54 protein-coding genes and 1 pseudogene (1 of these 55 cut by a window edge) are annotated in these 57,306 nt (G+C 59.6%); 8 read left to right on the top strand and 47 right to left on the bottom strand.

Annotation, left to right across the window (positions count from 1 at the left end; all coding sequences use genetic code 11):
* Positions 1-19: 19 nt before the first annotated feature.
* The 12 genes from NKI38_RS10060 to NKI38_RS10005 all read right to left on the bottom strand — a co-directional run bounded on the left by NKI38_RS10060 (position 20) and on the right by NKI38_RS10005 (position 13,033).
* Positions 20-2,170 (bottom strand): type IV secretory system conjugative DNA transfer family protein, encoded by a 2,151-nt coding sequence (locus NKI38_RS10060; protein ID WP_352656926.1) that lies wholly within the window; start codon positions 2,168-2,170, stop codon positions 20-22.
* Between the two features lie 11 nt (positions 2,171-2,181).
* Positions 2,182-3,207: a P-type DNA transfer ATPase VirB11 gene (gene virB11, locus NKI38_RS10055; RefSeq protein ID WP_502899282.1), complete on the bottom strand. Its 1,026-nt coding sequence runs from the start codon at positions 3,205-3,207 to the stop codon at positions 2,182-2,184.
* On the bottom strand, positions 3,204-4,667 hold the full coding sequence (gene virB10, locus NKI38_RS10050; RefSeq protein WP_352656923.1) for a type IV secretion system protein VirB10: 1,464 nt from the start codon (positions 4,665-4,667) through the stop codon (positions 3,204-3,206). The genes virB11 and virB10 overlap by 4 nt, the downstream gene beginning before the upstream one ends.
* Positions 4,667-5,464 (bottom strand): TrbG/VirB9 family P-type conjugative transfer protein, encoded by a 798-nt coding sequence (locus NKI38_RS10045; protein ID WP_352656921.1) that lies wholly within the window; start codon positions 5,462-5,464, stop codon positions 4,667-4,669. The genes virB10 and NKI38_RS10045 overlap by 1 nt, the downstream gene beginning before the upstream one ends.
* Entirely contained in the window at positions 5,461-6,168 is a 708-nt protein-coding gene (locus NKI38_RS10040; RefSeq protein ID WP_352656919.1) for a VirB8 family type IV secretion system protein, read from the bottom strand. The genes NKI38_RS10045 and NKI38_RS10040 overlap by 4 nt, the downstream gene beginning before the upstream one ends.
* A 76-nt stretch (positions 6,169-6,244) precedes the next feature.
* Positions 6,245-7,288 carry a TrbL/VirB6 family protein gene (locus NKI38_RS10035; RefSeq protein ID WP_352656917.1) on the bottom strand — a complete coding sequence of 348 codons (1,044 nt, stop codon included), beginning with the start codon at positions 7,286-7,288 and terminating at the stop codon, positions 6,245-6,247.
* Positions 7,289-7,471: 183 nt separating this feature from the next.
* A complete protein-coding gene (locus tag NKI38_RS10030) occupies positions 7,472-8,206 on the bottom strand; it encodes a type IV secretion system protein (protein WP_023785080.1) in 735 nt (244 codons plus the stop codon).
* 9 nt (positions 8,207-8,215) lie between these two features.
* Positions 8,216-9,373 (bottom strand): transglycosylase SLT domain-containing protein, encoded by a 1,158-nt coding sequence (locus tag NKI38_RS10025; RefSeq protein ID WP_352656914.1) that lies wholly within the window; start codon positions 9,371-9,373, stop codon positions 8,216-8,218.
* Positions 9,357-11,759: a VirB4 family type IV secretion/conjugal transfer ATPase gene (locus NKI38_RS10020; protein ID WP_352656911.1), complete on the bottom strand. Its 2,403-nt coding sequence runs from the start codon at positions 11,757-11,759 to the stop codon at positions 9,357-9,359. Before NKI38_RS10020 ends, NKI38_RS10025 begins: the two co-directional genes overlap by 17 nt.
* The gene (locus tag NKI38_RS10015) at positions 11,756-12,049 is read right to left on the bottom strand and encodes a VirB3 family type IV secretion system protein (protein WP_023720449.1); all 294 of its coding nucleotides are present in this window, start codon (positions 12,047-12,049) and stop codon (positions 11,756-11,758) included. Before NKI38_RS10015 ends, NKI38_RS10020 begins: the two co-directional genes overlap by 4 nt.
* A 3-nt stretch (positions 12,050-12,052) precedes the next feature.
* The gene (locus NKI38_RS10010; protein WP_023720448.1) at positions 12,053-12,367 is read right to left on the bottom strand and encodes a TrbC/VirB2 family type IV secretion system protein; all 315 of its coding nucleotides are present in this window, start codon (positions 12,365-12,367) and stop codon (positions 12,053-12,055) included.
* Between the two features lie 12 nt (positions 12,368-12,379).
* Entirely contained in the window at positions 12,380-13,033 is a 654-nt protein-coding gene (locus NKI38_RS10005; protein WP_352656909.1) for a lytic transglycosylase domain-containing protein, read from the bottom strand.
* Between the two features lie 87 nt (positions 13,034-13,120).
* On the opposite strand from NKI38_RS10005, the gene NKI38_RS10000 reads away from it, so the two are divergent.
* The 3 genes from NKI38_RS10000 to NKI38_RS09990 are packed head-to-tail and all read left to right on the top strand — an operon-like array spanning position 13,121 to position 14,423.
* Entirely contained in the window at positions 13,121-13,723 is a 603-nt protein-coding gene (locus tag NKI38_RS10000) for a hypothetical protein (protein WP_352656906.1), read from the top strand.
* Positions 13,720-14,262: a thermonuclease family protein gene (locus tag NKI38_RS09995; RefSeq protein ID WP_352656903.1), complete on the top strand. Its 543-nt coding sequence runs from the start codon at positions 13,720-13,722 to the stop codon at positions 14,260-14,262. Before NKI38_RS10000 ends, NKI38_RS09995 begins: the two co-directional genes overlap by 4 nt.
* Positions 14,259-14,423, top strand: coding sequence for a hypothetical protein (locus NKI38_RS09990; protein ID WP_023774993.1), 165 nt, complete (start codon positions 14,259-14,261; stop codon positions 14,421-14,423). Before NKI38_RS09995 ends, NKI38_RS09990 begins: the two co-directional genes overlap by 4 nt.
* Here NKI38_RS09990 and NKI38_RS09985 read toward each other — a convergent pair.
* Together NKI38_RS09985 and NKI38_RS09980 are read right to left on the bottom strand one after the other, a co-directional pair.
* Complete coding sequence (locus tag NKI38_RS09985) at positions 14,420-14,764, bottom strand: hypothetical protein (RefSeq protein ID WP_352442700.1); 345 nt, start codon at positions 14,762-14,764, stop codon at positions 14,420-14,422. The genes NKI38_RS09990 and NKI38_RS09985 overlap by 4 nt on opposite strands.
* A gap of 126 nt (positions 14,765-14,890) precedes the next feature.
* Positions 14,891-15,013, bottom strand: coding sequence for a hypothetical protein (locus tag NKI38_RS09980; RefSeq protein ID WP_023774995.1), 123 nt, complete (start codon positions 15,011-15,013; stop codon positions 14,891-14,893).
* A gap of 114 nt (positions 15,014-15,127) precedes the next feature.
* Between NKI38_RS09980 and NKI38_RS09975 the strand changes: the two genes are divergently transcribed.
* On the top strand, positions 15,128-16,741 hold the full coding sequence (locus NKI38_RS09975) for an RcgA family putative transporter (protein ID WP_352656998.1): 1,614 nt from the start codon (positions 15,128-15,130) through the stop codon (positions 16,739-16,741).
* Complete coding sequence (locus NKI38_RS09970; RefSeq protein ID WP_352656900.1) at positions 16,731-17,756, top strand: RcgR family putative quorum lactone hydrolase; 1,026 nt, start codon at positions 16,731-16,733, stop codon at positions 17,754-17,756. Before NKI38_RS09975 ends, NKI38_RS09970 begins: the two co-directional genes overlap by 11 nt.
* 159 nt (positions 17,757-17,915) lie before the next feature.
* Here the strand turns inward: NKI38_RS09970 and NKI38_RS09965 are convergent, their stop codons facing one another.
* Positions 17,916-18,452 (bottom strand): helix-turn-helix domain-containing protein, encoded by a 537-nt coding sequence (locus NKI38_RS09965; RefSeq protein WP_352656898.1) that lies wholly within the window; start codon positions 18,450-18,452, stop codon positions 17,916-17,918.
* Positions 18,453-18,569: 117 nt separating this feature from the next.
* On the opposite strand from NKI38_RS09965, the gene NKI38_RS09960 reads away from it, so the two are divergent.
* Both NKI38_RS09960 and NKI38_RS09955 read left to right on the top strand, forming a co-directional pair.
* Positions 18,570-19,172, top strand: coding sequence for a hypothetical protein (locus NKI38_RS09960; RefSeq protein WP_352656895.1), 603 nt, complete (start codon positions 18,570-18,572; stop codon positions 19,170-19,172).
* A gap of 56 nt (positions 19,173-19,228) precedes the next feature.
* Positions 19,229-19,687: a hypothetical protein gene (locus NKI38_RS09955; protein WP_352442704.1), complete on the top strand. Its 459-nt coding sequence runs from the start codon at positions 19,229-19,231 to the stop codon at positions 19,685-19,687.
* An 817-nt stretch (positions 19,688-20,504) separates the two neighbouring features.
* Here the strand turns inward: NKI38_RS09955 and NKI38_RS09950 are convergent.
* The 17 genes and pseudogenes from NKI38_RS09950 to NKI38_RS09870 all read right to left on the bottom strand — a co-directional run.
* Positions 20,505-21,089, bottom strand: a pseudogene (locus tag NKI38_RS09950) (oxidoreductase); the annotation flags it as partial.
* A gap of 45 nt (positions 21,090-21,134) precedes the next feature.
* Positions 21,135-21,425, bottom strand: coding sequence for an ArsR/SmtB family transcription factor (locus NKI38_RS09945; RefSeq protein ID WP_352656893.1), 291 nt, complete (start codon positions 21,423-21,425; stop codon positions 21,135-21,137).
* Between the two features lie 283 nt (positions 21,426-21,708).
* A complete protein-coding gene (locus tag NKI38_RS09940; RefSeq protein WP_352656890.1) occupies positions 21,709-22,695 on the bottom strand; it encodes a sugar ABC transporter substrate-binding protein in 987 nt (328 codons plus the stop codon).
* Positions 22,696-22,746: 51 nt separating this feature from the next.
* Positions 22,747-23,715 carry an ABC transporter permease gene (locus NKI38_RS09935; RefSeq protein WP_352656887.1) on the bottom strand — a complete coding sequence of 323 codons (969 nt, stop codon included), beginning with the start codon at positions 23,713-23,715 and terminating at the stop codon, positions 22,747-22,749.
* Positions 23,716-23,747: 32 nt separating this feature from the next.
* Positions 23,748-25,241 (bottom strand): sugar ABC transporter ATP-binding protein, encoded by a 1,494-nt coding sequence (locus NKI38_RS09930; RefSeq protein ID WP_352656885.1) that lies wholly within the window; start codon positions 25,239-25,241, stop codon positions 23,748-23,750.
* A complete protein-coding gene (locus NKI38_RS09925) occupies positions 25,238-26,203 on the bottom strand; it encodes an ABC transporter permease (protein ID WP_352656883.1) in 966 nt (321 codons plus the stop codon). The genes NKI38_RS09930 and NKI38_RS09925 overlap by 4 nt, the downstream gene beginning before the upstream one ends.
* Positions 26,204-26,289: 86 nt before the next feature.
* The gene (locus tag NKI38_RS09920; RefSeq protein ID WP_352656880.1) at positions 26,290-27,087 is read right to left on the bottom strand and encodes an SDR family NAD(P)-dependent oxidoreductase; all 798 of its coding nucleotides are present in this window, start codon (positions 27,085-27,087) and stop codon (positions 26,290-26,292) included.
* A 1-nt stretch (position 27,088) separates the two neighbouring features.
* Positions 27,089-28,111, bottom strand: a complete 1,023-nt coding sequence (locus tag NKI38_RS09915) for a LacI family DNA-binding transcriptional regulator (RefSeq protein WP_352656878.1) — start codon at positions 28,109-28,111, stop codon at positions 27,089-27,091.
* A 539-nt stretch (positions 28,112-28,650) separates the two neighbouring features.
* The gene (locus NKI38_RS09910; RefSeq protein ID WP_352656875.1) at positions 28,651-29,043 is read right to left on the bottom strand and encodes a cytochrome o ubiquinol oxidase subunit IV; all 393 of its coding nucleotides are present in this window, start codon (positions 29,041-29,043) and stop codon (positions 28,651-28,653) included.
* On the bottom strand, positions 29,040-29,666 hold the full coding sequence (gene cyoC / locus NKI38_RS09905) for a cytochrome o ubiquinol oxidase subunit III (RefSeq protein ID WP_352656873.1): 627 nt from the start codon (positions 29,664-29,666) through the stop codon (positions 29,040-29,042). Before cyoC ends, NKI38_RS09910 begins: the two co-directional genes overlap by 4 nt.
* Entirely contained in the window at positions 29,663-31,636 is a 1,974-nt protein-coding gene (cyoB, locus tag NKI38_RS09900) for a cytochrome o ubiquinol oxidase subunit I (protein WP_352656996.1), read from the bottom strand. The genes cyoC and cyoB overlap by 4 nt, the downstream gene beginning before the upstream one ends.
* Before the next feature lie 2 nt (positions 31,637-31,638).
* A complete protein-coding gene (gene cyoA, locus NKI38_RS09895) occupies positions 31,639-32,517 on the bottom strand; it encodes a ubiquinol oxidase subunit II (RefSeq protein ID WP_352656871.1) in 879 nt (292 codons plus the stop codon).
* 302 nt (positions 32,518-32,819) lie between these two features.
* A complete protein-coding gene (locus NKI38_RS09890) occupies positions 32,820-34,532 on the bottom strand; it encodes a thiamine pyrophosphate-dependent enzyme (protein WP_352656868.1) in 1,713 nt (570 codons plus the stop codon).
* Between the two features lie 133 nt (positions 34,533-34,665).
* Positions 34,666-35,112 (bottom strand): nuclear transport factor 2 family protein, encoded by a 447-nt coding sequence (locus NKI38_RS09885; RefSeq protein WP_352656866.1) that lies wholly within the window; start codon positions 35,110-35,112, stop codon positions 34,666-34,668.
* A 381-nt stretch (positions 35,113-35,493) separates the two neighbouring features.
* Entirely contained in the window at positions 35,494-35,997 is a 504-nt protein-coding gene (locus NKI38_RS09880; protein ID WP_352656863.1) for a sigma-70 family RNA polymerase sigma factor, read from the bottom strand.
* Positions 35,994-36,506, bottom strand: a complete 513-nt coding sequence (locus tag NKI38_RS09875) for a helix-turn-helix domain-containing protein (RefSeq protein WP_352656861.1) — start codon at positions 36,504-36,506, stop codon at positions 35,994-35,996. The genes NKI38_RS09880 and NKI38_RS09875 overlap by 4 nt, the downstream gene beginning before the upstream one ends.
* A gap of 281 nt (positions 36,507-36,787) precedes the next feature.
* Positions 36,788-37,426: a response regulator transcription factor gene (locus NKI38_RS09870; RefSeq protein WP_352656858.1), complete on the bottom strand. Its 639-nt coding sequence runs from the start codon at positions 37,424-37,426 to the stop codon at positions 36,788-36,790.
* A 294-nt stretch (positions 37,427-37,720) separates the two neighbouring features.
* On the opposite strand from NKI38_RS09870, the gene NKI38_RS09865 reads away from it, so the two are divergent.
* The gene (locus NKI38_RS09865) at positions 37,721-38,164 is read left to right on the top strand and encodes a response regulator transcription factor (protein WP_352656857.1); all 444 of its coding nucleotides are present in this window, start codon (positions 37,721-37,723) and stop codon (positions 38,162-38,164) included.
* Here NKI38_RS09865 and NKI38_RS09860 read toward each other — a convergent pair.
* From NKI38_RS09860 to NKI38_RS09790, 15 genes are all read right to left on the bottom strand, one after another.
* Positions 38,067-41,600: a PAS domain-containing protein gene (locus NKI38_RS09860; RefSeq protein ID WP_352656854.1), complete on the bottom strand. Its 3,534-nt coding sequence runs from the start codon at positions 41,598-41,600 to the stop codon at positions 38,067-38,069. The genes NKI38_RS09865 and NKI38_RS09860 overlap by 98 nt on opposite strands.
* A 624-nt stretch (positions 41,601-42,224) precedes the next feature.
* The gene (locus NKI38_RS09855) at positions 42,225-42,500 is read right to left on the bottom strand and encodes a hypothetical protein (protein ID WP_352656851.1); all 276 of its coding nucleotides are present in this window, start codon (positions 42,498-42,500) and stop codon (positions 42,225-42,227) included.
* A gap of 477 nt (positions 42,501-42,977) precedes the next feature.
* Complete coding sequence (locus NKI38_RS09850; protein WP_352656848.1) at positions 42,978-44,630, bottom strand: fatty acid--CoA ligase; 1,653 nt, start codon at positions 44,628-44,630, stop codon at positions 42,978-42,980.
* Positions 44,631-44,729: 99 nt separating this feature from the next.
* A complete protein-coding gene (locus NKI38_RS09845; protein ID WP_352656845.1) occupies positions 44,730-45,710 on the bottom strand; it encodes a 3-hydroxyacyl-CoA dehydrogenase NAD-binding domain-containing protein in 981 nt (326 codons plus the stop codon).
* Positions 45,711-45,712: 2 nt separating this feature from the next.
* Positions 45,713-46,657 carry a 3-hydroxyacyl-CoA dehydrogenase gene (locus tag NKI38_RS09840; protein WP_352656842.1) on the bottom strand — a complete coding sequence of 315 codons (945 nt, stop codon included), beginning with the start codon at positions 46,655-46,657 and terminating at the stop codon, positions 45,713-45,715.
* A gap of 76 nt (positions 46,658-46,733) precedes the next feature.
* The gene (locus tag NKI38_RS09835) at positions 46,734-47,519 is read right to left on the bottom strand and encodes an enoyl-CoA hydratase (RefSeq protein WP_352656839.1); all 786 of its coding nucleotides are present in this window, start codon (positions 47,517-47,519) and stop codon (positions 46,734-46,736) included.
* 70 nt (positions 47,520-47,589) lie between these two features.
* A complete protein-coding gene (locus tag NKI38_RS09830) occupies positions 47,590-48,816 on the bottom strand; it encodes a CaiB/BaiF CoA transferase family protein (RefSeq protein WP_352656836.1) in 1,227 nt (408 codons plus the stop codon).
* Positions 48,817-48,857: 41 nt separating this feature from the next.
* Complete coding sequence (locus NKI38_RS09825) at positions 48,858-49,661, bottom strand: enoyl-CoA hydratase-related protein (protein ID WP_352656833.1); 804 nt, start codon at positions 49,659-49,661, stop codon at positions 48,858-48,860.
* 70 nt (positions 49,662-49,731) lie between these two features.
* Positions 49,732-50,952 (bottom strand): acyl-CoA dehydrogenase family protein, encoded by a 1,221-nt coding sequence (locus tag NKI38_RS09820; RefSeq protein WP_352656830.1) that lies wholly within the window; start codon positions 50,950-50,952, stop codon positions 49,732-49,734.
* Between the two features lie 53 nt (positions 50,953-51,005).
* Positions 51,006-51,374, bottom strand: coding sequence for a hypothetical protein (locus tag NKI38_RS09815; RefSeq protein WP_352656828.1), 369 nt, complete (start codon positions 51,372-51,374; stop codon positions 51,006-51,008).
* A 60-nt stretch (positions 51,375-51,434) separates the two neighbouring features.
* On the bottom strand, positions 51,435-52,307 hold the full coding sequence (locus NKI38_RS09810; RefSeq protein WP_502899285.1) for an alpha/beta fold hydrolase: 873 nt from the start codon (positions 52,305-52,307) through the stop codon (positions 51,435-51,437).
* A gap of 119 nt (positions 52,308-52,426) precedes the next feature.
* Positions 52,427-53,764, bottom strand: coding sequence for an NAD(P)/FAD-dependent oxidoreductase (locus NKI38_RS09805; RefSeq protein WP_352656824.1), 1,338 nt, complete (start codon positions 53,762-53,764; stop codon positions 52,427-52,429).
* 133 nt (positions 53,765-53,897) lie between these two features.
* The gene (locus NKI38_RS09800; protein WP_352656822.1) at positions 53,898-54,641 is read right to left on the bottom strand and encodes a sensor histidine kinase; all 744 of its coding nucleotides are present in this window, start codon (positions 54,639-54,641) and stop codon (positions 53,898-53,900) included.
* Between the two features lie 143 nt (positions 54,642-54,784).
* On the bottom strand, positions 54,785-56,746 hold the full coding sequence (locus NKI38_RS09795; protein WP_352656820.1) for a cyclic nucleotide-binding domain-containing protein: 1,962 nt from the start codon (positions 56,744-56,746) through the stop codon (positions 54,785-54,787).
* Positions 56,747-56,769: 23 nt separating this feature from the next.
* Positions 56,770-57,306 carry the 3' portion of an HlyD family secretion protein gene (locus tag NKI38_RS09790; protein WP_352656818.1) on the bottom strand. 336 nt of this gene lie beyond the right edge of the window, so only the last 537 of its 873 coding nucleotides appear in the window; the start codon falls outside the window, past its right edge — the gene reads right to left on this strand; the stop codon is at positions 56,770-56,772.

The raw sequence follows: 57,306 nt of genomic DNA, 5'->3' as shown, positions 1-57,306 counted from the left end.
GCCGCATTGGAATGCTAGCCTACCCATCGACTACATCAGGCAACGTATCTTCGACGACGCTCAAATTCCTATCGAAAGCCTCGATATCGGATGCGTTGGCGCGCAGAGACCGCACCTTGTTCAGGATCGCCGCTACCGCCGCTTCTTTGTCGGGCGCTATGCGTGCTGTCACTGCTTTGGCCGCCAAAGCGGAAAAATCTATTGCGGCATAGGCTGGTACGTCTGCAGCGTCTGTTGCTTTCAGCCTTTCTTTTACGATTGCGCGCCGGCCCGGCGACGGAGCTATACGGCCTGCTTTTGCGGCAAATGTCGCGCCGCGCCGCAGGCGGGCCTGCAAGAGGCCTGAGCGATACGCGGGTGCTGTCGGCACAATCGTCAGGAGCACAGGAGATGGAACCGCCGCAGAGGAGTCCGCGGCAGGGCTTTTCGTCCGCGAAACGTCGGTAGAGGCGGGTAGGGGCATGAACGCGCGTTTGGCGAGCTGGCCGTCGGCGAAATAGAAATTGCGCGTGCCGAGGATCGGCAGTTCCCCACGCGGCAATATGATGACCTTGTTCTTGTCGAGGGTGCGGATTTCATCTGGCCGCATCAGGGGCCGCCGCACTTCCTTGCGGTGCTCCGAGCGCGTGTAATAAGTGTCGAACAACGTTGCCTTGGTGCGCGTCACGTCCTTTTGCACGTCCGACGTTTCGCCGAGCTGCTCGGAAACGTAGCGCAGATCGTCCGCATCCTGCGCACCAAAAAAGATCTGCACGCGAGCAGCGTTGATGAGCGTCTTGCGCCCTTCCTGGCGATAAATCTCGTCCACAGCCTTCAGCGACTGCACGAAAAACCACATGGAAACGCCGTTGCCGCCGAGTACGCTCGCCATTTCGGTCACGTTCTCGAGCTTGCCGAGGTTCTGGAACTCGTCGAGCAGCACAAGCACTGGATGCTCGCCCGGCTGCGGCAGGCTTTCCGACATGAAGTTCATCATCTGCGTAATCAGGACATTGAACAGCGGTCCAAGCGACGTGATCTGCTCACGCCGCACGTCGAGATAAAGAGAAATCCGGTCACGCTTGAGGTTGCGAATATCGAACGTGCTGCGCGAGGTAGCTCGCATCAGGCGCTCGTTGAGAAAGGGGGCCATGCCGGTCCGGACGCCGGCGTAGATCCCGGAAAACTGCCGCTCAGACATCTCGAAATATGGCAGCAGGGTTTGCAGCGTAAAATGCGAGCATTCGCGGCGGCGTTCCTCGCGCAGCGAGCCGATGAATTCGAGGAGCGGCTGCTCGGCACCGTTCATGATCTCAAGGATCGTGGCGAAGGTCTTCTTCTCGTTCGGGATCGCAGGCGATTCCATGACGAAGGACGCGATGCCGGTAAAAAGGAGGCGGGCGTCGTTAACCCAATAGGGATCCGCGTTGGACGGGGGGCGCGGAAACAGCGCCGCAGCGATATTGCGAAGGTCGATGTCGCGCTGTGCAGAATCCAGCGAGATGAAGTCCATCGGATTGTAGCAGGCGTTATTGCCGCCCGGGTCAGCCGGCGCGAAGCGCACCACACGGCTGATGGTTGAACGATAACCGGCAGTCGCCGCATAGGTCTCGCCTCGCAGGTCGAGAACCACGAGCGAATGCGGCCAGGTCAACGCGTTCGGGATGATGAGTGACGTGCCTTTACCGGAGCGCGGCGGCCCTATGACGAAGCCGCCGACATCATCGCCATCAATCCACAATTTCTTGCCGCCGATCAGCTTGCGCTGCATCAGGCGGATCTTGCCGGAGCGCTGATCGCGGCCGGGCGACAGGATTTCGGTAAGCCTGCCGCCGGCTCGACCGACGAAGACGCCGCCAACTTTCGTCAGGCCGGTTTTTGATACGTCGCTCATAGTCATGAAGCGAGAGTCATTGCGCTTTCTCGGGCGCATGAGAAACAGGCCGACCAGGGGCGCAAGAAACCCTAATGCTCCCGCTGGAACGGCGTATTGTACCCGGCCAAGATCCCTTGCCATCGCGTCCGCCCAGGCCTGACGAAAGACCGGCAAGGGATCGGCGTTCAGCTGGTCGAACAGGACGTGGGAGCCAGTCCGGTACCAATCAGTGGCGGTATAGGCGACCGTGAAGAGCAGGGCGCCCATGGCCATCGCCATGAGTACCGTGAAAATTGCTGTTGCGATTTTCTGCATGGGTGGGCTCGCTAAATCGTCTCCGCCTTGGTGAACTTGATCTCGCTGACGCCACGCCGTCCGCCTTCGGTGCGGACCATCTGCACGACCACCGGAATGACCTCGCGCAGGTAGTCGAGGATTTCGCTTCGTGCGAGGCCCGAGCTGCCCTGCATGACCATCAACGCCAGGCGCTCGTAGGCGGACCGGGCGGAATTGGCGTGAACGGTGGTGAGCGAACCCGGGTGGCCGGTGTTGATCGCCTGGAGGAACGCGAAGGTTTCAGCGCCGCGCAACTCGCCCAACAGCAGACGGTCGGGCCGCATGCGAAGCGAGGCTTCGAGCAGCTGTTGCGCGGAGACCTTGGCAAGGCCCTGGTCGCCCTTCGAGGCTATCAGGGTGACGTTGTTGGGAGCCGGCAGCCTCAGTTCGCGGGTATCTTCGATCGTGATGATCCGTTCATGAGCCGGGATCTCCTTCAAGAGTGCATTCAAGAACGTGGTCTTGCCCGTCGACGTACCGCCAGAAACGACGATCGAGACGCGGTTGCGCACTGCATCCTGAAGGAACTCCATCGGCGACGTGTCGTGCAGCATTTCGACAAGTCGCTTTTCTTCGGCCGACAGCGCAAGTCCGCTGCCCATCGCCGTGTTCTCGAATGCGCCGAGATTCTTGTAGGCATCAAGGCTCATATCCATGATGACCTGCTTGCGGATCGAAATCGCGCCGCCTTCGGGAGCCGCGGGGGGCAAGATGCATTGGATGCGCTCGCCCGAGGGTAGAGCGGCCGACAGGACCGGCTTTTCCTCGTTGATGACCTGATTGGTCGCCGAGGCGACGCCCGTCGAGATGTTGCGTATCCAGCCCGGCGTGACCTCGCGCTTGAGGACGTGCTCCATTTCCTTTGCACCGAGGCGTTCGATGAACAATTCACCCGGCCTGTTGATCGCAATCTCGGAAACCGAGTCTTCGTTCAAATAGGACCATATCGGTTCCAGATGAGCGCGCAGGACCGGGGCTCTCGCCCAAGGGTCGGGGAGGGGATGCACCGCATTCATCTCACCGGGCTCCCATAGTCGGGATAGAAATGATCCTTTGGCGTCGCGTAAAGAGGCGTCGGATCAATCGTCGTCTTCGGTCGCCCACCTGCCTTCAGGCGGGCCACTTCTTCCTGGATGGGATCAGCATACAAATCCGCGAAATCGAGATCCCGCCGCACCAGCACGACAATCGATGTGCCCTGGTCGACATAGACTGTCGGGCCAATGTTCTGCGTGTCACGAAACGCCTCTTGCGCGAGTTGCTGCAGGGCGGTCGATGATTTGTCGAAGGCGATGCCGCGGGCGTCGCGCTGCGAGCCATTGCCGCCATAAGTTACGGTCGTGGTCTCACCGGTCACGGGATCGACCGTCGACACCTGGCGCTGTTGTCCGTTCTGGCCGCTATCGCCAAGCGAGGACAGATATTCAGAGACACCGCCAACAATGGAAAGCATGATGGCGTTGCCGTAACGTTCAACCCAATGCGTATCGACACGGCCGCCCATGCCGCCGCGGCCGAGCGCATCTGCACCAGGCGACTTGATATCGACGGAAATGCCGTCCGAGCGGATTACCCTGCTCCAGACGATGAAAACACGCTTTTGACCGCGCGCAAGCCCCGAGCGGTATTCTCCGGTCAGGCGCGAGCCCTTCGGAATGAGGATCCGCCTGCCGTCGAGCGAGAAGACATCCTCACGCACGACTGCGCGCACGGCGCCGGGAAGGTCGGTGTTAACAGCGGTTTCCAAATAGCCGCGAATGATCGTTCCCTCTGGGATCAACGCATCGGTGCGTCGAAAAACCCTGGCTTTGACGATGCCGGAGGAACTTGCCTCAGACTGCGCCAGGAATGCCTTGTTGGGGTCACTGTCGGCGCCGGGGACCGGGATGATCTGACCGTCGGGCGCGATTTCGACCTGTGCCGCCTGGGCGCCGGCATCCGTCGAGCCGGTTTGATCATTCGTCACCATCTGGTTCGACCGCAGGCGTTCCCACACCGCTTTTTCGTGCTCGGCGGCTTCAGCCTTGCGGCGAGCCTCGTCCTCAGCCGCGGCCTTGCGACGGGCTTCTTCCGCCTCGGCCTTGCGGCGAGCCTCCTCGGCAGCCATTTGGGCCTCCAGCGCTCGCCGCTGCGCGTCAAGGTCCGAGCCCTCCTGCACCGTCTGATCGACATTGTCAGCCTGTTGCGTGCCACCCTGGTCGGCGGCCGGTGGCGGCACCACGATCTGGTCGATCGTGCCGTCGGCAGGTTGCGGCGGTTCGTTCAACGCCGGCGGGCGGAACTCGGGCGGGTTGAAGTTTTCCTCGCCATCGCTGCGAACGTCGCGCGATACAGGCTCCCTGGGCCAGTTCAGCCATATCAGCGCGCCTACCAGCAGCACGCCGAGGCTGACCAAGGCGATCCTGGTACCCACGCCCGCACCACGGCGCGCGACCTTCGGGCTGCCGTCCAGTTGGTTATAATCGATCTGGGTCATCACCGCCCTCCGCTGGATCCGAACAGGGTGGAACCGCCTGTCAGTTTCGTTGGACCGTACACTTGCTCGACGGGATCGATCGCGTTGGGTCGCGCCCGGTTGTAGAGGCAGAGCGTCTTGCCATCGGCCCGCAAGGTGAATTGCCGTGCGACCTTGTCGATGACGGTGTATTTGCCCTGCGTGCGAACGTTGACCAGCGACTCCTGACGCTTGTCGTCGACAACGAAGATCGCCGGAATGTCGCCCTTGAACTCCAGAAACACCTTGGTGCCGTCGTCGAATACGGTGCGCGGCTTCAGGCTATCGTCGCCCTTGTAGGCGTAGTCGTAATTGAGATCGGCATAATTCAGATCCTTCAAATCCGGATCGGCGGCGCTCTCCTTGGCCTGTGAGAGCAGGCGCGCGTTGATATCCTCGTCCGGGTATTTGAACCGGACCTGGAAGGATGCCCGGTCACGGCTATTGTCAGTCGCCTGCAGCAGCAGGGAATAGACGCGCCGGTTGGTGACCACGTTGACGTTGGTCCACGCATCGCGCTCCAGCGGCTTGACGAACAGAAATCGCGATCCGCGTTTGGGGATGATCGACCAGCCTTTCGTGTCGCCAGCCGACACGGTTTCGATGACTTCGGTCGGGCTGAGCTCGACCATCGTGGAAATGCCAAGAGCGGCGCGCACCGACGTCACGTCGTCGTTGTTGAAGGTGACATATCGGATGCGGCCGTCGCGTGCGGCCGCGCCGTGCATTGTGCCGAGCAGAAGGGCGGCCGGCAGGGCGAGGCTTACGCGCCATCTCATTGCAGGCTCCCAGCGGCCGGCGCCGATTCCTGGTCGCGGCGATAATCCGTAACCTGAAATCCAAGCGGGTTGTCGAAACGCCATTCGTTCTTGAGCGGCGTCGAGGTGTAGCGGAATTTTATCACCGCCACCCAATTGTCGGCGGTCGACGAATTGTCCCGCCGCGTCGTCGTGGCAAAGCGCACCGAGGCTGTGTTGCGATTGAGCAGGGAAACCGATTTGATCTCGACCGAGACAGTGACATTGCGGCCAAAAATCTTGTCCAGCGATTGCGGGTTTGCAGGCGTATAATGCCACGTCAAATCCTTGGACGCGGCATCGGTGGAATAGAGCTGTGCCAGGTCGTAATTCTGTTTCAGTTCACGGGAGTCGTAGGTTTCGCGGGCCCTGATGTAGCGCACCAGATTGGCGGCCGTGACGGCCTCGTTCTGCGACAAATCTCCAGGCTTCAGCGCGCGCATGATCTCGAGGTAGCCCGTCGATTTGTCGACCTCGACAACATATGGTTCGAACTGCCGGAGCGGCAGTATCAGCACGAGCGCCAGCAGCGACAGCACCGCAACCAGTCCCGAAATGCCGCTGACGATCCAGGCCAATGTGCGCGATCGGCGCATTGACCTGTGCGTGTCGTCTTCCCAGGTCGCGCCGGCCCTGTAGTAGCGCTTGTCCACGAGTTCGCGGCTGCTGCTGGCAGGTGTTTCCATTGAGATTGACACTTACTATTGCCTCGTTTGCGCGACGATCCCGATCCAAGGGCCGCTATCGGTGATCATTCTTGTTCTAGGCCAGAGGCCTGGAGTTATCGCGCGCACCTTGCTGGATAGCGGTCCGGGTTGTGGCATCCGCCCTGGCTGCTCGCGAAGATCGAAAACTGTTTGTCGCGAGCTGCCGGGCGCCCCGAGCGGCGCGGCCTGCGGCCCATCGCGCGCCGGAGTAGCGCACGGCATTCCTGCCGAACGTCCCATATGAGTAGCGAGCGCCCATGGTGCTGAGATACCCGCCGCCATTCAGGATCGAAGCAATCGAGGGTATCTGCATGAGAACGTAGATGCCGATGATCGTCACCAGCACCAAGGGCAACACCAGCGACATTTTGCTGTCCATGGTCGCTCCGCCGGACGTCGCGGTGTTCAGCGCCGCATTGACGAGCGAGAAGTAGAAACCGAGAAAGCCGTAGATCAGGACTTGCTGGATCATCAGGAAGGTGGTCAGCGAAAGGAAGCCTTCGCTCATGCGCGAGGACCATCGGTAAAGCCAAAGAATGATCCATATCGGCGCCAAGGCCAGCGTGATGAACAACATCACCTTGGCGGCGATGATCGCGGCAATGGCAAGCGCTGCGAAGATGATGGCAGACAGCAGAACGAGCAGCGACAAGAGCGCACCAAAAATGTCGTAGAAGGATCCGCTGTAGACCTGATTGGCGACGTCCTGGGCCCCTTGGTAGAGGTTGTCGATCAGCGCTGGAATTGCAGCCTGGTCGCTGAGCTGATTGCCTGTGGCTCGCGACACGGCGCCGACGATCACCTTTCCGACCTCGTCGGGAATGCTTTGCACGAGCTGATAGATCGTCGCAGAAAATGTGCCCCATCCGGTCAGCAGCAGATAGATGATGACGGCGCGGCCGAGGCGATAGGCCGCTTCGATTGGCGAAATCGACTCACGCCCGCTCAGGATCGAATAGCCCCACCACAAGATATAGAGGGTCAGCATGAGGGTGAAGACGTTGCCCATCGCATTACCCAACTGCATATAGACGGTGCGAACGAAGTCCTCGCCGATGTTGTCAATGCCACCGAGGATGCTTGCGGCGAGACCGTTCATGGATCCTCATCAATGATGCTGGCGAACGGCGTTGAATTGACCGGCTTTAGCGCGCCGCATTCGTCGGCGTGGGCATACGCCAAAGGCCCGCACGGAGCTTTCAGTTCGCGATTTGCGCATCCAAAAAGCCCTGCGCCGAGCCCAATCACAACGCATATGCGCAGGACTCGCCCCGACAAGCGTTCAGCCCCCGCTCTTGCCGAATTCCGCGAACGGATTGACGGTGCGCGGTGTCATCATCTTCTGCACCTGGCTCTGGCGAAGAAGATCTCCCTTCAGCTTCTCATTCAGGGCCGCGACCGCGCCGTTCTGGACGCCGATCAGTTCGTTGACCGCACGCGCGTTTTCCAGCTGCATTCGCGTGTTCTGGTCCACCGAACCCTTGACGTCCTGCGACTGCCCGATCTGGCCGCTCGCTGACTGCAGAGACTGTTGGCGCTGGGTAACGCCCTGCGAAGCCTGCGAGGTCAATGCGCTTAGCAGCGAGGCCACATTGACGCTGCCGCCATAGGCGGTGTTGACGGCGCTCGTCTCCTTGCCGGCAATCTGCTGGAGCTGCTTCACCAGCTGGAGCCCATTGATGACCGCGCCGGCGATTTTCTGGATTTCGGGCGACAGGCCGCCAAACGAAAGAGCCCCGCCGTTCAGGATCGATCCGAACGACGGCGCCTGGGCAATCGACATATTGCCGCCAAGGCCCATCTGCCCGATCCCGAGCGAACCGTCACGACTGCCGCTGAGAGCCTGCAGGATCTCCTCGCTCTTTTTCAGGATATCCTTGTTCGAATCCATGATGGAGTTGGTGTTGTCCGCATTCTTGCGGGCGACATCGAGATTGGCGCCATCAATGACGGCAATCTGTGCGTGGGCCGTGCTTGCCCAAAGCGCCAGACTGGCAGCAATCGCGAATTTTTTCATGTCAGCCTCCTATTGCTGTAGAGAATTGATCACGCTGGCAGCGCCGGCAGGATCACTGGTGATGATCATCGAGCGGCTGTCGGCCGAGCTTGCCCCCGCGTTCTCAAGTGCGCATGGTAGCCACCGGCCGCGATCGATCCTCAACCGCTCCAATTCCGCGGGATCACAAGAGAACGGGTTTGGAGAGCCGCTCTTCGGCTGTTGCACCAGCTTGGACGACTGCGATGCCTGAACATTCTGCAACGATAGAAGTTGGGCCAGCAACGTCGTAAAATCCCCCGCCTGGGCGAGGTACTGGTTGGTGACATCGGCGTTGATCCCACGAGCCGACGAGTTCAGCTCCCAGGCGTCCTTGTATTCGGTCACCTGGCCAACGTTGCCCGCCAGCGCGTCGATTGCTGCGCCGTTGGCGCCGATCTGCGATGAGCTTGCATCAAGGCCGCCAGCCGCCTTCCTCACCGTGCCCATGGCCGCGTCCTGAGCCGTGCCGCCTGCGCCGTCGGCCGTTACGATCGAGAATGGCGGCGGCGCGGCGGCCGGAGCCTTGCCGCTCGACACATAGTCGTTGAAGTAGCTGTTCCAGCGGCCGACGCCGCCGGCCCATTGGTTCTGCTCGCCTGCGTTCGATCCGTTGTAGAAGGAGGCGAGACAGCTGTAGTTCGTCGCCCCGCATTGCTTCACGCCCATTCCGAGGTATTTGACGCCGCCTTCGACATTTTGCTCGTTCACGTCGCGGTCCAGTCCCATGGACTTGCCGGTGCCCTTGGTCAGCTGCATGACGCCTTTGACGCCGGTGTGGCTCCCGGCGCATGTGTCGAAGCGCGATTCCTGATAGGCGACGGACAGTGCTAGGCCTTCGGGCACGCCGTATTTTTGCGAATAATAGCGGATCATCTTCACGTTGCCCGCGTCGCGCTGCAACGCTTCGGCAGGCGACCGGCGAAACATCTGTGAGCGGTATTTGTTCGAATAGGTGCAGACGACGCTTTTCTTCTTGTCGGTTTCGTCCTTCTTGGCCTCATCCGACTTCGTGCTGTGCTGCTCGTCCTCTTGCCGCTTGTCGAGGTTCGGCCCGTCGATCACCGCGATCTGAGCGACCGCCACGTTCATGCTTTCCGCCGTAGCGAGAGCCATGACCAGACAAGCGCTGCTAAGCCGCTTCGTCATGCTCGTTCTCCCATCCGCAGAAGTATGGCAGCCACATCTCTGGCTCGTCGCCGAAGGTCTCCCGGAGCCGTGCGCATTCCTTGCTGTTGGCTTCGTTCGAGGACAGGACCTTGATGAGATCGGGCATCGCCGACAAATCGAGCTTGGCCACGATCGAGTCGCTGTCGTGCTTGACGAGGAAGGTGCGCGTCTCCTTCGCGGTTCGGCGCACGAACTCGAATTCCTTCGCTGTCAGCGAGAAGCGCTCCATGTAGGATTCTTTGCTCGCCTTCGGGTTGGGGAAGAAAATGTTGGTCTTCGTTTGCTCGATCAGTGACGACGAGATGGAGGAATTGACGACGTCTTCCGCTGTCTGCGTGCCGAAGCCCACCACGCCGTTGCGGCGACGAATGGTCTTCAGTGTCTCGTTGATGAAAGCGGCGAAAACCTCGTCGTCCAGCAGCTTCCAGCCTTCATCGAGGAAGAGCATGATCGGCGAGCCATCAATGACTTCTTCAAGACGGTGGAAGATGTAGAGCAACGCCGCCGAACGCAGCTTTCGGTCACTCAGGATCTTGGTCATATCGAACCCGACAACCGGCTTCGAAAAATCGATGAGATCGACGGGATTGTTGAAAAGCCAGCCTTTGTCCTTCGGGTCGAGCCAGGGCTGTATCCGTGCGGCCAGATCGTTCATGCCGGGCATGAGCGAGCCGCGCAGCACTTCGGGTAGCAGGTCGAAGGTGCGCTGTTCGCGCGGGATCTTGTAGATCATGTCGACGGCGGCGTTGATGACGCGCATCTCCGCCACATCAAGCGTGCCGCCTTCCGGGGTCAGAATGTAGAGGAGCAAATCTTCCAGGAAAGAACGGTTTTCTGCCGTGTCATCAAGCTGCACTGGCGCGAACCCGGTCGGCTGGGAAGGTTCCATCACCTCGTAGCGACCGCCGAGCGCCCGAACGAAAATTTCAGCACCGCGCATATAGTCAAAATAAACACATCGCGGCCGCGGCATGATGCGCATGGCCTGCGCCATCAGGAACGACAGCACCACGGTCTTGCCCGATCCGGTCGGGCCGAACACCGTGAAGTGCCCGACATCGTGAACGTGGAAATTGAAATAGTATGCCGTCTGGCTGGTCGTTTCGAGCAAAGCGATGGGCCGTTTCCAGTGCAGCCGCTCACGTTGGCCGGTGGGGAAATTGTGTCCGGAGAAAAGGCCGGCGAAGTTAAGCGACGAGATCAACGCACGTCGCGCGATGTAGCTGAAATTTCCCGGCAATTGCGCCCAGAAGGCCAGTTCCGTGTTCAGTGTCTCGCGAACCGGCACGATCGACATCCGCGAAAGCTCGGCCGTGATGTCGGATAGCGCACGGTTGAGCCCGGTCATGTCCGGCGCCAAGGCCATGACGCTCATGTGATGTTGCCCGAAGACCACTTCGCCGCCGGCCAGCTTGTCGGCGCCGTCGTGGACGGAGTCCTCGACCGTCGTGCCCGCCTCGTCTGAACCCTCGACCTGGTTGGCGATGGTGTTGATCCTGCGCATCGCCGTTACACGGTCCTCGATCGCGAAACTCTGCGTCAGGACAAACTCATGTGGCAGGCGCAAGAGACCGTCCAATGAGCCCGGAGCTGTGAACGGTGGGTATTCCTTGATCGACACCATGGCGCCGAGCTTGCCTGCGTCCGGCCCGCGAAGTTCCAGCGCGGATTTGCCGAAAAACAGCTGTCGTGTCGCCAGCACATCGCCAAGGCTCATGCGCGGCAAAGGCATTTCCACGTCGACGCCGCCGGCGAGGATCTTCGCCAAGAATTCCGCCGGCTCGGAAAAGAAGCTTTCGCGGCGTTTTACGACGCCGAGAAGACGCGCACCATAAGCCGTGAAATCCTTGACGACGCCGTCGAGAACGTCACGCAATTCGGCCATCGCCTCTTCGCGGGTTTCCTCGCCCGCGGTACTTATGCGAAACGCATTGAGCGCCTTGTCCACCCAGCCGACGCGGCCGACCATCGGTCGGCGTATGACAGTCAGATACGCCTCGTTGACGAAAAGGTTTTTCGCCCCAAGCTCATCCATGTAGCGGGCGTCGAGCTCGGCCACGAAAGGATTGTCAAAGTCGCCTTCGATCTCAGGCGTCACGTGGCGGCGGATGATCGTCGTGTAGACCGCAAAGCGAGACGTCGAGAGATTGCGGAACGTCGTGTTGCGGTTGAACATTCGGCTGTTCAGCTCGGCCTGGTCCATCGTCTGGAACGGCAGGCCACTAAGCTGGATGACGCCGACAAGAAAGCCGCTCTTCGTCACGATCAGATTGTCATCGGCATGGCGAAGGTAAGGGATGTGCATCGCCGCGGGCTTTTCGCGGCGGCGCTCACGGCCAAATTTCAGGTCGGCATCGAGGCTCATGGCGAATAGCTCCTCGCCCCCCAGAAAGTAAGGTTCGCCACCGCTCCGCGTTTGGAGACGCGCCGCTCGAAAATATGAAACATGTAGGGGTCGCGCTGGCACAGATATGCGCTGACCAGATGCACTACGCCGAACACGCCAAGGCCGAGCATGAAGCTGCTCGTGGCGATAAAACCGATCACCGCCAGGATGCCGTTCAGGGCAAAAACCTCATATCGCACCCCCCATTTCATCGGGGGGCGTGTCAGTGGCAGGCTGACCGGCTCGACATAGACTTCCTCGTCGTCCATGTCTCAGCTGCCTCCAGCGGTCGCGCGAACCGCATCCACCAGTTGGGCAGCGCCGAAGATGAGAGCGATGCCAATGATGATGGAAAAAGCCATCATCCACGCCAGCCGGCCCGTCATGGCGAGGAAGCCGAGAAAACAGACCGCGATGATGGCGAATGAGCGCGCGATGTTGCCCTGCAGAACTCCGACGAACCACTCCAGCACGTTTTCGACTGGCGCCGCCGACTGGGCATACGCAGTGGCTGGCGCGAGAGCTATTCCGACCGCCGAGGCCAAGGCCAGTTTCAGGGCAAATTTGCCCGCTTTCCTGTATTCCACCCTTGGCTCCTTTCAGTTGCCGAGATCCATGACATGACCATCCTGCCAAGCGTCCTCGCTTGCTGGCGGAGCGGCCGCGAGCGTCTCGGATTTGGTCAGGGCGGACTTCTTCACCACACCGCCGAACTTCCAGCGGTTCAGTATTTTCACGATGTATTCCGCCGTCTCCGGATTCACCGGAATGCCCTGCGCCTCGTAGACGCTGTTGGGCCCGGAGTTGTATGCCGCCAGCATTAACAGCGGATCCCCGAATTCGTCATAGAGTGACTTCAGGTAGCGAAGGCCAGCCCGGACATTTGCCTGTGTATCGCAACGGTCGCTGACCCCTAGATCGGCCGCCGTGCCTGGCATCAGCTGCATGATTCCCAGGGCTCCGGCTTTTGAGGGACCCTGACTGGAGCCGAGATCGCTTTCGGCCCATGCAATTGTCTCGGCCAGATCGGCGTCGAAGCCTTCCTCTTGCGCGATTGAACGCACAAGTCGGGAGACCTCGGTCCGATTTACGGTCTTACACTCCCCCGGCCTTTGCGCCCCGGCCGCGGCAAGACCTTGCGCCGGCGTTGCAAAGGCGATTGCCACGCGGTCTGATGCCAGGTCCCGGCCGTGCGCTTGCAACGGCAACGTGGCGCCAAAGAGCGTGAGCAGAAGAGCGGATCGAGTGTTCATACTGTCGCCAAAATTTAACACTTTACTATGGCTACACGCAGCCCTAGTAAAGTGTCAACACGATATCGATCACAAGGACGGATTTCGATGAAACAGACGGCCCTTTGCACGGTCTTGCTGCTCCAGGGCACCCTGGCTTATGCTGCTGGCGCCGACGCCCCGAGCGCCTTCGCACAGCCGTCGGAGCACTATCTGCTCCAGTTTGCGAAGCCGGGCGAAAAGGTGTTCGTCTATGAACGCTACGATGGGAAAGGCGCGCTCTTTCAGCGCGACGCGGCCGCTCTCATCGGGCCAGTTAAAGTGCCGTCGGCGACCGAGCGCGTCGTCAACGGCGTGACGTACCGGCTGCGCGGCCTTGCCGCCTGCCCAAAACCGAAGATTGCGTACAAGACGCAGCAGTGGGACTGCACGAAAGCCGCGCAGGACTACGAAGAGGCGATCTACAACGATCGTGCATCCGTCGTGCTTTGCAAAACACTCGTGCTGCAAAGCAGGAAGGGTGAACCCGACGCTGTCTCGTGCTTCTCGCTCGTGGGTGCGGGTAACGCAAACGACCCGTACAACGTCGCCTACGACGACGACGAAATGGTTTTTTTCGACATGGCGGCGATCGGACGCAACAAGGACGGCAAGTCGCTGCGCCCGGATCTCGAGCATTCCGCCGAACTCGGTGGACAGTTCCAGGAATGAAGCGGGCGAGCTTCGCAGTGCTGGCCGCATTTCGGTTGTGTGCATCGGCACAGGCCCAGGATGCATCGGAGTCTGCCGTGCCCCTCGCGGTATCGAAATCAGCTCAACTGCTGACTGGAGATACATGGCGTGACGGAGATCACCTTTTCCGCCTCTATGGCGTCCAGTCATGTCTTCGAGGCACATCAGCCGAAGAGCCAAATGGGAACAAAATCGATTGCGGGAACACCTCGCTGGCGCATCTGGCAGCGCTGTTCGACAGCGCGGCGGTTACGTGCCAGCCAATCGGCCACGCCCTGGACAAGGCGGTTTTTGTCGTGTGCGGTGCGCAGCTCAATGGCGAAACAATTGACGTTGGCACCGCGCTCATAGCGACCGGATATGCGTTTGCCGCAACGACAGCAAAGGGCAAAGCCGTCAATGAGAACTACCTCGTCGCGGAAATCAACGCTAAGATGAAACGTGCGGGTTTGTGGGGCACGACGTTTCAGCATCCTGTGCAGCTGCTGCTAAACAAGCGTTCGGAGAGACAACAATGAAGCACGACGATGATGCGCACAGATATTACTATCCCGTGGAAGGACGCACTGACGGCGCCATCGGCGATGCTGTCGCTCTCATCGCGATCATCTTGGTGCCGGCAGGAATCTATGCGGCCTGGAATACCGTGGCCTCATGGATTTCAGCGCTCTTCTCCTAGGACTGCAGTTTCGCAAAAGAACCGAGCAACGCGCGAAAATCGTCGACATCAACCTCGCACCAGTCGTTCCCCAACAACCGCCGGAAATAAGCTGCCTTCATTTTCATCTCAACGACATCGGCCACCGGCGCAGCGGCGGCGCGCCGACGCGCGATAGCCTCCTCCGCCATGACCGAATCCAATCGCCGGCCGATCAGAGTCGCGTCCGGCCCTTCGGCCCTCAGCCATCGCTTGCCGAGACGTTCAACCATGGCGACTGCATGACGATGCGCCGCGAGCAGATTCGCGACCCCATCGGGCTCTTCCATCACTCCGTTGTTACAGACCACTTGAATGGGCATCGACCGGCTCCACGCGCATGACAATTCGTAAATGATACCTGGGGAGGCGAGAAAAATAGGGATGGGTTCATCCTCTGCTTCTCGGGCTCCCGAAGCCCTGGCTACCGCTACTTTTCGCTCATGCGGTCACACTACCCTGCCACCAGACAAACGTTTCAGATTGTAGTCGAAATTGCCCTTGGCCGGCGGTTTGCGAAACATCTCCCACGCAGCAACCGTGTTCAGCCTCTCCAGCGGGTCACCCGTCATCCGATCTTCTCCCGTGCCGGCCAAAATCGAGTTGATAAAAACGTTGATTGAGGACGAAGGCACGATAGGATACGAAGCCTAGCGAAACGGAACGAAACTAGAGCCTATAAGTTGTTGTTTAGGAACGGAAAGTTATTTCTCCCTCCGCCGAGAGACGGGAGTGATTTCAAAGAATTATTCAAACGACTGGCGGCGGCGGGTGCGGGTCGACTGTTGGCCCAAGACGGGTTTCCTGCTGGCCCATGGACGCCCGAGCTCCTTGCAGAGGCGATTTCACTGATTGATTCCAACCGGGTTGGGGTCGATCTGCGAACGGTGCAGCTTTGGTTTCAAGAGAACGAGAAGGGAATTAGCATTGCCAACATTCGTTGGCTGGCCAGGATTTTTGGATGCGATGATCCGGTCGCAACTAGCGAATGGCAGATTGAGCTTAGTGAGGCGCAATCGCGGTTATCGGCCAAGAGACGAGAATGGAGGAGGGCCGGAAGCAGCGTTGCACAGGAGATTCCAGATACGGCACCGACTGCGCCCTTCGATGACGAGACAGACTCCCCGGTAGAGCTGACACTGGATACTGACCCCAAGGGGCCGAGCCGGCGTTTTAGTTTGGCGAGGAAATCGGAGGCGTTTTTTAGTCGCGGATCTCCCCTGAATTTACCGACGTCGGTGTTTGCGGGCGTCACCGCTCTTGGGTTTTTGTCGTATCTTACGGGGATTCACAGCGTGACGTATGACCGGGCGGATGGCGTCGTCAAGCAGGTTGGGTTTCTTTGGACGGCGAATTGGACATTCGTCTTCATGGTATTTTTGCCACTGTTTTTTGCCTTCGTGACCGAGCTGGTGACCTTTTGGAAAGACGAAGGCCGCCCAAAGCTTGTAGCGCAGGGCGACAAGATGAAAAGCGATGATGCCTGGGCTCGCACCGTACAAGCTTCTTCGTATTCATATTGGGCGGTTTTTTTGATTTGTGTGGTGTTCGCCGGTCTTTTTCAGTGGATCGGCGTGTCTTTAATCCCGTTGCTCAAAGGTGGTGGCAACTATGCGACGGATTGGGGCTCGTTAGCGATTGTGCGCCCTGAGGTTATATCGGTGCCGGAAGCAATCGTTTTCACGGGGCTCGCTTACCTGTATATGTGCCTCTGTTTTTATCTGTTCTTCGTAGGCCTCATTTTGCTTTATACGGTGATCCATGATCTTTGGAGAATTGGAGAAGCAGCGAGTAATCGGCCGGAGGTGTATTATCAACACGAGCTCCATGAAGCCAGCCTCAGGGTTATGCGTGCGATTTTTCGGTGTACTGTTTTGGGGCTTCTGATCGCCATAGTCATGAAGCTCCAGAGTGCTTACCTGACATCGCGTGGAGAGAATATTGTGTCTTGGTTGGTCGGCGATATGTCTTCCGCCTTTTATGAGCGCAATGATGTGAGCGCCGGGATCATCTACCGTAGGCCGACCCATTACAGTAGCCTTCTTATCGCTATTTCGACCTGTTTTGTATTTCTGTACGGCTCCATCCGTTTAGGTGTCGAGCGTCGGTTTTGTATGTATTTGTGGAGGATGTCAGTGATCGTAGCGTTACTCGTGGCTAGCTATTTGCTGATCGATGCATTTTCTGGCTTTTCGATCCTTCTGGGCCTTGGAGTGCTGTTCGCAATATACGGCCTGTTTGATCCAGGGTTGGGGCGAGGGCAAGCGAGTAAGTTAGGAAACAATCAGAGTGTATCATAGTTGGCTTGATCGTTGGGATGAGCGGCGGGCGCGACGCGGTGAGGAAGGGAAGAAACCAACCGATTTCGCCCTTGACGCGGAACGCGCCTTTCCAGGTGCGAAGAAGATAAAAAGTATCGAGGAATTCTGTGCCCTTGCGGACCAGGCCGTAGCTGATCCAGCCTTTTTCGATGACCCGAATGTGAGTGATCAGGGGTTTGAAAGGCTAGATGGGTGGCTCAAATTTCCATCGGACATTTCTACTGATATCGAACAGAACAATGTCGTCTCGGCGAAAATCACAGAAAGCCGGTCGTTCGATCAGGCGTTGGTGATTTTTCACCATTGGAATGCAAGCTCCCGGAATCGTCAGATTGCCAATTTTTTCTCGCAGCGTGGCATCACGGTTGTCGAGATTGCTATGCCTTATCACTTCGAACGCAGCCGTCCCGGCTCCGTGCACGCCGACTATATGCTTAGCCCTAATCTCGGTCGAACGATCCAATCTGTAAGGCAGGCAGTGTTGGATGGGCGAAAACTCATACGTTTGTTGAAGATCGAAGGCTATCGAGAGATTTCGGTTCTCGGTATGAGCTTAGGCTCCTGGGTTGCGGGGATGGTCGCGGCGCACGACTCGGCTGTGTCAAAAGCCTCGTTGTTTCTGACGGCCGGGAGTCTAGCGGATATGGTTTGGACGGGTCGCGCGACACGATTGATACGTGATAGCCTTGAGCCTGAGATTGAGCTGACCGATCTCAGAAGGGCCTGGGGTCCACTTAACTTGGAGAATTACGCACATAGTTTGGCGCGGCCTGATCTCGATCTTCATGTCGTGTTGGCTAAGAGAGACAAAGTGGTGTTGCCAGAGCTATCGGAGAGGTTCATGCAGAGGCTGAAGGACGCCGGAGCTAGGCCAAATATTTTGAAATTAAACTGTGGTCACTATTCGCTCGCCATGCCGCCATACATTTTATTGGCCGGTTTGAGCTTGAAACGGTTTCTGTCGCGTGCTGACAAGTCGGCCCGGCGAGCATGAGTTTGGCTTTGGCCGGTCGTCATCTTGTCAAAGTCCTGTTATCATTCCCGCCGCTAACAGCCGACGCTGACAGCAGCGGCCCGACAGCCGCGGCGGGGGCGCTAGTCGGCCGCCGGACCTGACCGGCAGGGCAAAGGAGCGACGCCGGCGCTGGGCGAATTATGGCCCTTTAGGAACACTCGTGGGGGGCGAGGTGTCGGCTCTGCCAGGCGGGTTCTTTTCGGAAAAGAGGAAGGTCGCTGGATCAAGTTTCAACGCCTTGGCGATCGCGGCAATCGTGTCCACGCTGATGTTGCCGCTCGCGCGTTCCAGTTTCGTGAAGGTCGCCTCCGCCACGCCGATGAGTTCGGCCATCTCATAGCGGTGCAAAGTACGTCTTTGCCGCTCAAAATCGATGATGTGCGCCAGCCGCTTGCGGATCGCATTGTCGTCCAACCGATGCGCCCATTCCGGAACTTTCTTACCGCCGGCGAGCAGTCCTGCAAAAGACAATTGCAAGCCGTTTGCCATGACCTGCAGCGTCGTCAATGTGACATTATTTTTCTGACGCACAGTCTGAATGTAGGTTCGATAGGCCAGTTTTTCGCCCTCGGCGGTCCGAAACAGTTCGGCCATGTGCATATGGGATAGGCCGCGTCTGGCTCTCTCCCGCTCAAGCGTCATGGCAATGTTGGCGCGCAACGGGTTGTTGACCACGCCTCCGTCGTCTCGTTTCATAAATCGATGTAGTCGCACAAACCTGCCTTTTCGACCTGTCCTTTTTCGCGCGGATCATCCATAGTAAACTGTCAAATCTGCAGCGAGGAAAAGGCTATGACCATACTCAAATTTCTACTGGGGGGTGCCGTCGCCATCGCGGGCGCCGCAGCTCTTCCATCCCAATCAAAAGCGTCGGAATGGGGCTGTCAGGTCCTCCTATGTCTTTCCGGCGACTGGCAAGGCACCCCCTCGTGCCACCCGCCAATTTACAAGTTGATTGCGGCGATGGAAGCCCCGGGTTTCAATTGGCCGACCTGTCCGCAAGCCAACTCGAGCGCGGCGAGATTTGAGAAGTATGAGGATTGTCCGTCTGGCTGGCAAGCAGTTGGCAGCTCCGAATCCGATCGGCCGGGCTTAGGTCAAGAACGGAACATCTGCCGCCTCGCGGCTGATAGGCTCTCCTTGCCCGTCGTTTTCAAAAACAACGCCCTCGGCGGGCATCATGGAGACGGATCACGTCAGGTCCAAATCGAAATCGAAGGCAAGGCGGTTGCGGCAACAATCCAGACCGCGGGGAACGATCGAGGGCATTCCATTGGTAATGGCCCGACCTACTATACCATTCCTCGACCGATGCGCGGAAAGCCCTGGTTCATCGAGTATGATGACGCGAACGGCGTGCGCCAGAAAAGCTGGTTTAATCTCAACATGCCATAAGCCAGGCCATCACGTAGGACGAGGACTATGACGGCCACTATTCAGGGAGGTTTGTAGTGTTCAAGGCGCTTCTGCTATCCACAATGATTATGAACACAGGCGCAGTGTTGACGGCGGCTGGTCAGAGCGACAAGCCGCGATCAAGTGTGGACAATCCTATGTGGCCCGCTTCACTGAAATGGGACTGCAGGACCGCTGCCAAAATCGTGTGTGAGCGTGGTGGCAGTTGCTCGGTGGCTGAGGACCACACGGGATTTGTGCTGAACTACGGCAGCAACGAGGCTGAGTTCCCGGCCAGCAATGTCAGGATCAAACGTCACTATCAACAGACCGTGCAGGCAAGCCCATTGCAGCAGGAAGTTAAAGTCGAACTGGCCGACAACCGCGTTCTATGGCTGACGGCCGTGGATGCCAGCCGCACGTATTCGGAAGCGTGGGTCGGCGCACTAAGCGAGTTGAAGGGTGGCGCGGTACTGATGGAATCCGAGGGAGTCTATTGCATGCCGCACAAGTGAGTGCGCCGAGAGGACAGGCGAGCAAGGGCGATGTGGTCTGACCGGGCGCCGACCCCGGCGTTTAAGAAGTGTTCAGAGTCTTCCGTCCGATTTTATCGAGCGGTGAGGTGATGGTAAGTAATATCGATCTGTCGTATCGAGATGTAGAGCAGGAGTAACTGCAACGGCACTTCATCTTGCTCCTCTATGTGACTGACAAAAACTTGAGGCGCGCACCATGCGTACTTTTGCATAACTGGGAAATATTAATTATAACTGGTGAAAGTCGCATAAGATATCTTATGGAACTGACGCTTATACAATGATATCATATAGGTAACTTTCCATAATATCCATTATGTCAAATTGAGAGGATTAGCGCGGGTCCGGCAAATCAGCAGGAAGGTGACCACGGACAACATCTCTTGGACTGTTGTCGCATCTCAGTATTCTGCTTCTTTCCTCCCAAGCCGAACGTTCTATATCCAAAAGGAACAGGTAGGCCCGGAGGGCGTATCAAAGGCCTTGGTTCATTAACTTTTTCGTCGGCCGAAATCAGAAGTCTTTCCGTATTGTTCCGCCACCGATGGCCGCCATATCGAAACCAGCGATATTGACATTCGCTGATGGTGCCATCTCGGATGGAGTTTTGGTCTCGAAGCAACTCAGCCTGATAATCCTGGTGCACAATCATCCCACTTGATATCCCATTTCGCACGGTCGGTCCCGCCTGATCCCGCGGAGGAGCCGTGGTAAACCGTGGTGAAAATCAGGATGTGAAGCTTTCTATGCCCGCGAGGCGATTGGCGGCGGAGTAGTCGGCGGACACAAAACCATGGTTGGTGCCCGAGCGCAGAAACTGGTCCACGAGATATCCATTGGCACCATGGATCTCGACGCCGTCGAAACCCGCCTCTTCGACCGCCGCCTTGGCGGCGCGGTGAAAATCATCGATGATGCCGGGGATTTCGGCCGCATCGAGCGCGCGCGGCTCGGAGGTCTCAGCGAACTCGCTGCTGCCATCCGGCTTGACAAGAAAAGTCTTGGATTTTGCCCTTATCGCGGACGGCGCCACCGGCTTGCCGCCGCCAGGCTGCAACGTATTGTGCGAGATGCGCCCGACATGCCAGAGCTGGACCACGATCTTGCCGCCGGCCTTATGAACGGCGTCGGTGACGCGCTTCCAGCCGGCAAGCTGATCCGCGCCATAAAGGCCGGGTACGTTGGCGTAGCCCTGGCCCTGATGGCTGATGGCGGTGGCCTCGGTCACGATCAGCCCGGCCGTGGCGCGCTGGCCGTAGTAGGTTACCGAGAGGTCGCCGGGCACCGCATTGGGTGAGCGATTGCGCGTCAGCGGCGCCATGACGATGCGGTTCGCCAGTGCCAGGTCGCCGGCCCGCAGGGGATCAAAGAGGTTAGCCATGAGAAATGCCTTTCATGCATTCGGGGGAGGAAATGGGGAGGATCGTCAAAGATCGGACAGGGCGGCCTGAAAAGCGGCGATGGTTTCTTCGTTGCGCTTGTAGAACACCCATTGGCCGACCCGCCGCGTGGTAACGAGGTCGGCCGACGCCAGCGTCGCCAGATGCACGGAAACACTGGACTGCGCCAAGCCGCGATGGTCGAACTGGCTGGCGCAGACGCCCATCTCAAGCGGGTGCGCCTGCGCGGCGAAGTGCCGTTCAGGCTCCTTCAACCACGCCAGGACATCACGTCGAAACGGGTGCGCCAGCGCCTTCATTATGATGTCGTGGTCCATCTTCACCTGCATCGATCTCAACCGATATATAGATCGGGAAGAGACGATATGGCAGGAAATTCATCCCATTCTTGAGGATGATCGGAGAAAGCAATTGTCTCGTATGGCACGAAACCGGAATTGCCGGCCCGGGGCGCACGAAGAGGCGATCGCCGCGACGCTGTGCTGAGCGCCTTCATCAAAGACTCCGCCCCGAAGTCTACAACGGGCGCGCTTGCCAGATAAACACCTCCGGTCACGGCGAGGGCAGATTGCCCTCGCCGTTACCGTCATTTGGAATCGGTTATTTGAAGTCCCGCGACCAGAGATCCGGCGTGTCCTTGATGGTCGCCGGCGTCACAACGCGCCCCTTGGCAAGGCAGCCATCCGGTCCGCACTTCGGATCCTCCCCCTTCTTGATGGCGACAAGGACGCGAACGGCTTCCTTGGCCTGCAAATATGCGTCCCAGGTGGTCGAGACGTCGATGTAGCCATCTTCCATCGGCTTCACGGCCGCCGACAGGAGGTCATTGGTTGCGAGCCACATATGCTTCGGTTCGCCCGTCGGTGCCCATCGGCCGGCCTTTTCCAGGGCGGCCTGGATCGATGGAAACGCGAAGTCGCTCGCCGCGAAGACGCAGTTGGCTTCAGGCTTCGCCGTCAGGGCATTGGTGAGACCCGAGAGAAAAAGCTCGGGATTCCATTCCGTCGGTACCTGGAGAATCGTCTCGTACTGACTGGTCTCCTTGCCGACTTCATTCCAGCCCTTGCTCCGGTTGACCGCATTGATGTCGGTCAGCATGCCCTGAAGCTCGATGCACTTTCCTTTCACACCTGCCTTCTTCAGGATCTCGGCAAAAGCCAATCCGGTGCTGCGCGCCTGGTCATAGCTGTCGCCCCCCACATGCGCAGTCGGCTTCCCACTTGTGGAGCCCCGATCGAATGTGACGAAAGGTATTCCAGCTTCCTTTGCCGCCTTGATCGACGTCCCGATCGCGCCCGAGTCGAAGGCACGGGCGATGATCACGTCGACGCCGGCAGTGATCAGATCATCGATGTTCGCCGCCTGACGGGCAGGATCGGCATTTGCGACGTTGATCGTCCATTCGAATTCCAACCCGGCAGCCTTGCCCTGCTTTTCTCCCTCCGACTTCAGGAAGGTCTCCCATGCCGTCTGAAGCGTGGACTCCTTGGTGTCCAACGAGAAACCGACCTTCAGCGGCTCGGCATGAACAGGCGCCAGGCTTGCGAGACCGAGCAATAACGCAGCACTTAGAATGTAACGTTTCATTTGTTCCTCCTTTAATTGATTGGCTTGTGCGCATATCCAGAACGGACCCGGCTAGGGAACTGTCCTCCATCTGAGCGAAACGCGTCCGCTCTTCAGGGCATCCGCATACATCGCTGCGAAGATCACGGCGCCACCGACAAGCCGATAGGAATAAGGCGTGGCCCCGAGATGGGTGAGACCGTTGCGGATCATCTCGAAGATGAATGCCCCGGGGATAATGCTGAAAAGGATGGTTCCACGGCCGCCCAAAAGGCTGATGCCGCCCACGACGACCGCCGCGAGCGCCGTAAACTCGACACCGCTGCCGAGCCAAGGGCTGACCGCACCGTTCTGAACCGTGGTCAGAATGCCGCCTGTGGACGCAAGTACACCGGCAAGCACAAAGCTGAGGAAGCCTGTCCGATCAACCGGCAGCCCAACCTTTCGTGCAATGGCCACGTCGTTGCCCATTGCCACGAGTTGTCGACCGAACGCCGTCCTGGCATGGAGCAGATGCACGCCGACAAGAATGACGACCATGATCAGGATGTCGGTCGGAATGGGACCTAGCTGAGCGTTGCCCAAGACGCGAATCGGCTCGGGCAGCGGTACCAGCAGCGCATCCGTCAACGACAGGGCAATGCCTCGATAGGCGATCATCGTACCGAGCGTCGCGATGAGGGAGTTTACCTTGAGCACCGAAACGATGGCGCCGTTGACCGCACCCAGAAACGCGCCGCACAGCAGGACGACAATTGTTGCAAGGATCGGGTCGACGCCATGGTCCTTCATGAGAAGCGCACCGATCGCGCACGAGAGGAGCGCGGTCGAGCCGACTGAAATATCCAGCCTGCCCGAGATGATGACGAGGCCGAGGCCCGAGGCAATGACCGCCAACGGCGCCATCGTATGGAAAATGTTCAAGATATTCTCGCCTGACAGGAAATGCTCCGTCAGAACGGAAAACAACAGGAACGTTGCGCCCAGGACAACGAAGAACCCATACTTCACGAGTCCTTCCATGGTGCGTTTGATATTCATGAGTTCGCCTGACATTCAGTTGGGCCTGACATTCAGTTGATCGCCGAGATCGATTGCATCAATTCTCCGCTGGTCGCCGATCCATGCAGTTCTCCGATCAGCCGCCCACGCCTGATGATCAGATACCGATCGCAGACGCGCATCAGCTCCTCGAGTTCCGAGGAGACAATCAGGCAGCTGCAGCCCTGTTCGGCCAGCTCGACGACGAGTTTCATGATTTCCGCCTTCGCGCTCACGTCGAGACCGCGCGTTGGCTCGTCCAGCAGGAAGAGACGTGGATTGGTGGCCAGCCAGCGGCCAAACACGACCTTTTGCTGATTGCCGCCGCTCAGCGTAGCGACGCTTTGCTCCGGGCTCGAAACCTTGATCTGAAGCCGCTTGATCATGGCGGCTGCCAAAGTCCCTTCCCCGGCCTGGGACACCAGCCGCCACTGGTTCAGCAGCGATCTCAAATTTGGAAGCGCAATGTTTTCGGCGACCGAAAGCGGCAGAAGGACGCCTTCGCCCCGGCGATCCTCGGTGACAATTCCGACATGCGAGCGCAGTTGCTCCGAGGTAATGTCGGTCTCGACCGCTCCGTCGCGCCACCGGATCTGTCCAGCGTCGATCGGGTCGAGACCGATCAACGCTCGCAGCAACTCGGTACGCCCTGATCCAAGCAGCCCCCACAGGCCAACGATCTCACCCTTGCGAAGTGAAAAGCTCACATCATGCAAGGCGCCCTGGCGACTGAGACCTGTAACCGAGATCAGTGCGTCGCCGGGCACCGCGACGGGCTCACGGATTCGGCCCTCGGCTTCCGAAATGCCGAGCATGAGGTGCACGACGGTCGAGGCGTCGACCTCCGACATTGCCGAAGACCAGACGGTCTCGCCATTTCGCATCACCGCGATGCGCTCGCAGACAGTGAAAATCTCATCCATGAAATGCGTGATGTAGATGATGGCCACGCCTTCAGCCTTGAGACTCTCGATCACGGCGAACAGCCGGTCACGCTCGGGGCCAGACAGCGACGATGTCGGCTCGTCGAAGATCACGATGCGTGCGCGATGGCGTAGCGCGCGGGCGATCTCGACAAGTTGCCGGTCGCCAATGCTCAGCTGTTCGACGGGCGTTGCGGGAGAGATCTCGCAGCCAAGGCGCGCAAGCAGGACTTCCGCCTGGCGGGTCATTTCCGCGGACCTGATGAACCAGCCGGATGAAGGCATCTCGTCGATGAAGATGTTTTCCGCAACGCTCATCGTTGGAAACATCGTCAGTTCCTGGTGAACGAAGGCGATTCCATGCTGTGTCGCATCGCGCGGCGAGCGCAACGTGACATCCATACCATCGATGGAAATGCGGCCGCGGTCGCTGGCCACGACCCCTCCGAGAATGTTCATGAGCGTCGACTTGCCGGCTCCGTTCGCTCCCATGAGCGCGATGGCCTCGCCACTGCGAGCTTCCAGGCCAGCGTGTGCAATCGCCGGGATGGAGCCGAACGATTTGGCGATGCCATCCATTCGCAAAACAATGTCAGCGGTCATGAGCGGCCACCGCTGCGTCTGTCGGCCGCCACGAAGGCGATGATGACAGCCCCCTTGATCACCAGGCTGAAATAGAACGACACGCCCATCAGGTTCATCGCGTTCGAAAGGACGGTAATCAGCAGCGCACCGAACAACGCGCCAAAAACACGGCCCGACCCACCGTAAATGCTGACGCCGCCGACCACGCAGGCCGATACGATGTCGAGCACCATGCCGTCATTGCCCATGTTCGCCGATGCGGCGCCCAGCCTTGCCGTAACAAGGATCGCCGCAAGGCCGGCCATCAATCCGGAAAAGACGTAGCTCCCGAGCACGACGCGCGCGATCGGAATGCGTGCCACCCGGGCCGCCTTTTCATTGATCCCGACAGCATAGGCCCACCGCCCGACGATCGAAGACCGCATCAAGGTCGTCAGAACGAAACCCAGACCGGCCACGATCAGCACCGTCACCGGGATCTTGAGGATTGGCCGCGCCCCGAATATATCGACAAACGTCTCCGGCAATTGCGAGATGCTCAGAGAGTTCGTCATCCAGACAGTGGCGCCGGAGACCATCGTCATCATGGCAAGCGTCACGACGAAAGGGATCATCTTGAGCCGGCCAACCGCGAAGCCATTGACCGCCCCGATGGCGACACCGGCGCCGATCATGATCAGCGGACCCACCGTCCAATCCCCAGTCGCCTTCATGTAGAGAGCGCCTAACACAGCGCTCATCGCCATGTTGGCCGGCAGAGAAAGATCGATCCCGCCAACAATCATGACCACAGCCATGCCGATCGCCAGGATACCCAAGAGGGATGCCTGCAACAGGACATTGATGATGTTGCCGTAGCGAAAGAAATTCGGCGCAATTACAGCGAGCGCGACCAGGACCGCCGCCAGGACTACCACCGAAACGACGACCTGCCGCGACGGCCATTTCTGGGGCGTTGAGATCGTGCCAGCTAGTGACATGGCCCGACCCTCCAAGATCCATATTTGCATTCGCCCATTGCTCTTCCTCCCAAAACTTCAGCGCCGGCTTTCCGCTATGAAACGTTTCATGTCGGATCAGGCAGCGCCACGCCAAGTGTCGCCATCAGGCCCCCATCCACCTTGAACTCCGCGCCCGAACAAAAGCTCGCCCGGTCACTGGCAAGGAAAGCCACCACCTCGGCAACTTCATTTGGCCGCCCAACCCGTCCGAGCGGTTGAGCATTGCCCCACTGCCGGATCGTATCTTCTTCCTGGCCGGGCGCTGTCTCGGTGGCCGAAAACCGTGTCATCGGAGCATCGATGCAGCCTGGACAGACGGCATTCGCGCGAATGCCGGCTCGGCCGAAATCGACGGCAATCGAACGCGTCAGTGCCAGCATGCCCGCTTTTGACGTCGCGTACGCGGCGACGCGCGCCTGGTTGGCCAATGCCTGAACCGAGGCGATGTTGACGATCGCACCGTGACCACGTTCGACCATACGCGGCAACGCGTAGTGGCAGGCGAGATAGGTGCCACGCAGGTTGACCCCCATGACACCGTCCCACTGGCGGGAACCCATCGACGCCACGGTGCCATAAGGCTGTATCGCTGCATTGTTGACGAGAATATCGACGCCTCCGGTTGCGTCCTCAGCCCGCGACAGTGCAGCTGCAACCTCGGCCTCGACGCTGATGTCGGCGAAGATAGCGTCCGCGGAAAGTCCGTCCGCACGCAATTCGGCTGCGGCGCCCTCGATCATGTCCGCATCGTGGCCCATCAGGATGACCACTCCGCCGCGCTCGGCGATCAGGCGCGCGCAAGCCAGTCCGATGCCGCGCCCTCCCCCGGTGATAACCGCACTTTTTCCCGCAAACTCGCTCACTTTATCCCACCCTCCGGCTGGTCCCCCTGATGGCGGCAGTGGATTGCCTGATCACCAGTTGAGCACCGGCACGAACATGCTGTCCACTGATCGGCCGCTTGCTGATCTGCTGAAACACCAATCGCCACGCATCGACCGCAATCTGGTCAATCGGTTGCTGGATGGCACTGATCGCCGGTCGCAGGAGCCGCAACCACTCAAAGTCGTCGAAGGCAAGAAGCGACACGTCGCTCGGAATATCGATGCCGCAATCGAGCTGAGCGCTGACTGCACCCAGCGTCACGAGGTTGTTCGCGGTGAACAAGGCTGTCGGGCGATCAGCCTCGCGAAACAGACTTCCAATCGAGACCCGCGCTTCTTCGGCGGTCATGCCGACGATCCGCACGTCGGCCCGGCCCTGTCCCTCCCGCATCGCCTGCTCAAAACCGGCGATGCGTTCCTGGGTGTTCCACAGCTTCGGCGAGTTGGCAGCAAGCGCAATGTGCTTGTGGCCGAGCGACAGCAAATAGCGCGTGCCTTGATAAGCTGCGTCGACATTGTCGGTTGCAACGCTTGGAAAGGGGTTCTCGGCCGAAACGCGGTCGACCACGACGCACGGCATGCCTGATCCGACTGTCTTCTCCAAGCCTTCAGACGCATTGAGCGACGGGATGACGATCATGCCGTCGACCTGCCGTTGTTTGAGAATCTCGATGCGTGCCGCGGCCCGGCCGGCATCCTCGCCCGTGGTCACCACCATGACGGTATAGCCACTTGCCGATGCAAGATTTTCCAGTTTTTCGACGAGTGCCGCATAGAAGGTGTTGAGAATGTCGGGAATGATGATCCCGATCGTGCGCGTCTGGCGACTTCTCAGGCTGGCCGCGATGCGGTTGTGCTGGTAGTCCAGCTGGGCACAGGCATCGAAAACGCGGTCACGAAGCTCCGCGCCGACGGTGGGATCGCCGTTCAGGACTTTTGACACTGTCCCAAGCGAAACATCTGCCCGCAAGGCGACATCATTCATCGTCGGTTTTGCGGTCATAGCTTGCGCTTAGCTGAAAATATGAAACGTTTCATATCAAAGACCGTACAGAAGTCACATCTTGGAGTCTAGCCCTTCTAACCGAACAGCGTTCTCACGGCTGACAGCACGACGACAAAAACGAAAAAAGTAATCGTTAGCGGGATCAGCCCCGCGACAATTTCCGATAGGGGTTCCGACGAAGGACTTCGTACAGCTTCGTTCTTTCTGGAGGGCATGGCTTTGATGGGATGATTTTGCTGACCCATTTGAATCTTGCTCCAACATCGAGATGACGCGCGAATCCCGCCTCAAGGTGTGGAAAAGACATGCGCCGAAGAAGCAAGCAATCTTACAGCCGAGGCCCATATGAATTCGAGAGCGCCCAGGCCGCGATTTCATATGGAAAGCGTATGTTGCGCCCGCAGTCGGATCGCGAAACAAGGGCCGGATGGCGAGCCGGAACTCGCCATTCGTTTGAGGCACCGATCGAGGACTACGGCATCTCGTGGAGGGCGTTCACAACCGAGCAGAACCGCCGGGCTGGCTGGGCAAGCGGATCAATAATGCATCTGCATATCCATCATGTCGGCGGGCATCATGCTGCCGTTCAGGTTGGCCATGATCACAAGCGAACCGGCCACCACCAAGAGAACAATGAGCACGCCAAAAGCGAGCGCCAGCACATTGTTGGTGTTTTCCGAGCCAGTGGTGATGTGCAGGAAGAACACCAGGTGGACGCCCATCTGGGCGATGGCCAGAACGGCAAGACCAAGGGGGACTCCAGCTGCCCAAAGAAGTGATGTATTGGCCACCCAGAACGAGAGACCTGTCAAGCCGACAGCGAGCAACAGCCCGATGGTGTAGACAAGCATGCCAGCGGAGTTCGGTCCCTCATTCTCAGTCTCTACCGGCCTGTCGCCGGGAGCGCTATCGTAGCCTGCTTCAGTCATGGCGTTAGTCCTATAAGATAGACGACGGTGAACAGCCCGACCCAGACGATGTCGAGCGCGTGCCAGAACAGCGAGAAGCACTGCAGCCGGCGCTGGACGGCGGGCCGAAACCCCTTCGACGCCACCTGCCCCATCATCACCACCAGCCAGATCAGACCAGCGGTCACGTGCAGCCCGTGGCAGCCGACAAGGGCGAAGAAAGCCGAGAGGAAGGCACTGCGTTGCGGGCCGGCATCCTGTGCGATCATGTCGGCGAATTCGCGGATCTCCAGGGAGAGAAACGCGACGCCGAGCATGAATGTGAGCAAGGCGCCCAGATAGGTGGCGAAACGGCGCCGCGAGTTGACCGCCAGGCTCATGAGCCCGCATGTGTAGCTCGAGGCGAGGAGGCACGCGGTTTCGATGGCGACTCTCGACTGATTGAACAGCTGGGCACCGGTCGGGCCTCCCGCGCTGGCATGCTGAAGCACCGCGTAGGCAGCGAACAGCGCGGAGAACATCACGATGTCGCTCAGCAGGAAGATCCAGAAGCCGTAGGCAACGACAATCCGCTTCGGCGCCGGGCCGGCCTCGCTCGCGCTGGGCAGCGCTTCGCCAGACTCAACAGCAACAGTGACGTTCATATCGCGACTCCCGCCTGGTGAAGCCGATCGAACTCCGCGACTTGCTCTGCCGGCACCTCGGTTTCGTCCCCGTCGCGGAAGGCGAAGACGAGGATCGCCAAGAACGCGCCGATCAGGCCTAGCCCGGCCATCCACCAGATGTGCCAGATCAGGGCAAAACCGATGACGACGGCAAAGAAGGCGTTGACGAACCCGACCGGGCTGTTCTTCGGCACTTCGATCGGCTCGTACTGGCGCGCCGGCTGGGCGTGCTGTGCGCCGGCACGCTGTTTGGCGACCCAGAAGCTGTCGCGCTCGGCCACGTGCGGCAGGATCGCAAAGTTCCAGGCCGGCGGCGGCGACGCGGTCGACCATTCCAGCGTGCGGCCGTTCCACGGATCTCCGGTCACGCGGAGCTGGTCGCGGTTACGTATCGAAACGACGAGCTGAACGATCTGGCAAACGATACCGCCCAGAATGATCGCGGTGCCGATCGCCGCCACCACAAGCCATGGCTGCCAGGCGACATTGTCGTAGTGCTGCATGCGCCGGGTCATGCCCATCAGGCCGAGCACGTAGAGCGGCATGAAGGCGACGTAGAAGCCGACCAGCCAGCACCAGAACGATGCCCTGCCCCAGCGGTCGTCGAGCTTGAAGCCGAACGCCTTGGGGAACCAGTAATTGTAGCCGGCCATGACGCCGAAGATGACACCGCCGATGATGACATTGTGGAAATGCGCGACCAGGAACAGGCTGTTGTGCAGCTGGAAATCGGCCGGCGGCACGGCCATCAGCACGCCGGTCATGCCGCCGATGACGAATGTCACCATAAATCCGATCGACCACAGAATCGGCACTTCGAAGCGCACGCGCCCGCCATACATGGTGAACAGCCAGTTGAAGACCTTCACGCCTGTCGGCACGGCGATGATCATGGTCATGACACCGAAGAAGCCGTTGACGTCGGCGCTGGCGCCCATGGTGAAGAAGTGATGCAGCCAGACGAGGAAAGAGAGGACGCAAATCGCCATCGTTGCGGCCACCATCGAGCGATAGCCGAACAGCGGCTTGCCCGAGAAAGTTGCGACAACCTCGGAAAAAATGCCGAATGGCGGAAGGATGAGGATGTAGACCTCGGGATGACCCCAGACCCAGAACAGGTTGACGTACATCATCGCATTGCCCTGTCCGTCGACCGTGAAGAAATGAAAGCCGAGATAGCGGTCGAGCAGCAGCATTCCCAGGGTGGCGGTCAGGACCGGGAAAGCAGCGACGATGAGCAAATTGGCCGCAAGCGAAGTCCAGCAGAAGACGGGCATGCGCATATAGCCCATGCCCGGCGCCCGCAATTTCAGGATCGTGGTGACGAAATTGATGCCGGTCAGCAGCGTGCCGACGCCCGAGATCTGCAGCGACCACAGATAGTAATCGACGCCGACGCCTGGCGAGAATTGCAGCTCGCTGAGCGGCGGATAAGCGATCCATCCCGTTTTGGCGAACTCACCAACGACCAGAGAGATGTTGATCAGCAGCACGCCCGAGGCCGTCAGCCAGAAGCTGACAGAGTTCAGTGTCGGGAAGGCGACGTCGCGCACGCCAAGCTGCAACGGCAGGACGAAGTTCATCAGGCCGATGACGAACGGCATCGCCACGAAGAAGATCATGATGGTGCCGTGCGCCGAGAAGACCTGATCGAAATGCTCCGGCGGCAGATACCCTTGAGCACCGCCAGCAGCGACGGCCTGTTGCGCCCGCATCATGATTGCGTCGGAAAATCCGCGCAGCAGCATGATGAGCGCCAGCAGGAAATACATGACGCCGACCCGCTTGTGGTCGACGGATGTGATCCATTCGCGCCACAGATACGGCACATAACCTTTCAGCGTGACCCAGGCCAAGATGCCGACAATGGCCAGGACCATGAAAGCACCTGCTCCCATGATGATCGGCTGGTCGAAGGGAATGGCGCTCCAGTCGAGCTTGCCGAGCAGGGTCATTTCTGTGTCCTCTGTGAGGCCATATCTGCGAGCCGCCAAGCGTCGTTCGGCTGTACCGCCAAGCTCACCGCGTGGTTGAACAGGTCGGGCGCGACGTCTCCGTAGGTGAACGGCGCGAGCGCCTCGCTTGGCTTGGCGAGGTCGGCATAGGCTTGCGCATCGAGCGTCGGACCGGCGTCGTGCGTGGTTATCACCCACTGCGCGAAGGCCTCGGCCGGCACCGCATCGACGGCAAACTGCATGTCGGCGAAACCCTGCCCGCTATAGTTGGCCGACAGCCCGCGGTACCGTCCGGCATGATCGGCCTGCAGATGAAGCCGCGTGACCATGCCAGCCATGGTGTAGATCTGGCTGCCGAGCTGCGGCACGAAAAAGCTATTCATCACGCCTGAGGACGTCAATTCGAAGCTGACCGGAGCGCCAACTGGGATGGTCAATCGATTGACGCTTGCGATGCCTTGGTCCGGATAGATGAACAGCCATTTCCAGTCGAGCGAGACCACCTGAACCCTGACAGGCTCGGCCGCGGAGACAATTGGCTTGCGCGGGTCGAGGTCATGCGCACCGACCCAGGCAACGCCCCCAACCAGCAGCACCGTCATGGCGGGGATCGACCAGACAAGCAGCTCAAGACGGCCTGAATACTCGAAATCGGGCCTGTAGCGCGCGCGCCCATTCGACGAACGAAACCAGAACGCGACGCCCAGCGTGGCGAGGATCGTGGGGATCACGATCGCCAGCATGATGCCCAGCGAGTTGAACAGAATCTGGCGCTCTGCGGAGGCGACAGGTCCTTGAGGACTGAGAACGCCCTCCGAACAGCCTGCAAGGATTACCAGTCCGATCAAGGTGGTAGTCCGCAGCCACAGCCGCATATCAGATCTCCTCATGATCAGCGTCCATTCCTCAAACTTGCATCTGCCAAAACAATTATGCTTGTACGGTGCTGCTCAGCCGGGGCCGATCGTGCTCATAGAAGTACTCATCAGCGAGACAGGCGCATCACTTCGGTTGTCTCAAGAAGGTTTTTCGCCGCGCTCATGCAGTTCAGTGCGGTGACAATTTGGGTGGAAAAGAAACGCTGAGGTTCATGCGCGCTTCCGTGAGCTGCCGGGCTGCGAAAATCTCCGGCCACAGCTGTGGAGCCGTCTTGTGCCGCGAAACAAACCGGCGCTGGTTACAGGAAGTTTTCTCTCACCATTTCCCAGACATCCCCTCCGCGACCGTGCAAAACAGCGCGCGCCGAATAAAGTGCCATGCCGACTGCTGGGCCTGCGGCCATAAAGGGGGGCATGACCAGCTGCAACGGGCTGACATGCACGTGCAGCAGAGCAGGTCCCGGTTGCCCAAGCCAGTCCTTGACGCCCGCCTCAAGGTCGTCGGCCTTGGAAACCGTCTGGCCCCAGAGGCCGAGTGCTCGTGCAACTTCGCCAAAGTTCGGATTTTTCAGCCGGGTGAAAGTATCGAGCATCCCCTCGGCCTTCTGCTCGATCTCCACGAAGCCGAGCTTGCCATTGTCGTAAACGGCAATCTTGATCGCCAGTTGCTCCTGCACGACGGTCATCAGATCGCCGAAAAGCATCGAGAGGCCACCGTCGCCGGCCAGGCAGATGACCTGCCGGCCCGGCTGCGACTTCTGCAGCCCAATGGCCGACGGCATGCCGCCAGCCATGCTTCCGTGCAGGAGACTGGCAAAGGTGCGGCGTTGACCATTGGTTTCGATGTAACGGACAAGCCAGGCGGCCGGTGTGCCGTCGTCCGCCGAAAAAACCGCGTCCTTCGCGGCGTGGCGGTTGATCGCTTCGGTCAAATAGGTTCCGGGAATGCAGCCGTCACGACCAGCCACGGCCTTCGTCTTTTCCGATTGCCTGGCTTTGGCGTAGCGACGCAAATATTGGTCGCGGAAGGAGGCGTCGGTGCGCTCCACCAGTTTCGGCAGCAATGCTTCCAGAGTTGCCTTGACGTCGCCGACAACGCCCTTTGTGACCGGATGGCGTCGCCCGATATGTGTCGGGTCGATGTCGACCTGAACAATCCTGGCCCTGTCGGGGTAGAACTGCCGCCAGGCAAAATCTGCCCCCAGAAGCAGCAGCGTGTCGCAATCGAGCAAGGCGTGATAGGCGGCCTCGTTGCCGAGCATGCCGGTCATGCCGATATTGTAGGGATTGTCGAACTCGAGGAAGTCCTTGCCCCGCGAGGTATGAGCGATCGGAGCTTTCAGCCTCTCGGCAACGGCCAGGATTTCCTGATGCGCGCCCTGGCAGCCGGATCCGCCATAGATGGCAAGTCTCCCGCTGCTGTTGAGTAGCCCCGCGATTTCGTCGAGATCGCCATCACTCGGACGAACAACGGGCTCTGACAGGTGAATTGCGAATGGGACATCATCGAGCACCTCTGACGCGGAAACGTCCGCTGGTACGATGAGAACGGCAGCACCCCGCTTCGACAAGGCGGTCTGGCAGGCGATAACCGTTTTGCGACGAGCTTGCTCTGGCGTGTAGATCATGTCGCAGAAGACGCTACAGCTTTGGTAAATCTGCTTGAAATCGACTTCCTGGATGAAATCGAAGCCCAGTTCGTCGCGAATGATCTGGCTTGCAATAAGAATGACGGGCGCGCGGTTTCGGTTTGCTTCAAAAATCCCGTTGATGAAATGAAGGCTGCCGGGGCCGCAACTTCCGGCGACGGCTGTAAGATGACCCGTCAGCTGTGCCTCGGCCTGCGCGGCGAAAGCGCCGGCCTCCTCATGTCTCACCGACACCCACTCGATCTTGCTTCGCTCGAGTGAACGCGCGATCAGATTGAGCGTATCGCCGACGACGCCGTAACAATGTTCAACACCCGCACTTTGCAGCGTTTCAACGATGATATCTGCTACCTGCCTGCTCATAATGCCTAACCTGGTGAGACCCTTTTAGGGTCTCACTATGCGGCTACCCAGATGGCTGATCTTGGCTGGGACTGCGAGGACTTGGATTGGATTGCCGCAGTGGTTTGGCGAGACACCCTTCACCTAACTCGTCCTACGGCGTTGAGATGCGCGTATCCGTCCAGTCGACCATCAGTCTACGTTCTGCGAAGAGCCAGACACCGTCCTGCTTCACGAGTTGGTCCAGATATCGGATCGAGGCCAGCATTAGAGTCCGCTGATCGCCATTCACCGTGAGGTGATGGGCGATGCAATAGCTCTCGGCAGCCGCGCGATCGCCGTTCAGGCGAACGGTGCTCTGACCATTGAAATGCGTGGTCGCCTGGTACTGGTTCAGATCGGCGAACACCGGGGCGAGCGCTTCGCGGCCGTGGATGACATAGCTCGGCTCCGGGGATCGGCTGTCCATAAACACGCGGAACGCAGTATCTTCTGTGAAAAGCGCCATCTGGCCCTTCGTGTCGCGCCCGTCGGCGCAATGCGCGTAGGCATCGATCAACTCTCGGATGGCGAGACGGTCGGTCGCCTCCGCCGAAGTCATCGTTGGGGCCACATCCTATCCTTTCGTGAAGCTTTCGGCTCGATCGCGGTCATACTGGGCAAGCTAAGCTAACAAATCGCTCGTGGCGCTCAGCTTACCGCGACCACTCGGACTGCAGCATGGGGGCTTCGAAACCTATGATCTTGGACAGGGCTGCGTTTGCTTGCACGCCACTGCTGAGACACCCTCCCGGCAGACTGGCATCTATGGGATCCCAAACACCTAGGGAGAGCAGGATGTAAATTAGCTTTGTTGTATCGCGAGTTGTTTGGACTTCGCGAACTTGGCCCCCGGGCCGGGCGGGGTAAGGATGGCGGATCTTTGGGTCGGGCGGCACCATGAGCGTTGTCGTGCAGCAGTCTTGGTCGTGCTGACATCCGCTCATTCCTTCGACACCGTCATCTTGCGATGCGATACGTCGTCCAGAATCGATCGCAGATCCTCTCTTCCCCCCGCAATCCGAGACGCGAGCGTGTCGAGCGTGATGCCAAGCACATGCGCTGCGTCCGCATAAGAAAGGTCCTCAACAGCGACCAGCGTCAAAGCGGCGCGTCGCTCTGGGACAATCTGCTGTAGTGCTGCCAGCACCTCGGCCGAAGCGATCTCTTCGGGCTGCCCTGCCGGAGCGGCGGCCGCATCAATTGTCTCGGGCATCAGCGCCTCGGTATGGACACCCCTGATGCGAAGCAGATGATCGATGATTAGTTTGTGCATAATCGTAAACAACTGGCGTCTCGGCGGATCGTCGGATTTCCAGCATTCGATTCGAGACAACGCCCTTTCCAAGCAGTCCTGCACGAGGTCGTCCGCCGCCTCGGGGTCGCGCATCAGCGAGCGCGCATGGCGGCGCAGCCAAGGAATCTCCTCGGCAATTGCACGCCTCATCGCCGCCACAGAGTCTCGCGCTCGCGCCGCCAGTTGGCCGGGCTCTGGCCAAAAGCATGCCTGAAGAGCTTGGACAAATGTGCCTGGTCGGAAAACCCGACGCTCAGAGCGATCTCGCTCAGCGAAGCTGCGCTCGTCAGCATCAGGTGACAGGCTTCCTCAAGCCGCCGTCTCACGATGTAGGCATGCGGCGGTTCTCCGAATGCCTGTTTGAACGAGCGCGAGAAGTGGGCCGTACTGCGCCGCGCAACCCCGCTGAGATCACTCGCGTGGATCGTTCGATGCAGGTTCCGGTCGATAAAGGAACGAACCCGGGCGATCTGCCAACCCGCCAATCCACCCGTTCTGGAAGTGTTGACGCCTGAACGGCGCTCGATCTCCAACTGGAGGATGGATGACGCCGCAGCCAGCGAGGTCCTCGCTGCATCCTGGTCATGCTCGATCTCGCTTTGGGCTGCTTCAAGCAACAACACGAGGCTGTTTGCCAGGGAGCCAAACTCAAGATCCATTGGAGCTGAAACATCCGCGGCATCGCTGTATGGCCGTTCCATATCGAACCCTCGACAAACACTTCGTACCAGCCGGCGCGAACTTCATGCGGGCTCTCAAGAGAACCGAACACGAACTCGGCCGTGGTGACAGGCAGTTTGATGGTTTGAGGTGGCGCGATCTATTGCACGCGGGTGGCGCGGAATAGGGAACTGGTTTGACTGGACTGAACTTTGGCTTACACCGGGAATAACCGCAGACCGACTATCGTTGGAACCACACCGATCGATGGGGCTGCGCTTCAGGAGTACTGCGGCTCCTCCTCAGGAACAAGTTGCAGCTTTTCCGCCATTCGGCTGAGCGCAAGAATGGAATTGGCTTTCATCTTTCGCATCAGCCGGCTGCGATGCACCTTCACCGTTGCTTCAGCAATGCCGATATCGCCGGCAATCTGTTTGCTGAGGCGCCCGCGCGCGACCTCGATCATGATTTCACGCTCCCTTGGGCTGAGCGATGTGAACCGCTCCCGGACAGCGATCAGGGCCTCGTCATTCTCCCGCCGGGCACGATCGCGAGCGAGGCCTAGCTGAATGGCGTCGAGGAGCTCCTGGTCGCGGAATGGCTTGGTCAGGAACTCGATGGCGCCACCCTTCATCGCCTGCACCGACATGGCGATGTCGCCATGCCCTGTGATGAAGATGATCGGGATTTGCCGGTTCGCCGCAGCGAGCTGGCGTTGTAGATCAAGGCCGCTTCGTCCCGGCAATCTGACGTCGAGCACGAGGCAGGTGGGACCATTCGGTGGGTCCGACTCGAGAAACTCGGAGATCGACGCAAACAGCCGAGCCTCGAGGTCGAGCGATCGCAACAGACGCCCGATCGAGGCGCGCAGGGCTGCGTCGTCGTCGATGACCAGAATGGTTGCGTTCGCATCCGACATTGGTTCTGCTCGCGATCAAAGGGGCGGACAAGTTAGCCTTTGTCTCGGTCTGCAAGGTCGCGTGCTCCTTTGTAGCGAGCTTAGTCCCGACCGGTGGACGTGAACAAGTCCCATTCTCCATCAGGGGATGGCCGCTGGCGTAAACGAAAGTTTATACGATCTGCCACCCGTTCGACGGGTCGGCTGCCTTGCAGCTTCGGAATTCCCGTCCCGGCATAAGCCAAAGTTTACAAAAACCGGTATTGCTCCACCATCATTCTTGGGCGCACGCTGACGTATTCAAAGGCGGGTGAAATGGCGTTTCTCGGCTCCCGCGCTTCATCTCGTGCGCATTCCGGAGCACACATGCCGCCGGTGTCGTTGGTCTCAGTCGTCGAAGATGACCAGTTCTTTCGCGAATCCATGAAAAGGCTCATGAGATCGCTCGGTTACGACGTTGCGATCTTCCCTTCGGCAGCAGATTTCCTTGCCTCGCCTTGCCTCGGCAAAACCGCCTGCCTGATCGCCGACGTCAATATGCCGGCAATGACGGGACTCGAACTCCATAACCACTTGATCGAGGCTGGTTACGTGATCCCGACGATCCTCATTACGGCCTACCCCGACGACCTTGACCAGACCCGCGCGATGAACGACGGCGTCATTTGTTACCTTCGTAAGCCGTTTGATGAGCGCTACCTGATAGGGTATCTCCGTCAGGCTCTCCGGTTCGGACGGCCGAGCGACGAGGTTTCGTAAGGTCCTTGCCTGCGCCTGGCAAGGAGAACCGAAAGGCGGCGCCACCTGATACATTCAGGTCCGCCCATAGCCACCCCCCATGCGCATCGATGATCGACCGGGAAATAGACAATCCCATCCCTACTCCATTTGGTTTCGTGGTGTAGAAAGCCTGGAAAACGCGATCAAGACTGTCCGGATCAATCCCTGGCCCCGAATCGCGCACTGAGACCAGAACGCCACCGGTCGGGGTTTGCTCGGTGCTGACGGACAACTGCCGCGGCCCCACCTCGATCGTGCTCATGGCTTCGACCGCGTTCAGGACCAAATTCATGACGACTTGTTGCAATTGAACGCGATCCCCTTCGATGGAAGACAACGCCTCCGTGAGGTGGGTTCGGACCGAGACTCCATTCGTGGTGATTGCGCTTCGCGCCAACCCAATCACTTCGTCGATGGCATCATTCAGATCGAAACGAGACTTTCGTGGAGGCGCTTTCTTGATGTGATCACGGATACGGTCGATGATGTCTCCGGCTCGGTCAGCATCGTCGACGATGGAGGCGAGCGCTTCTCGAATTTCGCCCAGATCGGGCTGATTTCTATCCAGAAAGTGCATAGCCGCCCGGGCGTTATTGCGCGCTGCGGCAATCGGTTGCGTGATTTCGTGGGCCAGCGAGGCGCTCAGTTCTCCTACTATGCTCACGCGGTTCATATGAGCGAGATCCGACTCCAGCTGACGCAGCCTCTCATGCTCCTCCTGCGCGTGTATGAGTGCTGTCACGTCGGTTCCGGTGCCACGATAGCCACGGAAACCGCCGTCAGTGTCAAACACCGGCCTACCTGTGGCCTTCACATGGATGGCAGAGCCACCGCGGCGAGCGGAGTGATATACAAAGTCGCGGAACGGCTTGTGTGAATCGAGTGTTGCCTGGAGCAGGCGCCATTTCTCCGGCTCGGTTTCAAGATCAAGAGCGCCGTCCCAGCACGCTGTGCCGATCCGATCTGCGGCGTCTGATCCAAACGCATTCTCGGTCAGCACCGTGAATTTGTAGTCCGGACCGATCTCCCAAAACCAATCAGACGCACTTTCGGCGTAGTCACGGAACTTCGCCTCGCTCTCGCGCACTGCCTCCTCGGTGCACTTGCGTTCCGTCACATCGACATTTGTGCCTATCACTTCGACAAGGTGTTCGCTCGGGGAGAACAGGTGATGGCTGGTCGCCGCCAGGTATTTGACTGTTTGATCGGGGAGCACAATTCTGAACTCGCCGGAGTAGTCTTCCTTCCGGCTCAATGCCTCCTGTATACTCGCCCACACACTATCTCGATCGTCTGGATGGATCCGCTGCCACACAGCGTCGCGGCTCGGAAGGCCGTCCCGTGGATCAAACGCCCAGAGTCGGTAACCCTCGTCCGACCAATAAAGATACTGCATCGTTTCCGCGTTGAGGGCCCAGGTGCCGGTATGGCTCAGCCTTTGCGCTTCGGCCAGATAAGCTTCGCTGCGGCGCAACAGAGCTTCGGCTGTCTTGCGCTCCGTTACGTCGAGCTGCGTCGTAACAATCTCAGCCAGCTCCCCGCTGGGCGAAAATACAGTTTGGCCGATTGTTTCAAGGTGTTTGACCGTTCCGTCGGGCAGTACGATTCTGTACCCGATCGAGTAACCCGTCTTCTCGATCACCGCGCGCTGGACCACTCCGTTCAGTCGGTCGACGTCACCCGGATGGATCCGTTGGAATACCGCTTCGCGGCTCGGAACGCCCTCTGCCGGATCAAACCCCCAGATGCGAAAAGTCTCGTCCGATCCATAGAGAATCTTCGTCTCGTTGTAGGCCGAAACACCGCTGTGACTGAGCCTTTGTGCTTCGGCCAGATAAGCTTCGCTGCGACGTAACCGGTCTTCGGCCTTCTTGGCTTCATCGACGTCGACAGACAGGCCATACCATTGGATGATATGCCCCTGTTGATCGCGCAGAGGCTGGCAACGAGCATGGTGCCAACGAAACTCGTCGTCGGCCCGACGCAGACGAAACACACCCTCGTACGACATTCCAGTCTGAATTGCGTGATAGAAAGCCTTTGCGGTTTCCGGATAGTCATCCGGGTGCACGAATGCCTCCCAACCACGCTGCTTGAACTCCTCGAATCGCATACCGCTGAAGTCCAATAGGCTCTGACTGATATGGGTCGGTTCACCGTCGGGTCCGTTCGCCCATATGAAGCCTGGTACCGTTTCGATAATTTGACGGAGCTTGTATTCACTCTCCCGAAGGGTGTCCTCGGCACGTTTGCGCTCTGTCACATCGAGGATCGTACTGACAGCCTCCACAAATTCTCCGCTTGCTGAGTACCTGGGATGAGCGGACGCTTCGATATATTTGACGCTTCCCGCGGGCAATAAGATTCTATACTCGAGTTTGTAGTCTCTCTTTTGCCGTATCGCTCGCCGGGCCTCCTCGGTCACCCGTTCTCGGTCGTCGGGATGGATCATTTGCAGCGCAGCTTCGCGGCTCGGGATGCCGCTAAGCGGATCGAGCCCAAAAATTCGATAAGTCTCATCCGACCAATAGAGGATGGTTGTGTCGGTGAAGGCCGAGGAACCGGTATGGCTCAGCCGTTGCGCTTCCGACAGATAGGCTTCGCTGCGGCGCAGCAGGTCTTCTGATTGCCTAGCTTCATTGATGTCGACAGACAGGCCATACCACTGGATGATCCGTCCCTCCCGATTGCGCAAGGGCTCACCACGAGCATGGTGCCAACGAAACTCGCCGTCCGCCCGACGCAGACGGTGTACAGCCTGAAACGACGTTCCAATCTGAATTGCGTGATCCAAAACCCTTGCAGTTTCTGGAAAGTCGTCGGGATGCAGAAAGGCCTCCCAGCCGCCGTTCTGGATGTCCTCAAGTCGCATGCCGGTATAGTCAAGCAGGCGCTGATTGACTTGGGTCGGGTCGCCGGCGGGGTCGGCTGACCAGAGGAGGCCTGGTACCGTTTCAAAGATCTGACGGAGCTTGTATTCGCTTTCCCGAAGAGCCTCCTCCGCCTTCTTTCGATCGTCAATGTCGATTAGGACGCCAAACCAATCGAGCACACGGCCATCGCTGGCCTTCAGTGGGGCTCCACGTACATTGAACCATCGATATCGACCGTCCGCGCCGCGAAATCTGCAGACCACATCGTGAGGATTTTCAGTTTCGAGATTTTCCAGCCAACTCCTCACTTTGAAGGCGACGTCATCCGGATGGACTCTGTCCGCCCATCCCCAGCCAGAGATCTCGCCAAGCGGTGCACCAAAATAGTCGAGCACACGGCTGTTGACGTATTCGATATTGCCGTTGGGCGCGGCTCTCCACACCAGCGTCGGGATCGTCTCCACCAACAAGCGAAGCTCTTGCTCGCCGCTGAAGTGTGGTTCCTCGGCTCCGTCACCATCCTTTGACACTGGTTGCTCCATGCCCGGCCTCCAGATTCGGACCTGCCTTTGTCGGAGACGCCATGTCGCAGAGGATCACTGATGACCCAACAAAGGTGGCGCCGTCACCTTACCCCCTGCGCTAGAGAGGAGCCATGTGTCCTTTCGACCTCATTCGGAGGTTCGGCGAAGCATTTCCGCGAGACTCGCCTTATCCTCCGACAGACGCCCTGAAACGCTCGTATAACGTATGTGAATGCGCTCGGGGAAGCCGCGTTTGCCCTCGCCGATTCCTATGTTTGTGAGGAGGAGCTTGTCCGAGATCCAGCGAGCGAGCTTATCGACTGCTGGCTTTGTCGTCCGTGCCTGCGAGAGGCGGCGGAAAATATCGCGTCAGGTTGGCGTCCGGCTGTCGTTCAGATTGTCCTGGGTTTTGGAGACGAGAGCGGCCAGCCATGAGGCAGTCCCGGTAGTGAACAAGGATGTCGGTCCGGCGAGGGCTCACAAGCCCCCATCCAGGCACAGATTTGGAATCTTGGCAGCTGATTCCTGTAGACTAACATGAATTTTTAAGCAACCAGCAGACACTCCCACGCAAGCTAAGATAAGTTGAGGGGCAATGGCGGGCCAATCGGCCGCGCCATTTTGTTCGATATGAACGCAGTCCTAGTTGTGGCCTCCGAGTGTATTCACGTTCGCGCAGAAGGCGGTGAACGGTTGCTCTATCTCGCCTGCGCATTCACCCTTCATTTGTGCCTGCTTTTCCGCCGGCATGCCAAAGAAGACGGCCTTAAATTCCTCCAGCGGCTTCATGGTTTTCATGCTGGTGTCGGTGTAGAACGGCCTCATGGTGTTCGGCTCCTTCAGTGCGCCGGCCAGCGCCTGACCACCAACAGTGGAAAGGGCAAGTGTTACGCCAAGACAGATAGCTTTGATGTTCATAGATGTCTTCCTTCTCAGATATGCGTTCCCCAACGACAGCCAACGTTGGTACCGATGAAATAGACATCATTCCGGCTGTCGTATTTCCTGCAGGCGCGCGTTTTGTCTATTTCTGCCTGAAAGGGGCACAAAACGCGCCGCTTCGTTCTGGGGAAACCCTGCCGACTGCGCTCGAGGACAGCAGCAGAACTACGCAGGATTAGTTGCCTGCTGCCATTTTTTGAATTCACGCTTCGCACAGCTCTCTCGATGAGGGCTGTCAATGCCTTTTGGCAGTGTTTCGTAGATCGCGTGGCAACGCTTGACTTCAGCAAGCCGGTCCGCTGTGACATCCGGCGCAGAACCGAAGGTGGGATCGTCTTGTCCTCCGACGTAACTAATTATCAGTTCGGCTTGGTCCCAGGTCGCTGACTGTAGTGATAAGCAGCCACGTCCACGGCTCTGCGCTGCGGCATCCTTGGCGCGATCGCAGATGAGCTAGAGTTCGCCGTATTGCTCTCTGAGCTTCTTCTTGTCGAACTTGCCGACGCTTGTCTTGGCCAGTTTGTCGACAAACAGGATCTTGTCGGGAATTCCGAATTTCGACATCACGCCGGCATCGGCGAAGGCTTTCAGATGCGCCTTTATCTGCGTATCGCTGACATTGCTGCCGGTGTGTGCGTCCCGGATGATGAGCGCCAGTGGCCGCTCGCCCCATTGGTCGTCCTTGACGCCGATGACAGCGGCTTCCGATACACCCTCGCATTGCGAGATAAGATCTTCGAGCTGCAGCGATGACACCCATTCGCCACCGGTCTTTATGACGTCCTTGATCCGGTCGACGATGCGGACGTATCCGCCGGGCTCGACGACGCCGATGTCGCCGGTGTGCATATAGCCGCTGGCCCACAACTGCTCTGACGCTTCGGCATTGTCGACATAGCCCTGCGTGAGCCACGGCGCACGCATGACAATTTCGCCCGCCGTTTTTCCATCATGCGGCAGTTCGCTCCAATCCCTGTCGAGCAACCGGATGTCGACCAGCGGCGCGGCCATGCCGGCCTTGGTGCGGATATCGATCTCCTCATCGGAGCCGCCTGTCAGATCCGCGGATTTCACCTGCGCCAGGCAAAGCAGCGGTGCGCTCTCCGACATGCCGTAGCCGGCATAGACGTCGACGCCCAGCGCCAGCGCCTGTCTGGCAAGCCCCTTGGGCAGTTCGGATCCGCCGATCACCATCTTCAAGCCGGCGAGATCGGTGTTTGCCGCCGTGGCCGCGCCAAGCAGCATCTGCAGGATCGTCGGCACACCATGCGTGAAGGTTACGCCTTCGGTCTTGATCAGCCTGAGAAGCACGGCCGGATCGTAGCGTCCCGGATACACTTGCTTGACGCCGGACAGCGTCGCCGTCCACGGAAACCCCCAGGCGTGCACATGAAACATCGGAGTGATCGGCATATAGACGTCGTCGCGGCAGAACCGGCCTTGTTTCGCAGCACTGCCCAGGAAAGCCATTTCAGCGAGCGAATGGAGCACTAGCTGGCGATGGCTGAAGTAGACACCTTTCGGCGCGCCCGTTGTGCCGGTCGTATAAAAGGTGGTGGCGCGCCTGTTCTCGTCGAAGTTCGGGAAATCGTAGTCGGGCGAAGCGCCGCGCAGCAGCTCCTCATATTCGCCGGCGAAGGAAAGCCCACCTGTCGCAGGCGTCGTTCGGTCCGACATCAGGACCAACGTCTTCACTTTGGGCAGCTGCGGCTTGATGCCTTCAAGAACCGGGACGAAGTCGTCATTGACGAGAAGCACCGACGCGCCCGCGTGATCGATCGTATAGGCGATCTGTTCCGGCGACAGACGCACGTTCACCGTCTGCAGGACAGAGCCCATCATGGGAACGGCAAAGTAGGCTTCCAGGAACCGGTTGCTGTCCCAGTCGAGCACGCCGACGGTGTCGCCGGCGCGCACGCCAAGCCTGTCGAGGCTGTACGCGAGCCGCCCGATGCGCTCGCGCAGCTGGCGGTAGGTGAACCGCGTCCTGTCCCGATAGACGATCTCCTGATCGGGCGCCTGCAGGAGCGGCGTGTGCCACAGCTGCTTGATCAGCAGCGGATAGTGACAGGCGGACCCGGCGACTTGTATGGGCGTTCCGGCCATGGCGGCGTCCTCAGGGATATGTCGGGCGTCAGCGCTCGAAGGCGAGGACGCCGGCCAAATGGCTTGATGGTGGCGGGCCTCACTTGGCCCGCCTCGGTTCTAGGCGACGCGATTAGCCTTGCTCGACCGCGCGGCGTCTGCATCCGCCTTGTTTCGCAATTCCAGAAGTCCAAGCAGGACCTCGTCACGCTCGGCGGCGAGACCGTCGATCGACCGCGAGCCTACCTCGGCGTGGACGCCATCGATCAGCTTCTTCTGCAGTTCCGGCGTCAGTTCCGGCGAACCAAGCACCTTCCACCAGGCCGACATAGGACCGGTGAATTGCTGCAGGAAATGCTCCATGCCGCCCTGTCCGCCGCCGAGATGGTTGAGCAGTACCTGACCCATGATTCCCCACCGCAGCCCCGGTCCCCAGGAGACCGCGGTGTCGGCGTCGGCGACGCTGACGACGCCTTCGCCAACCAGATGATACACCTCGCGGGCAAGCGCTGCCTGCAGGCGATTGGCGACATGCCCGGGCACTTCCTTGTGCAGGCGGACCGTTTTCTTGCCCAGACCCGTGTAGAATTCCGATGCGCGCCGGATCGTCTCCTCGGATGTCTTGGCGCCGCCGACGATCTCGACCAATGGCACCAGATGCGGCGGGTTGAACGGATGCGCGATGACGCAGCGTTCGGGGTGGTTCGGGCAGCCTGACTGGATCTCACTCATTGTCAGGCCAGATGAGCTCGAGGCGATGATCACATCGGACGGCAGCAGTTCGTCGAGCTGGCCGTACAGCTTCTTCTTGAAGTCGATCCGCTCCGGTCCGTTCTCTTGGACGAGGTCGGCGCCCTTGACGGCCTCCGACATATCGGCGCTAAAGGTCAGCCGCATTGGCGAGGCCCCTGGGGCGAGCCCCAGCCTGTCGAGCGCCGGCCAGGCCGCGTCGATGAAGCGCCGCAACGACGCTTCCGCATTGGGGGCGATATCGGTCGCCACGACATCGAGGCCCTTTGCCAGGAATTGCGCCGCCCAGCTCGCGCCGATGACACCCGTACCGATAATGGCGACCTGAGAGATCAGTTTGCTGCCAGCCATGGTTATTTCTCCTTCGAGGGGATTTCGGCGTAGGCAATGCCGGTGAGGTTACCTTGGGCAAAGAGAAACGCCCGGTTCTTGGAACCATCGAGCTGTGCGACATAAACGGAGCCGCCGAGGTCGGTGAAGAACATCCGATTGCCGGGAACGTCGAGCGCGATACCGATGCCTTCCATCAGATCGCTGACAAGGAGCTCAGGTCCGTATCCATTTCTGGCAGGCGCATCGATCGAGGCACGATTGACCGTGTTGCCGGCGGGCGGATTGCCGCGATCCGTCCAGTAGAGAATGCGGCTTTCGAGATCGAGCTCGAGATCGATTGGCTCAGGCAGCTCATCGAACCATGTTTCGATGTCCGTGCGACTGGCGGCGTCCTCGCCCTTGGGTATCTCTATACCAGCCCGGAAGATGCAGCCGAGGCCGGCATTGTCTGGACCCTTCTGCGTCCAATAGATGTGCCCACGCACCGGATCGATCGTAATACCGACGCACCATTTGGTGAGATCTCGGCTGTCGTCTTCGCCCTCACCCGCCTGGACCAGCGTCTCGACATTGGTGCCATCGAGGTTTGCACGCATGACCCGCATGCCCTCGCGGTCGCACCAGTAGAGCTTGCCGCTCCGCTTCTCCAGGTGGATCTGCTTGGGCGTGTGGGTGACGCCCTGGGGGACGATGACCTTGCGATTGCCGCCATCGAGGTCGGCGCGTTCGATGGTGCCGTCGTTGAGGTTGGGCACGCCCATATTGGTCCAGTAGATATGGCCGGCCTCGACATCGACCACGATGCCATCAGGAACCCGACAGCCGGTGACGATGACCTCCGGGCTAGAGCCGTCCGAATTCATCGCGTGAATGCGACCACCACTCGCCTCGAGAACGAACAACCGGCCAACAGTGTCCTTGCTGCCCGATATTAATTTCGACTTCGTCGCGGAAGCGTCGTTCATGGATCTCTCCTTTCACGGCCTGGGGCCTCGATGCCACAGTGCGGCATCCCTGCACATTCGATCGTCGCCAACGGCTCTAAGCTGCCGCTGGAGGTTTCTTGGTTTTGGTGAAGTCAGGAGCGCGCTTTTCCAGAAAGGCCGTCAGTGCTTCCTTCGCCTCCCCGGAACGGACATGCACGCTGAACGCCTCGTTCTCGGCCTGCATTGCCGCCTTGATCTGTTCGCGGAAGGGGCGCTTCAGAAGTCGCTTGGACGCTTGCAGCGCACCAGCCGGTTTCGCTGCCAGCTTGCGCGCCGTTTCGGTCGCCACCGGCAGCAGGTTCTCATCGAGCACGACCTGCGTGGCTAATCCTAGCTCCACGGCGCGCCTAGCATCGAACGCCGATCCCAGCAGAATCAGCTCAGCAGCGCGAATGTGCCCGATCGCAGCCGGAACGGCGTAGCTCGAGCCAAACTCCGGCACCACGGCAAGGTTGATGAACGGCAGCTGGAACCTGGTGCTTTCACCCGCATAGACGAAATCGCAGTGCAACAGCACGGTGGTTCCGCTACCGATCGCGGCGCCGCGCACGGCCGCAACGATCGGCTTGCCGAAATCAGCCAGCGCATTCATGAGTCGGGCCTGGGGAGATTCTCCAACGCCTGGAGGATTCTTCAGAAAGTCCTGGATATCGTTGCCGGCGCTGAAAGCATCCCCTGCGCCATGCCAGAGCACGACACGTATGCTCTCGTCCTTGCACGCTTCATTGAAGATGTCCGCGAGCTTGGCATACATGCTCGAAGTCAGCGCGTTCTTCTTTTCCGGCAGGTTGAGTTCAACGCGAAGTACGCATTCGGACTGTTCCGTGACTATCTCGTCCATCGTCGTCAGTTTCCGTTCGTCCAAGATTCGCTTGAGCTCGGCAAAGCTCGAGCAGCTTCGATACCCCACTCTAGGCAGCTCGGCCTGGCGCCTTCGGAACGGTGCTGCTGGCGCGCAAGGTGTCTATTTCGCCGGTGTTGAAGCCGAGCTGCTTCAGGATCTCCTCGCTATGCTCACCAAGCTCGGGCGCGCGACGGGCCGGAGCCTTGGCGACGCCATGCACCTGCAGGGGGCTGCCGATCGTCAGGTTGAGGTTGCCGCCGGCGCCCTCAAGCGGCACGACGATGTCGTTGGCCCTGAGTTGCGGATCTTTGATCACGTCGGCGGGCGCTTGCACCACGCCAAAGGTAAGGTGGGACTGCTCGAAGATTTCGCGCCAATGCGCCATCGGCTGCGCAGCAAAGGTCTCGTCCAGGATCGCGGTGAGCTGCCCTGAATTCGCCGCCTGTTTCGCGGGGTCGGCGAACCGGGCATCCGTCAATAGATCCGGGCGGCCAATGCCGTTGGCCAGAGCCGGCCATTTGTCCGGTGTGAGCACGATCAGGAACCATGTCTCGTCGGCCGCCCGATAGACATTCAACGTCGCGTTCGGTGGGTTGGCCCGATCGTGCAGTGGAAAGAATGTGGCGTCGGCAAGCGCGGCCTGCGCCATAACTGAGGAGGCCCAGACACCGGCGGCAAGCAATGAAGTGGTGACGTACGAACCCTTTCCGGTCCGCTCGCGCCGGTAGAGTGCGGTGACGATTGCCGAATAAAGGCTGACCGCCGTCGCATGGTCACCGCTGCCGGTGACCGGGAACGTCGGCGGGGCACCAGCATCTCGGGTCAGCGACAGCAGGCCGCTTCGGGCCCAGTACGCCGTGAGGTCAAATCCCGGCAGCTGGGCGTCAGGCCCGCTATCGCCGTAGCCGGTGACGTCCGCATAGATCAGGCGCGGATTCCACGCAGCGACATCGTCATAGCCGAGCTTGAGTTTTTCGCGCGCTGGATGAGGCGTATTGACGATCAGGACGTCCGCCCAGATGACCAGCCGCCGCAAAACTTCCTGCGCTTGCGGCGACTTCAGATCGAGCGCCAAGCCGCGCTTGTTGCGATTGTTGAGATGCCATGGATAGTTGTCTTTTGACCGGGGCTGCGGCGGGACCTTATAGCCAATCCGCCATGTGTCGCCGGTTGGCGGCTCGACCTTGATGACGTCGGCGCCAAAGTCGGACAGGATCACCGCGGCGGCGGGCCCCGCGATAAAGCTGGCCAGGTCCACCACCTTCAATCCTGCGAAAATGTTGTCGGTTGCCATCTGGTCTGTCCTTTCTGAATTGCCGTGAGCGTCGGGTATCTTCAGCGTCCACGAAACTGTGGCGCGCGCTTCTCGAGGAAGGCGGTCGTGCCCTCCTTCTTGTCCTCGGTTGCGGCGCAGAGCCCGAAATAGGAGGCCTCGAGCAGCAGGCCTTCGCCTTGGCTCGTCTCCATCCCCTTGTTTGTCGCTTCGAGCGCGAACTTGATGGCGATCGGAGCGTTGGCGGCGATCTTCCCCAGGATCGCCTCGGCACGGGTGATGAGTTCGGCGGCTTGAACAATCTCGTTGACCAGCCCGATCCGATACGCCTCCTGCGCCGTGATCATCTCGCCCGAAAGGATGAGCTGAAGGGCGCGGCCCTTTCCGACCAGCCGCGGCAGTCGTTGCGTTCCACCGCCACCGGGTACCAATCCCAGTGTGACTTCCGGCTGGCCGAACCTCGCCGTTTCCACCGCAATCCTGATGGTGCAGGCCATCGCCGTCTCACAGCCGCCCCCGAGCGCAAATCCGTTCACGGCTGCAATCACCGGCTTGCCGAGATTCTCAACGAGATCGAGCACCCCCTGCCCGAAGCGACTCGACTGTTCAGCCTCGACCGCTGATACCTGCGCGAGTTCGCTGATGTCCGCGCCGGCGATGAAAGCCTTGTCGCCGGCACCCGTCAGAATGACACCGCGTATCGCGGCATCGTCCCGAGCGTCCTCGAAGGCCTTTCTCAAATCTGACCAAGTAGGCGTATTGAGCGCGTTGAGAACCTTTGGGCGATTGACGGTGACGTAGGCAATTGCGCCCTTCTTCTCATAGAGGACGTTTGCGAGCGCCAGGCCCGCCGCTTCAACGGCCATGATCAATCTCCTGCTTAGGAAAAAAGGGGGGCGAGCCAGGGTGGGGGGAGCGACCCTGGCTCGCCGCTGCTCACACGAATGCGCCAAGGCCGGTGATGGCTTTGCCGACGATCAGATTCTGCATCTGATAGGTGCCTTCGTATGAGTAGAGCGCTTCGGCGTCGTTGAAGAAGCGCGCCACATTGTAGTCGGCGACGATGCCGTTGCCGCCGAGCAACTCGCGGCCCCACGAAACCGTCTCGCGTGACTTTGCCGTGCAGAACGCCTTGGCCAGCGAGGCGTGGTGGTCGGCAAGCTTGCCTTCGTCATCCATCTGTGCCAGGCGGACCATCATGCACTGGCAAGCGGTCAGGTTGGCGAGCATCTTGGCAAGGATATCCTGCACCATCTGGAACGAAGCGATCGGCTTGCCGAACTGCAGACGTTCCTGCGTGTATTTCAGCGTTGCCTCGAACGCGCCCATCTGGATGCCGGTCGACGCCCAGCCGACCATGTAGCGCGTCATCCGCAGCACCCGCGCGGTATCGCGAAACGAGTTGCCGCCCTGCAGGCGGTTGGCTTCCGAAACGCGGACATCCTTCAGCGTAATGACGCCGTTCTGGACGACCTTGAGCGCGATCTTGTGCTCGATCTTCTCGACGCTGAATCCCGGCGTCGTCTTGTTCTCGACGATGAAGCCCTTCACCTGATTGTCGGCGAGGTCGCGCGCCCAGATGATCGACACGTCGCACCACGTCGCGTTGCCGATCCAGCGCTTCTGGCCGTTGAGCACCCAGGTATCGCCCTCGCGTTTGGCGGTCGTGGTCAGCCCTCCGCTCGTTCCGGAACCGACCAGTGGCTCGGTCAGGCCGAAGCAGCCGATCTTTTCCCAGCGCGCCATCGGCGGCAGCCACTTCTGCTTCTGCTCCTCCGACCCATCGAGATAGATCGAGCCCATGGCGAGGCCGCTATGCACACCGAAGAAGGTGCAGAATGAAGCGTCAACGCGTGCCAACTCCATTGCGACAAAGCCGAACAGCTTCTGGCTCCCGCCGGCGCAGCCGTAGCCCTCGTATCCAAGGCCGCCGAGTCCCAGCTCTTTGAACGAAGGCAGCAGTTCAAAAGGAAACGCGTCGTCGGACCAGTATTTGTTGATAATAGGCTGGACCTTGCTCTCCATGTAGGCCCGCACCTTCTTGACCACCCCCAATTCATCGGGGGTGAGGACATCAACAAGCTGATAGAAGTCGCTATTCGGCGCCGGCAAAGGCTTCGCCTGCTTGTTTTCCCTGGGTGCGGTTGCCACTGCCATCCTCGTTCTCCTGCTCGATTGTCCCGATCTCTCGGAATGAAGTGTGAGCAGGATTATGGCTTCTGCCCGCCCTTTCCTCTTGGACAACTCTGCGGCGGGTAGGACGCCCATGCCCGATCTTGTGACAGGCTTCGAAATGACCGGTGGCGCTGTTGCGCTGCGCGGGCGAATGCCTTCTCACGCTCGGTGTAGAGATGTTTCGGCTTGTGTTTGCACGCCAGCTCGCAGTCGCAGCCGGGGCCTTCGCGGTCACAAAGCTCAATGTACTCAGGTTTGTCACCCTCCCCCTCTCCTGACTGAATGAGCAACGCGAGTCTGAGGATGTCGTGCAGCAGAACAGACAGGCCAATCGCCAGATGGTCGGCGGCTTCCCTGAGCGTCGCTCGATCAAAACCATCGTTAATCGTGGACTTCCTGGTCATTCCCGTGCTCCTGCATCTGCCGCGCACTTCAACCGGTTGCGACACGTATTTGAGAATGGGTTAGGAGCGTATGAACGCGAGCAGGTCCGCATTGATTACGTCGGCATTGGTGGTCATCATGCCGTGCGAGAAACCGGGATATACCTTGAGCGTGCTGTTCTTAAGCAGCTTGGCCTGAAGCAATGAGGCGTCCTTGTAGGGTACGACCTGGTCGTCGTCGCCTTGCATGGCGAGTGTCGGCACCTTGATCGCTTTCAGGTCTTCCGTCTGGTCGGTCTCCGAGAAGGCCTTGATGCCCTGATAATGGGCGTTGGCGCCGCCCATCATGCCCTGGCGCCACCAATTCTGGATTATTCCCGGGGCAACCTTCGCACCCGGCCGGTTGAAGCCATAGAACGGCCCGGATGCCACATCAAGATAGAACTGCGACCGATTGGCGGCCAGCGCCTGGCGGAGCCCGTCGAAGACTTCAATCGGCGTTCCGCCGGGATTGTTTTCGGTCTTGAGCATGAGAGGCGGAACAGCGCTGATCAGAACGGCTTTGGCGACCCGGCCCTGCGGTTCACCATACTTCGCAACATAGCGGGCCACTTCGCCGCCGCCTGTCGAATGGCCGATGTGCACGGCGTTCTTCAGGTTGAGATGCTCACTCACAGCTGAAGCATCGGCTGCATAGTGGTCCATGTCGTGACCGTCGCTGACCTGCGTGGAGCGGCCGTGGCCGCGGCGGTCGTGGGCGACGACGCGGAAGCCCTGGGCGACAAAAAACAACAGCTGCGCGTCCCAGTCGTCCGAGCTGAGGGGCCAGCCGTGATGAAACACGAGCGGCTGAGCGCTTTTCGGTCCCCAATCCTTGTAGAAGATCTGTGTGCCGTCTTTGGTCTGAACGAACGTCATGGTCTCGGCTCCTTGTTTCCGAATGGCGGGGTTCATTGCTGATTGAGCGACAGTGGCGAAGGGGGGGAGAAACGCCGCTGTGGCGGCCGCAGTGCCGACAAGCAGGGCTTTCCGCCGGGAGATCGACGTCGCATTACAATTTTCGTCTTTTTGCTTCATGCGGAATTCCTCTTGGAAACGATTGTTGGTTGTGGCGCTTCAGAGATCAGCCGCGAGCTGCGCTGGCCGGTCAGATACGACCACAGCCATTGCGATTGAACTCGCCAACGGTTCTGAAGTTGGGGGAGAGCCAATAGGTGAACGAAGGCCCATATGAACCAGGTCAGGAAGCCAGCCGTTTTCACACGACCGGCCTGCAGAATGGCGTAGTTTTTGCCGACGACAGCCATGTTGCCCTTGTCACGGTAGCGGAACGGCCGCTTCGGCTCGCGCCCCTTGATCTGATCGGCGATCAGACGGCCGACATATCGCCCTTGTTGGATGGCCGCTTGCGCGACGCCGGGTACGGGTTTTCCATCCTGCTGTATGGACGCCGCATCGCCGACCACGAATATGCCGGGTTGACCCGGCAAGTTGAGGGAAGGCTCGACCAGTGCCCTGCCCGCTCGGTCCGTTTTGGTGCCGAGCATCTGGATGATCGGCGATGCGGCCATGCCAGCCGTCCACAACACGGTCGCACTTGGAATTCTTTCGCCTCCCGCGATCACGCCGTCAGCATCGACACGGTCGACCTTGACGCCGAGCAGAACCTTGACGCCGAGCTTGGCGAGGTGCCTGGCGACTCTTTTCGACAGTGACGGCGCAAAGCTCGGAAGAACTCGGTCGCCTCCCTCGATCAGGGTGATCGCGCTGGTTGCCGGATCGATCCGCCTGAAATTCCCACGCAGCGTCACCCTCACCATTTGTGCGATCGACGCCGCGAGCTCGACACCGGTCGGTCCGGCGCCGACGAGCACGAAATTCATCTGCCGCGCGCGCTCATTCTCATCCTCGGTCGCCTCGGCCATTTCGAAGGCGCTTAGAATCTTGGTTCTGATCGCCTCCGCGTCGGCGAGAGTCTTGATCCCCGGCGCAAAGGCAGCGAACTCATCATGGCCGAAATAGCTCGGGCGCGTACCCGTGGCGACGACGAGGAAATCGAATTGCACCTTGCGGATGCCGATCCCAGGATAGAGGGCATCGATCGTGCGATTCGGCATATCGACGCCGACGACGTCGGCCAGCATCACATCCAGATTGGCCTGCTTCGCCTCCAACTGCCGGATCGGCGCCGCGATCTCGGACGGCGCGAGCACGGCGGTCGCCACCTGGTAGAGCAACGGCTGGAAGATATGATGATTGCGGCGATCGACCAGAACCACGTCCGCATCGGATCGCTTGAGGGCCCGTGCTGCTGCAACGCCGGCAAAACCGGCACCCAGGATGACGACTCGCGGCCGCCTTGTGTGCGAACAATTGGCGTCAATTTCAGTGGGATCAATCTCGGCCAACATCGCTCGTCACCTCATGACTCCTGCATCTGGCCGAACTGGCGGCCATACAAATGCGATACCTTCCCAATGCACATCCTGCTTGTACCGACGTGCCGCGAGCGGAATGGTTTTGCGGCGATCGGATGGTGGCAATTCACATCACCGGCAGCCACAGATCGACGGTCGTGCCGCGGTGAGGCGCACTGGCGATCGACAGCCCGCCGCCCTGACGCTCCATGACCTGGCGCACAGTCGCCAGGCCGAGGCCGGTTCCATTTGTCTTGGTTGAGAAGTGAGGATCCCCCGCCATCTCCAGCGTGGCCTCATCCATTCCGTTGCCGGTGTCGGCGACGGTGAGGCGGATCATCGAGTTGCCGCCGCGCACCGGCCCGGCGGGGTAGCAGTCCTGAGCAACCGCGATGGTCACACGCCCGCCTTCCGGCATCGCGTCACGCGCATTCAAAACGAGATTGAACAACACCCGGTCCATCAATTGTTGGTCGATGAAGGCCTTAGGAATATTTTCGGCGATGTCGAGATCAAGACGAATGCGTCCTGACAACAAGCTTACGAGCGGCGCTTCGAGCCGTCGCAGAAGACTACCGACATCGACCCCGGCAAGCTTGACCGGTTGGGGACTTGCAAAGTCCACCAGTTGCCGTGCGAGCGTCTTGGCGCGGAAGGCACAGTAGATCGCGCCGTCAATCCTTTTCAACTGCCGCGCCGTTCCGGCCCCGCGACCTTGCATCTCCTCCAGCACAGACACGATCGGCGTCAGCAATATATTGAAATCGTGAACGATGGAGGCAAGCGACATGCGCGGAACGGGAACTGATACCAGGCAAATATCATCGTCAGCGACGCGCTGCCCAAACGTCATGTTGAGATTGTCGGCCATGGCTTCTCTCCATCGAGAGCGTCGTAAAATTTGAGTTCCGTAAGTTGCATTTGAGCAGGGCAAGCGCTTGGAGGCTTGTAGGAAGCGTCCGTGCTTTGGACGCATCTCGCAGGATTGGATGCTCTGGCGAAAGACTCATCTGATCAGAGTTTAAACAGCTGCCTGATACGCGCCCGCAAGGGCGGTATTGTCGACGCGCCATCGGCTCCGTCGCCTCGGCCGAGCCAAAGCTGCTCCGATGCGTTCCTCTTCGCAAGAAGCAAGGCCAGTTCATCGGCGATCGCGGGGCGATCCCGCAACAACGGCGCCAGGCCCTGCTGTGTGATCTCATAAACGACCACCAAGGTGAGAGCCTTGACGCTGCCCAACTCGCCGGCTTCCGTCAAAAGACCGCCTTCACCGAGGCAGTCACCGGGCGCAAGACGCCCCAGTATCATCTCGCTTGCGCCGTCACGCCGGTTGACGGTTACAACGCCGCTGCGCACGATCATCAGCGACTTCAGCACCTCCCCCTGCTCCGCGAGGGTCTCACCCTTGCGGAACGTTCGGCGCGTCATCGTCGAGGCGAGCGCTTCCTTCTCGTCCTCGGTCAGCGGGGCAAACAGCGGGATCGCGTCCAACAGCCGCCGCGGTGTCGTATGGAAGCCGAACGGCATCTCGACCTCATTCGGGTCCGGAAATTGAGCGCCGACAGATCCCAGCGGCGCGGCAAGAGAGAGTCCGGCCGCCTTCGCATGACGGAAAACCAGATCGAATATCTCGCTCTTTGCCTTGCCGGCGAAAGCTCTGTCGGTAACCAGGAAAGCAAGCTCCAGTTCAACCGCGCCTCCGTCCAGCGACACGACCTGCACGCTTGGCTCCGGTAGCGCCAATATGGAATTGCTGCTGAGCAGAACCGAACGCATCACGTCGGCCATAGTAGACGGTGCGGTGGTCGACCGAAAACGGACCGTGAGCGTCACGCCATGGCTCCGCTCGGGACTGCTGAGATTGGTCAGCCTTGCTTTCGCCAGGTCGCTGTTGGGGACAACTACCATGTCGTTTGCACCCGTCAGGAGATGGGTTGCCCGCCAATTGGTCTCGACCACCTTGCCTTCGATGCCGTTGCTCAGCACAAGCCAGTCGCCGATCCCGTAGGGCTTGGCGAGATTGAGTGCTATGCCTGAGAAGACGTCGCCCAGGGTGCTCTGCAGGGCTAGGCCGAGCACAATGGCGACCGCGCCGGATGTGGCGATCAGCGTTCCGACCGGAGCGTTGAAGACGTAGGCGATGATCGACAGGGCCGCTGCCACATAGATGATGCCGACAACAAGATCCTGAAGAAGCCGGCCTTCACGGGGCTTTTGTTCGAGGATGAGAAAGACGCGAACAACGCCGATCAGCGACCATGCGGCATTGATCCACCAGATCACCTTGACGATGCCCAGCAATACGCGCTCCAGCGTAGAGATATCGGCCGGACCGGCCGCGTATGGGAGGATCCCGTGATAAAGCAGCAGTGCTGTAAGCGCCAAAAAGAACGCCAGCTGACCGACCAGGCGCAGTGTCGGTCGGCCGCGAAGCAGAATGCGCGTAACCAGTGCTTCGATTGCCGCGACCAAACCGGTCTGGACGATGGGATCGGCAACGACGTCGGATAGATGTGCGTAATCAACCATGGGATTGGCAGCCACATATTGTTCAACGACAAGGGGACCCGGTGCGAAAGCCCTGCGATGCAGGCTTGCCTCGAGGTCGGCGGCGGCGGCTGAGACTGCCGCTCGAATTGGACTGGAAGTCAATTTGCGGGCAGCGAAGAACTGCTTGTTGAAGAAGACAGTTACATGCGGCAGGCGCCCGCGCACGATGTCCCGCTCAAGATTTTCAGGAATGTAAACCGCAGCGACAGCCTTGCTGGAACGCACCGCCGCCTCGGCCTCGTGGAGTTCGCAGGAGCGCATCGTTACCTTGACGCCGGGCGCCGAACAGATTGCGTCAACGAAGCTTCTGGACACTGCCGATCTGTCCCGATCCACCACCTCAACGAGAAGGTCGCGGACGATGGCCTTCCTGACTATGGCGCGGAAAGCCGACGGCAGCTTGGCCGGTCTTTCTGCTGCGGCCACCACCAAACTCATCCGACGACCCTTCAAGTCCCGGGTTGAGTGCTGAGCCAGACGGTCATGCCGGGTTCCAGCCCTTCGGCACTGCCGTTTGGCTCAAGGCGGAGACGAAAGGAATTGAGATCGTGATCGCCGACGGCGCGCGCCGCGCGCCACGTTGCAAATTCCCCCAATGGTCGCATTTCTGTCACGCGAGCATCGATCTGGCGCCCGTCCTGCACCGTCAGCGCCAGCGTTTTGCCAAGCGTTACTTCGTGCAGATCATCTTCACGCAGCGTGAAAGCGAACCAGGCCTGACCATCCGCCTCCATCGTCATCACCGGCTTTCCTGGGCCGATGATCTCGCCCGGCTCGGCAACACGGATGCCTATTGTGCCGTCTGCCGGTGCAATCAGCCTGGTCTTGTCCAACTGGGCCTGGAGATCCCTGACTGTCGCCTCGGCCAGCGCCACCTGGGCATCGGCCAGAGCACGCTCCTCGGCAGTGGGACCGGCGCTCGCTTCTGCAGCTTGCGCCTTTTTGAGATCAAGGTCGGCCTTCGCCTTTGCAAGTGAGGCCGAACT

Source organism: Mesorhizobium sp. M0621 (assembly GCF_040320745.1).
Lineage (GTDB): Bacteria > Pseudomonadota > Alphaproteobacteria > Rhizobiales > Rhizobiaceae > Mesorhizobium.
This window is presented reverse-complemented; position numbering and strand designations above follow the sequence as displayed.

Bases quoted from the DNA above. Each gene is read 5' to 3' on its own strand.
- NKI38_RS10060 (WP_352656926.1), bottom strand. From the start codon at position 2,170: ATGCAGAAAATCGCAACAGCAATTTTCACGGTACTCATGGCGATGGCC.
- virB11 (WP_502899282.1), bottom strand. From the start codon at position 3,207: ATGAATGCGGTGCATCCCCTCCCCGACCCTTGGGCGAGAGCCCCGGTC.
- virB10 (WP_352656923.1), bottom strand. From the start codon at position 4,667: ATGACCCAGATCGATTATAACCAACTGGACGGCAGCCCGAAGGTCGCG.
- NKI38_RS10045 (WP_352656921.1), bottom strand. From the start codon at position 5,464: ATGAGATGGCGCGTAAGCCTCGCCCTGCCGGCCGCCCTTCTGCTCGGC.
- NKI38_RS10040 (WP_352656919.1), bottom strand. From the start codon at position 6,168: ATGGAAACACCTGCCAGCAGCAGCCGCGAACTCGTGGACAAGCGCTAC.
- NKI38_RS10035 (WP_352656917.1), bottom strand. From the start codon at position 7,288: ATGAACGGTCTCGCCGCAAGCATCCTCGGTGGCATTGACAACATCGGC.
- NKI38_RS10030 (WP_023785080.1), bottom strand. From the start codon at position 8,206: ATGAAAAAATTCGCGATTGCTGCCAGTCTGGCGCTTTGGGCAAGCACG.
- NKI38_RS10025 (WP_352656914.1), bottom strand. From the start codon at position 9,373: ATGACGAAGCGGCTTAGCAGCGCTTGTCTGGTCATGGCTCTCGCTACG.
- NKI38_RS10020 (WP_352656911.1), bottom strand. From the start codon at position 11,759: ATGAGCCTCGATGCCGACCTGAAATTTGGCCGTGAGCGCCGCCGCGAA.
- NKI38_RS10015 (WP_023720449.1), bottom strand. From the start codon at position 12,049: ATGGACGACGAGGAAGTCTATGTCGAGCCGGTCAGCCTGCCACTGACA.
- NKI38_RS10005 (WP_352656909.1), bottom strand. From the start codon at position 13,033: ATGAACACTCGATCCGCTCTTCTGCTCACGCTCTTTGGCGCCACGTTG.
- NKI38_RS10000 (WP_352656906.1), top strand. From the start codon at position 13,121: ATGAAACAGACGGCCCTTTGCACGGTCTTGCTGCTCCAGGGCACCCTG.
- NKI38_RS09995 (WP_352656903.1), top strand. From the start codon at position 13,720: ATGAAGCGGGCGAGCTTCGCAGTGCTGGCCGCATTTCGGTTGTGTGCA.
- NKI38_RS09990 (WP_023774993.1), top strand. From the start codon at position 14,259: ATGAAGCACGACGATGATGCGCACAGATATTACTATCCCGTGGAAGGA.
- NKI38_RS09985 (WP_352442700.1), bottom strand. From the start codon at position 14,764: ATGCCCATTCAAGTGGTCTGTAACAACGGAGTGATGGAAGAGCCCGAT.
- NKI38_RS09980 (WP_023774995.1), bottom strand. From the start codon at position 15,013: ATGACGGGTGACCCGCTGGAGAGGCTGAACACGGTTGCTGCGTGGGAG.
- NKI38_RS09960 (WP_352656895.1), top strand. From the start codon at position 18,570: ATGACCATACTCAAATTTCTACTGGGGGGTGCCGTCGCCATCGCGGGC.
- NKI38_RS09945 (WP_352656893.1), bottom strand. From the start codon at position 21,425: ATGGACCACGACATCATAATGAAGGCGCTGGCGCACCCGTTTCGACGT.
- NKI38_RS09940 (WP_352656890.1), bottom strand. From the start codon at position 22,695: ATGAAACGTTACATTCTAAGTGCTGCGTTATTGCTCGGTCTCGCAAGC.
- NKI38_RS09935 (WP_352656887.1), bottom strand. From the start codon at position 23,715: ATGAATATCAAACGCACCATGGAAGGACTCGTGAAGTATGGGTTCTTC.
- NKI38_RS09930 (WP_352656885.1), bottom strand. From the start codon at position 25,241: ATGACCGCTGACATTGTTTTGCGAATGGATGGCATCGCCAAATCGTTC.
- NKI38_RS09925 (WP_352656883.1), bottom strand. From the start codon at position 26,203: ATGTCACTAGCTGGCACGATCTCAACGCCCCAGAAATGGCCGTCGCGG.
- NKI38_RS09915 (WP_352656878.1), bottom strand. From the start codon at position 28,111: ATGACCGCAAAACCGACGATGAATGATGTCGCCTTGCGGGCAGATGTT.
- NKI38_RS09910 (WP_352656875.1), bottom strand. From the start codon at position 29,043: ATGACTGAAGCAGGCTACGATAGCGCTCCCGGCGACAGGCCGGTAGAG.
- cyoC (WP_352656873.1), bottom strand. From the start codon at position 29,666: ATGAACGTCACTGTTGCTGTTGAGTCTGGCGAAGCGCTGCCCAGCGCG.
- cyoA (WP_352656871.1), bottom strand. From the start codon at position 32,517: ATGCGGCTGTGGCTGCGGACTACCACCTTGATCGGACTGGTAATCCTT.
- NKI38_RS09890 (WP_352656868.1), bottom strand. From the start codon at position 34,532: ATGAGCAGGCAGGTAGCAGATATCATCGTTGAAACGCTGCAAAGTGCG.
- NKI38_RS09885 (WP_352656866.1), bottom strand. From the start codon at position 35,112: ATGACTTCGGCGGAGGCGACCGACCGTCTCGCCATCCGAGAGTTGATC.
- NKI38_RS09880 (WP_352656863.1), bottom strand. From the start codon at position 35,997: ATGAGGCGTGCAATTGCCGAGGAGATTCCTTGGCTGCGCCGCCATGCG.
- NKI38_RS09875 (WP_352656861.1), bottom strand. From the start codon at position 36,506: ATGGATCTTGAGTTTGGCTCCCTGGCAAACAGCCTCGTGTTGTTGCTT.
- NKI38_RS09870 (WP_352656858.1), bottom strand. From the start codon at position 37,426: ATGTCGGATGCGAACGCAACCATTCTGGTCATCGACGACGACGCAGCC.
- NKI38_RS09865 (WP_352656857.1), top strand. From the start codon at position 37,721: ATGGCGTTTCTCGGCTCCCGCGCTTCATCTCGTGCGCATTCCGGAGCA.
- NKI38_RS09860 (WP_352656854.1), bottom strand. From the start codon at position 41,600: ATGGAGCAACCAGTGTCAAAGGATGGTGACGGAGCCGAGGAACCACAC.
- NKI38_RS09855 (WP_352656851.1), bottom strand. From the start codon at position 42,500: ATGAACATCAAAGCTATCTGTCTTGGCGTAACACTTGCCCTTTCCACT.
- NKI38_RS09850 (WP_352656848.1), bottom strand. From the start codon at position 44,630: ATGGCCGGAACGCCCATACAAGTCGCCGGGTCCGCCTGTCACTATCCG.
- NKI38_RS09845 (WP_352656845.1), bottom strand. From the start codon at position 45,710: ATGGCTGGCAGCAAACTGATCTCTCAGGTCGCCATTATCGGTACGGGT.
- NKI38_RS09840 (WP_352656842.1), bottom strand. From the start codon at position 46,657: ATGAACGACGCTTCCGCGACGAAGTCGAAATTAATATCGGGCAGCAAG.
- NKI38_RS09835 (WP_352656839.1), bottom strand. From the start codon at position 47,519: ATGGACGAGATAGTCACGGAACAGTCCGAATGCGTACTTCGCGTTGAA.
- NKI38_RS09830 (WP_352656836.1), bottom strand. From the start codon at position 48,816: ATGGCAACCGACAACATTTTCGCAGGATTGAAGGTGGTGGACCTGGCC.
- NKI38_RS09825 (WP_352656833.1), bottom strand. From the start codon at position 49,661: ATGGCCGTTGAAGCGGCGGGCCTGGCGCTCGCAAACGTCCTCTATGAG.
- NKI38_RS09820 (WP_352656830.1), bottom strand. From the start codon at position 50,952: ATGGCAGTGGCAACCGCACCCAGGGAAAACAAGCAGGCGAAGCCTTTG.
- NKI38_RS09815 (WP_352656828.1), bottom strand. From the start codon at position 51,374: ATGACCAGGAAGTCCACGATTAACGATGGTTTTGATCGAGCGACGCTC.
- NKI38_RS09810 (WP_502899285.1), bottom strand. From the start codon at position 52,307: ATGAACCCCGCCATTCGGAAACAAGGAGCCGAGACCATGACGTTCGTT.
- NKI38_RS09805 (WP_352656824.1), bottom strand. From the start codon at position 53,764: ATGTTGGCCGAGATTGATCCCACTGAAATTGACGCCAATTGTTCGCAC.
- NKI38_RS09800 (WP_352656822.1), bottom strand. From the start codon at position 54,641: ATGGCCGACAATCTCAACATGACGTTTGGGCAGCGCGTCGCTGACGAT.